Origin of the sequence: Streptomyces neyagawaensis (assembly GCF_023516595.1) — a bacterium.
Taxonomy (GTDB): Bacteria; Actinomycetota; Actinomycetes; order Streptomycetales; family Streptomycetaceae; genus Streptomyces; species Streptomyces neyagawaensis.
The window spans coordinates 226,869-282,100 of record NZ_JAMGBG010000011.1 but is presented as its reverse complement, the minus strand read 5'-3'; the positions used below and the strand labels follow the sequence as shown (position 1 = coordinate 282,100).

General features: G+C 72.1%; 56 protein-coding genes (2 of these 56 cut by a window edge). 27 read left to right on the top strand and 29 right to left on the bottom strand.

The window, feature by feature from the left end; genetic code table 11:
- Positions 1–568, top strand: partial view of an ATP-binding SpoIIE family protein phosphatase gene (locus M8J73_RS07740; RefSeq protein ID WP_055540087.1) — the 3' portion only. Its footprint begins 494 nt before the window's first position; only the last 568 of its 1,062 coding nucleotides appear in the window; its start codon lies off the left edge, out of view; its stop codon occupies positions 566–568.
- Entirely contained in the window at positions 565–2,310 is a 1,746-nt protein-coding gene (locus tag M8J73_RS07735) for a PP2C family protein-serine/threonine phosphatase (protein WP_055540086.1), read from the top strand. The genes M8J73_RS07740 and M8J73_RS07735 overlap by 4 nt, the downstream gene beginning before the upstream one ends.
- A 64-nt stretch (positions 2,311–2,374) precedes the next feature.
- Here the strand turns inward: M8J73_RS07735 and M8J73_RS07730 are convergent, their stop codons facing one another.
- The 4 genes from M8J73_RS07730 to M8J73_RS07715 all read right to left on the bottom strand — a co-directional run bounded on the left by M8J73_RS07730 (position 2,375) and on the right by M8J73_RS07715 (position 5,136).
- Positions 2,375–3,184 carry an SAM-dependent methyltransferase gene (locus tag M8J73_RS07730; protein ID WP_055540085.1) on the bottom strand — a complete coding sequence of 270 codons (810 nt, stop codon included), beginning with the start codon at positions 3,182–3,184 and terminating at the stop codon, positions 2,375–2,377.
- A 32-nt stretch (positions 3,185–3,216) separates the two neighbouring features.
- Positions 3,217–3,762 (bottom strand): hypothetical protein, encoded by a 546-nt coding sequence (locus M8J73_RS07725; RefSeq protein ID WP_055540084.1) that lies wholly within the window; start codon positions 3,760–3,762, stop codon positions 3,217–3,219.
- Positions 3,763–4,005: 243 nt separating this feature from the next.
- Positions 4,006–4,257, bottom strand: a complete 252-nt coding sequence (locus M8J73_RS07720) for a DUF397 domain-containing protein (RefSeq protein ID WP_055540083.1) — start codon at positions 4,255–4,257, stop codon at positions 4,006–4,008.
- Between the two features lie 3 nt (positions 4,258–4,260).
- Positions 4,261–5,136: a Sco1979 family transcriptional regulator gene (locus tag M8J73_RS07715; protein WP_492012105.1), complete on the bottom strand. Its 876-nt coding sequence runs from the start codon at positions 5,134–5,136 to the stop codon at positions 4,261–4,263.
- 251 nt (positions 5,137–5,387) lie between these two features.
- On the opposite strand from M8J73_RS07715, the gene M8J73_RS07710 reads away from it, so the two are divergent.
- Entirely contained in the window at positions 5,388–6,800 is a 1,413-nt protein-coding gene (locus tag M8J73_RS07710; RefSeq protein ID WP_055540082.1) for an NsdA family TPR-like regulatory protein, read from the top strand.
- Positions 6,801–7,690: 890 nt separating this feature from the next.
- Here M8J73_RS07710 and M8J73_RS07705 read toward each other — a convergent pair.
- Complete coding sequence (locus tag M8J73_RS07705; protein WP_249828383.1) at positions 7,691–9,136, bottom strand: WD40 repeat domain-containing protein; 1,446 nt, start codon at positions 9,134–9,136, stop codon at positions 7,691–7,693.
- Positions 9,137–9,513: 377 nt separating this feature from the next.
- On the opposite strand from M8J73_RS07705, the gene M8J73_RS07700 reads away from it, so the two are divergent.
- On the top strand, positions 9,514–10,713 hold the full coding sequence (locus M8J73_RS07700; RefSeq protein ID WP_249828382.1) for an acyltransferase family protein: 1,200 nt from the start codon (positions 9,514–9,516) through the stop codon (positions 10,711–10,713).
- Between the two features lie 49 nt (positions 10,714–10,762).
- On the opposite strand, the gene M8J73_RS07695 is transcribed toward M8J73_RS07700, so the two are convergent.
- A complete protein-coding gene (locus M8J73_RS07695; RefSeq protein WP_055538251.1) occupies positions 10,763–11,596 on the bottom strand; it encodes an SDR family NAD(P)-dependent oxidoreductase in 834 nt (277 codons plus the stop codon).
- Positions 11,597–11,873: 277 nt separating this feature from the next.
- Between M8J73_RS07695 and M8J73_RS07690 the strand changes: the two genes are divergently transcribed.
- Both M8J73_RS07690 and M8J73_RS07685 read left to right on the top strand, forming a co-directional pair.
- Positions 11,874–12,293, top strand: coding sequence for an ATP-binding protein (locus tag M8J73_RS07690; RefSeq protein ID WP_055538252.1), 420 nt, complete (start codon positions 11,874–11,876; stop codon positions 12,291–12,293).
- Positions 12,290–12,841 carry a DUF6624 domain-containing protein gene (locus tag M8J73_RS07685; protein ID WP_079054771.1) on the top strand — a complete coding sequence of 184 codons (552 nt, stop codon included), beginning with the start codon at positions 12,290–12,292 and terminating at the stop codon, positions 12,839–12,841. Before M8J73_RS07690 ends, M8J73_RS07685 begins: the two co-directional genes overlap by 4 nt.
- A 56-nt stretch (positions 12,842–12,897) precedes the next feature.
- Here M8J73_RS07685 and M8J73_RS07680 read toward each other — a convergent pair whose 3' ends face one another.
- Together M8J73_RS07680 and M8J73_RS07675 are read right to left on the bottom strand one after the other, a co-directional pair.
- Positions 12,898–14,172 carry an FAD-dependent monooxygenase gene (locus M8J73_RS07680; RefSeq protein ID WP_079054772.1) on the bottom strand — a complete coding sequence of 425 codons (1,275 nt, stop codon included), beginning with the start codon at positions 14,170–14,172 and terminating at the stop codon, positions 12,898–12,900.
- Positions 14,172–15,566 carry an MFS transporter gene (locus M8J73_RS07675; protein ID WP_055538253.1) on the bottom strand — a complete coding sequence of 465 codons (1,395 nt, stop codon included), beginning with the start codon at positions 15,564–15,566 and terminating at the stop codon, positions 14,172–14,174. The genes M8J73_RS07680 and M8J73_RS07675 overlap by 1 nt, the downstream gene beginning before the upstream one ends.
- A gap of 102 nt (positions 15,567–15,668) precedes the next feature.
- Here M8J73_RS07675 and M8J73_RS07670 point away from each other — a divergent pair, with 102 nt between their 5' ends.
- The 3 genes from M8J73_RS07670 (at position 15,669) to M8J73_RS07660 (ending at position 17,525) form a co-directional block, all read left to right on the top strand.
- Positions 15,669–16,301: a TetR/AcrR family transcriptional regulator gene (locus M8J73_RS07670; RefSeq protein ID WP_055538254.1), complete on the top strand. Its 633-nt coding sequence runs from the start codon at positions 15,669–15,671 to the stop codon at positions 16,299–16,301.
- Between the two features lie 114 nt (positions 16,302–16,415).
- Positions 16,416–16,853 (top strand): VOC family protein, encoded by a 438-nt coding sequence (locus tag M8J73_RS07665; protein WP_055538255.1) that lies wholly within the window; start codon positions 16,416–16,418, stop codon positions 16,851–16,853.
- 138 nt (positions 16,854–16,991) lie between these two features.
- Entirely contained in the window at positions 16,992–17,525 is a 534-nt protein-coding gene (locus tag M8J73_RS07660; RefSeq protein WP_055538256.1) for a GNAT family N-acetyltransferase, read from the top strand.
- Between the two features lie 64 nt (positions 17,526–17,589).
- Here the strand turns inward: M8J73_RS07660 and mraY are convergent, their stop codons facing one another.
- Positions 17,590–18,657 carry a phospho-N-acetylmuramoyl-pentapeptide-transferase gene (mraY, locus tag M8J73_RS07655; protein ID WP_249828381.1) on the bottom strand — a complete coding sequence of 356 codons (1,068 nt, stop codon included), beginning with the start codon at positions 18,655–18,657 and terminating at the stop codon, positions 17,590–17,592.
- A gap of 340 nt (positions 18,658–18,997) precedes the next feature.
- On the opposite strand from mraY, the gene M8J73_RS07650 reads away from it, so the two are divergent.
- Complete coding sequence (locus M8J73_RS07650; protein WP_055542466.1) at positions 18,998–19,498, top strand: hypothetical protein; 501 nt, start codon at positions 18,998–19,000, stop codon at positions 19,496–19,498.
- Between the two features lie 93 nt (positions 19,499–19,591).
- Here the strand turns inward: M8J73_RS07650 and M8J73_RS07645 are convergent, their stop codons facing one another.
- From M8J73_RS07645 to M8J73_RS07635, 3 genes are all read right to left on the bottom strand, one after another.
- The gene (locus tag M8J73_RS07645; protein WP_249828380.1) at positions 19,592–20,560 is read right to left on the bottom strand and encodes an aldo/keto reductase; all 969 of its coding nucleotides are present in this window, start codon (positions 20,558–20,560) and stop codon (positions 19,592–19,594) included.
- A gap of 52 nt (positions 20,561–20,612) precedes the next feature.
- Positions 20,613–21,929 (bottom strand): MFS transporter, encoded by a 1,317-nt coding sequence (locus M8J73_RS07640; RefSeq protein WP_055541089.1) that lies wholly within the window; start codon positions 21,927–21,929, stop codon positions 20,613–20,615.
- 154 nt (positions 21,930–22,083) lie between these two features.
- Positions 22,084–22,689 carry a LysE/ArgO family amino acid transporter gene (locus M8J73_RS07635; protein WP_283946365.1) on the bottom strand — a complete coding sequence of 202 codons (606 nt, stop codon included), beginning with the start codon at positions 22,687–22,689 and terminating at the stop codon, positions 22,084–22,086.
- A gap of 78 nt (positions 22,690–22,767) precedes the next feature.
- On the opposite strand from M8J73_RS07635, the gene M8J73_RS07630 reads away from it, so the two are divergent.
- Positions 22,768–23,679 (top strand): LysR family transcriptional regulator ArgP, encoded by a 912-nt coding sequence (locus M8J73_RS07630; protein WP_055541083.1) that lies wholly within the window; start codon positions 22,768–22,770, stop codon positions 23,677–23,679.
- A 39-nt stretch (positions 23,680–23,718) separates the two neighbouring features.
- Here the strand turns inward: M8J73_RS07630 and M8J73_RS07625 are convergent, their stop codons facing one another.
- Positions 23,719–24,390, bottom strand: a complete 672-nt coding sequence (locus M8J73_RS07625; protein ID WP_055541084.1) for an NUDIX domain-containing protein — start codon at positions 24,388–24,390, stop codon at positions 23,719–23,721.
- A gap of 101 nt (positions 24,391–24,491) precedes the next feature.
- On the opposite strand from M8J73_RS07625, the gene M8J73_RS07620 reads away from it, so the two are divergent.
- From M8J73_RS07620 to M8J73_RS07610, 3 genes are all read left to right on the top strand, one after another.
- Positions 24,492–25,166, top strand: a complete 675-nt coding sequence (locus M8J73_RS07620) for an AIM24 family protein (RefSeq protein WP_055541085.1) — start codon at positions 24,492–24,494, stop codon at positions 25,164–25,166.
- A gap of 172 nt (positions 25,167–25,338) precedes the next feature.
- Positions 25,339–25,965 carry an alpha-ketoglutarate-dependent dioxygenase AlkB gene (locus tag M8J73_RS07615; protein WP_055541086.1) on the top strand — a complete coding sequence of 209 codons (627 nt, stop codon included), beginning with the start codon at positions 25,339–25,341 and terminating at the stop codon, positions 25,963–25,965.
- Between the two features lie 71 nt (positions 25,966–26,036).
- Positions 26,037–26,399, top strand: a complete 363-nt coding sequence (locus M8J73_RS07610) for a cupin domain-containing protein (RefSeq protein ID WP_055541087.1) — start codon at positions 26,037–26,039, stop codon at positions 26,397–26,399.
- A 124-nt stretch (positions 26,400–26,523) separates the two neighbouring features.
- On the opposite strand, the gene M8J73_RS07605 is transcribed toward M8J73_RS07610, so the two are convergent.
- Complete coding sequence (locus tag M8J73_RS07605; RefSeq protein ID WP_055541088.1) at positions 26,524–26,844, bottom strand: hypothetical protein; 321 nt, start codon at positions 26,842–26,844, stop codon at positions 26,524–26,526.
- 239 nt (positions 26,845–27,083) lie between these two features.
- The gene (locus M8J73_RS07600; protein WP_249828379.1) at positions 27,084–28,322 is read right to left on the bottom strand and encodes an FAD-dependent monooxygenase; all 1,239 of its coding nucleotides are present in this window, start codon (positions 28,320–28,322) and stop codon (positions 27,084–27,086) included.
- Between the two features lie 337 nt (positions 28,323–28,659).
- On the opposite strand from M8J73_RS07600, the gene melC1 reads away from it, so the two are divergent.
- Together melC1 and melC2 are read left to right on the top strand one after the other, a co-directional pair.
- A complete protein-coding gene (melC1, locus tag M8J73_RS07595) occupies positions 28,660–29,028 on the top strand; it encodes an apotyrosinase chaperone MelC1 (RefSeq protein ID WP_055541969.1) in 369 nt (122 codons plus the stop codon).
- Positions 29,029–29,080: 52 nt separating this feature from the next.
- The gene (melC2, locus tag M8J73_RS07590) at positions 29,081–29,908 is read left to right on the top strand and encodes a tyrosinase MelC2 (RefSeq protein WP_055541968.1); all 828 of its coding nucleotides are present in this window, start codon (positions 29,081–29,083) and stop codon (positions 29,906–29,908) included.
- Here melC2 and M8J73_RS07585 read toward each other — a convergent pair.
- Both M8J73_RS07585 and M8J73_RS07580 read right to left on the bottom strand, forming a co-directional pair.
- The gene (locus M8J73_RS07585; RefSeq protein WP_055541967.1) at positions 29,905–30,627 is read right to left on the bottom strand and encodes a ribonuclease H family protein; all 723 of its coding nucleotides are present in this window, start codon (positions 30,625–30,627) and stop codon (positions 29,905–29,907) included. The genes melC2 and M8J73_RS07585 overlap by 4 nt on opposite strands.
- Positions 30,628–30,691: 64 nt before the next feature.
- Positions 30,692–31,498, bottom strand: a complete 807-nt coding sequence (locus M8J73_RS07580; RefSeq protein WP_055541966.1) for a VOC family protein — start codon at positions 31,496–31,498, stop codon at positions 30,692–30,694.
- Between the two features lie 206 nt (positions 31,499–31,704).
- On the opposite strand from M8J73_RS07580, the gene M8J73_RS07575 reads away from it, so the two are divergent.
- The 3 genes from M8J73_RS07575 (at position 31,705) to M8J73_RS07565 (ending at position 34,097) form a co-directional block, all read left to right on the top strand.
- The gene (locus M8J73_RS07575) at positions 31,705–32,142 is read left to right on the top strand and encodes a hypothetical protein (protein WP_055541965.1); all 438 of its coding nucleotides are present in this window, start codon (positions 31,705–31,707) and stop codon (positions 32,140–32,142) included.
- Positions 32,143–32,390: 248 nt separating this feature from the next.
- Positions 32,391–33,065: a thioredoxin-like domain-containing protein gene (locus M8J73_RS07570; RefSeq protein WP_055542533.1), complete on the top strand. Its 675-nt coding sequence runs from the start codon at positions 32,391–32,393 to the stop codon at positions 33,063–33,065.
- 120 nt (positions 33,066–33,185) lie between these two features.
- Entirely contained in the window at positions 33,186–34,097 is a 912-nt protein-coding gene (locus tag M8J73_RS07565) for an SGNH/GDSL hydrolase family protein (protein WP_055542532.1), read from the top strand.
- 233 nt (positions 34,098–34,330) lie between these two features.
- Here M8J73_RS07565 and M8J73_RS07560 read toward each other — a convergent pair whose 3' ends face one another.
- Positions 34,331–34,813, bottom strand: coding sequence for a VOC family protein (locus M8J73_RS07560; protein WP_055542531.1), 483 nt, complete (start codon positions 34,811–34,813; stop codon positions 34,331–34,333).
- Between the two features lie 221 nt (positions 34,814–35,034).
- On the opposite strand from M8J73_RS07560, the gene M8J73_RS07555 reads away from it, so the two are divergent.
- Complete coding sequence (locus tag M8J73_RS07555) at positions 35,035–35,691, top strand: ATP-dependent Clp protease proteolytic subunit (protein ID WP_055542530.1); 657 nt, start codon at positions 35,035–35,037, stop codon at positions 35,689–35,691.
- Positions 35,691–36,287 carry a ClpP family protease gene (locus tag M8J73_RS07550; RefSeq protein ID WP_249828378.1) on the top strand — a complete coding sequence of 199 codons (597 nt, stop codon included), beginning with the start codon at positions 35,691–35,693 and terminating at the stop codon, positions 36,285–36,287. Before M8J73_RS07555 ends, M8J73_RS07550 begins: the two co-directional genes overlap by 1 nt.
- An 83-nt stretch (positions 36,288–36,370) precedes the next feature.
- On the opposite strand, the gene M8J73_RS07545 is transcribed toward M8J73_RS07550, so the two are convergent.
- Positions 36,371–36,871, bottom strand: coding sequence for a helix-turn-helix domain-containing protein (locus M8J73_RS07545; protein ID WP_249828377.1), 501 nt, complete (start codon positions 36,869–36,871; stop codon positions 36,371–36,373).
- Between the two features lie 249 nt (positions 36,872–37,120).
- Here M8J73_RS07545 and M8J73_RS07540 point away from each other — a divergent pair, with 249 nt between their 5' ends.
- Positions 37,121–38,590 carry an FG-GAP-like repeat-containing protein gene (locus tag M8J73_RS07540; RefSeq protein ID WP_055543284.1) on the top strand — a complete coding sequence of 490 codons (1,470 nt, stop codon included), beginning with the start codon at positions 37,121–37,123 and terminating at the stop codon, positions 38,588–38,590.
- Between the two features lie 60 nt (positions 38,591–38,650).
- Here M8J73_RS07540 and M8J73_RS07535 read toward each other — a convergent pair whose 3' ends face one another.
- Entirely contained in the window at positions 38,651–39,982 is a 1,332-nt protein-coding gene (locus M8J73_RS07535; RefSeq protein WP_249828376.1) for a DUF6777 domain-containing protein, read from the bottom strand.
- 163 nt (positions 39,983–40,145) lie between these two features.
- Between M8J73_RS07535 and M8J73_RS07530 the strand changes: the two genes are divergently transcribed.
- Positions 40,146–41,420, top strand: coding sequence for a streptophobe family protein (locus M8J73_RS07530; RefSeq protein ID WP_055541222.1), 1,275 nt, complete (start codon positions 40,146–40,148; stop codon positions 41,418–41,420).
- 88 nt (positions 41,421–41,508) lie between these two features.
- Here the strand turns inward: M8J73_RS07530 and M8J73_RS07525 are convergent, their stop codons facing one another.
- The 4 genes from M8J73_RS07525 to M8J73_RS07510 form a co-directional block, all read right to left on the bottom strand.
- On the bottom strand, positions 41,509–42,810 hold the full coding sequence (locus M8J73_RS07525; protein WP_055541223.1) for an MFS transporter: 1,302 nt from the start codon (positions 42,808–42,810) through the stop codon (positions 41,509–41,511).
- Entirely contained in the window at positions 42,807–44,006 is a 1,200-nt protein-coding gene (locus tag M8J73_RS07520) for a PLP-dependent cysteine synthase family protein (protein WP_249828375.1), read from the bottom strand. The genes M8J73_RS07525 and M8J73_RS07520 overlap by 4 nt, the downstream gene beginning before the upstream one ends.
- Positions 44,007–44,154: 148 nt before the next feature.
- Positions 44,155–44,589 (bottom strand): hypothetical protein, encoded by a 435-nt coding sequence (locus tag M8J73_RS07515; RefSeq protein WP_249828374.1) that lies wholly within the window; start codon positions 44,587–44,589, stop codon positions 44,155–44,157.
- Between the two features lie 331 nt (positions 44,590–44,920).
- Entirely contained in the window at positions 44,921–45,406 is a 486-nt protein-coding gene (locus M8J73_RS07510; RefSeq protein WP_249828373.1) for a hypothetical protein, read from the bottom strand.
- A 207-nt stretch (positions 45,407–45,613) separates the two neighbouring features.
- Here M8J73_RS07510 and M8J73_RS07505 point away from each other — a divergent pair, with 207 nt between their 5' ends.
- Positions 45,614–46,063 (top strand): RpiB/LacA/LacB family sugar-phosphate isomerase, encoded by a 450-nt coding sequence (locus M8J73_RS07505; protein WP_055542890.1) that lies wholly within the window; start codon positions 45,614–45,616, stop codon positions 46,061–46,063.
- Here M8J73_RS07505 and M8J73_RS07500 read toward each other — a convergent pair.
- From M8J73_RS07500 to M8J73_RS07480, 5 genes are all read right to left on the bottom strand, one after another.
- Positions 46,050–47,039, bottom strand: coding sequence for a serine/threonine-protein kinase (locus tag M8J73_RS07500; protein WP_055542891.1), 990 nt, complete (start codon positions 47,037–47,039; stop codon positions 46,050–46,052). The two genes, M8J73_RS07505 and M8J73_RS07500, sit on opposite strands and share 14 nt — an antisense overlap.
- Positions 47,032–47,967, bottom strand: a complete 936-nt coding sequence (locus M8J73_RS45480; protein WP_372503909.1) for a hypothetical protein — start codon at positions 47,965–47,967, stop codon at positions 47,032–47,034. The genes M8J73_RS07500 and M8J73_RS45480 overlap by 8 nt, the downstream gene beginning before the upstream one ends.
- Before the next feature lie 5 nt (positions 47,968–47,972).
- Entirely contained in the window at positions 47,973–50,294 is a 2,322-nt protein-coding gene (locus M8J73_RS07490; RefSeq protein WP_055537352.1) for an FHA domain-containing protein, read from the bottom strand.
- Between the two features lie 170 nt (positions 50,295–50,464).
- Positions 50,465–50,875 carry a hypothetical protein gene (locus M8J73_RS07485; RefSeq protein ID WP_055537356.1) on the bottom strand — a complete coding sequence of 137 codons (411 nt, stop codon included), beginning with the start codon at positions 50,873–50,875 and terminating at the stop codon, positions 50,465–50,467.
- A gap of 473 nt (positions 50,876–51,348) precedes the next feature.
- The gene (locus M8J73_RS07480; RefSeq protein ID WP_055537351.1) at positions 51,349–52,566 is read right to left on the bottom strand and encodes an acyl-CoA dehydrogenase family protein; all 1,218 of its coding nucleotides are present in this window, start codon (positions 52,564–52,566) and stop codon (positions 51,349–51,351) included.
- A 141-nt stretch (positions 52,567–52,707) separates the two neighbouring features.
- On the opposite strand from M8J73_RS07480, the gene M8J73_RS07475 reads away from it, so the two are divergent.
- The 3 genes from M8J73_RS07475 to M8J73_RS07465 form a co-directional block, all read left to right on the top strand.
- Entirely contained in the window at positions 52,708–53,496 is a 789-nt protein-coding gene (locus tag M8J73_RS07475) for an enoyl-CoA hydratase/isomerase family protein (protein WP_055537350.1), read from the top strand.
- A 94-nt stretch (positions 53,497–53,590) separates the two neighbouring features.
- Positions 53,591–54,223, top strand: coding sequence for a hypothetical protein (locus M8J73_RS07470; RefSeq protein WP_240501025.1), 633 nt, complete (start codon positions 53,591–53,593; stop codon positions 54,221–54,223).
- Positions 54,220–55,232, top strand: the 5' end (the start) of a protein-coding gene (locus M8J73_RS07465) for a putative PEP-binding protein (protein ID WP_055537348.1). It continues 1,561 nt past the right edge of the window; the window shows 1,013 of its 2,574 coding nt (coding positions 1–1,013); its start codon is at positions 54,220–54,222; its stop codon lies off the right edge, out of view. The genes M8J73_RS07470 and M8J73_RS07465 overlap by 4 nt, the downstream gene beginning before the upstream one ends.

Genomic DNA, 55,232 nt, shown 5'->3' with positions numbered 1-55,232 from the left:
GTTCTCCGGTGACGCCTGGGCGTGGGTACGGGCGGACCACCTGACGACGCTGATCCTCGCCGACGGGCTGGGGCACGGCCCCGAGGCGGCGCGCGCCTCCGCGGCGGCGGTGGAGGAGCTGCGCCGGGTGCCCGATCTGCCGCCCGCGCAGGTGATGCGCCGACTGGAGGGCGCGCTGCGCGACACCCGGGGGGCGGCCGTCGCCGTCGCCCAACTCGACGCCTCGGCCGGGCGGTTGCTGTTCACCGGCGTCGGCAACATAGGGGCCCGGCTGCGGACCGGCGCGACGTGGCAGCCCCTGTTGTCGCGGCCCGGGATCGTGGGCGCGCACCGGCCGGCGACCATGCCGCAGCACGAGGTGCCCTGGGGGGACGACTGTCTTCTCGTGCTGCACAGCGATGGGTTGCCCAGCCGTTGGAGTCCCGGTCCGGCAGCCCACAGCACCGCTCTCGACCCCGCTGTCGTGGCCGCCGTGATCGTGCGTGACGCGAGCAGCTCCGCCCGGCCGGTCCGCGACGACACCAGCGTCGCGGTGCTGAGCCCCTCCCCGCCGGATCACCACCCATGACCAGAACCTGGCGCATCAGTTCCGTCACCGACGCGGCGCGGGCCCGGATCGCCACCGCGCGGCTGGCCACGTCGCACGGGGTGTCCCCGACCGACCGCGCCCGGCTGGTGACCGCGCTCACCGCGCAGCTGCGGCAGTGCCTCACCAAGGGCGGCACCTGGGTGCTGAGCGCGCGGGCCGCGGCGACGCCGCCGGCCGGCAGCCGGTTCCTCGTGGAGGTGACGTCGGCGACGCAGCGGCCGGGCGAGTTCCGGCAGCCGTGGCGGCTGACCGTCGGCTGCGCCCAGGAGGCGGAGCTCCCGGACTCCGGGCATGTGGGCGACGATCCGGTGACGCTCGCGGAGGCCCTGTTCGGCGCGGACGAGGACGCCGCGCTGCTGCTGGAGAAGCTCGACGAGCAGGAGGCGCTGGTCACCTTCCACCGCGAGGAACTGCACCAGACCAATCAGGGTGTGCTCGCGCTGCACGCGGAGCTGGACGCGGCGGGACGCGCGCAGCGGGAGCTGTTCGCCGCCGAGCAGAAGGCCCGTGAGGAGGCGGAGAACGCGCGGGGCCGGCTCACGTTCCTCGCCGACGCCAGCGCCGCCCTGACGGCGTCCTTGAACCACGACGAGATCGTGCGGCTGCTGCCGACGCTGCTGGTGCCCCGGTACGCGCGCACCGCCGACGTCTGGTTGTTCGACGGCGACGACGACGCGCGCCTGAGCGATCCGCGCCCGGGGGCCGCCGTCCTGGCCGCCCGCCGTGGTCGCCCCCAGTACGCGGCGGACCACCCCGGTGGTCTTCCCGGGGTCGACGACCAGCCGCCCTCGGCGCTGGACCCCGAGCGGCCGCTGCTGTGCGTGCCCCTGATGGCCCGCGGTGCTCCGCTCGGTGTGCTCACCCTGTCGCCGCCGGGGGAACGCTGGGACGCCGACGACGCGTTCATGCTGATCGAGCTGGCCCGCCGGGCCGGTGTCGCCCTGGAGAACGCCCGCCGTTTCGAGCACAACCGGGACATCGCCGAGACGTTGCAGCGTGCCCTGCTCACCGAGCTGCCCCTGACACCGGGGCTGCGGCTCGCTGCGCGCTATCTGCCGGCCACCCGGGGCCTGAACATCGGCGGCGACTGGTACGACGCCTTCCGCCAGCCCGACGGTGGCCTGATCACCGTGATCGGCGACGTCACGGGGCACGGTCTGCACGCCGCGGTGATGATGAGCCAGCTACGGACCGCGCTACGGGCCTACGCGGTGGAGGGCAAGAGCCCCGGCCAGCTCCTCACCCAGCTGCATCTGCTCCTGCACCATCTGCAGCCCGACCTGTACGCCACGGCGGTGATCGCCCGTTTCCATCCGGACGAGCCGACCCTGACGTGGGCGGCCGCGGGGCATCCGCCGCCGGTGCTGCGCTCGCCCGACGGCGGGGTGCGGGTGCTGGACGCCAAGCCGGGCGCGATGCTCGGTATCCCGCTGCGCCAGGAGATCGCCGACCACACCGTCCCGCTGCCGCCCGGTTCGACGCTCGCGTTGTACACGGACGGTCTGGTGGAGCGCCGCGCCCAGGGCATAGACCCGGGCATCGACCGCCTGGCCCGAGCGCTCGGCGCGCTGCGGCCGGCGACGCTCGACGAGGACCTGGAGGGCTCCGCCGACCTGCTGCTGCACCCGCTGCTGGACGACTCCGAACACGAGGACGACGTCTGCCTGCTGCTGTGCCATGTGGACGGCGACACGGGGAAGATCGGGGCCCCGCTCCGGTGAACCCGCGGAGCGAGGCGGGCCCCTGGGGCGGCGCGGCTCGCGGCGCGGCTTCAGGCCGGGCGGGTCACGGCTTGTACGCCACTCCCCCGTACACGTCGGTCGGCTCGGGGGCGGTGCCCGGCTCCGGGCGCCACAGCGGGCAGGAGACGATGCCGGGGTCCAGCAGTTCGAGGCCCTCGTAGTAGGCGGTCAGCTGGCGGGGGCTGCGCAGCACGTAGGGGACGGCGCCGGTGTCGTCGTAGCCCTCCTGGGCGCGCTTGAGTTCGGCGTCGGTGTCGGTGCTGTCGTAGTGGACGAAGTAGCTGCCGGAGGGCAGTGCCGCCTGGAGTCGGCGGACGATGTCCTTGGCCTCCTCGTAGTCCTGGATGTGGCCGAGGATGCCCATGAGCATGAGGGCGACGGGCTTGCCGAAGTCGAGGATCTTCCCGGCGTGTTCGAGGATCGCGTCGGGGTCGTGCAGGTCGGCGTCGACGTAGTCGGTGACGCCTTCGGGGGTGCTGGTGAGCAGGGCCTGGGCGTGGCGCAGGACCAGGGGGTCGTTGTCGACGTAGACGATGCGGGACTCGGGGGCGACCTTCTGGGCGACCTGGTGGGTGTTGTCGTAGGTGGGCAGGCCGGTGCCGATGTCCAGGAACTGGCGGATGCCGCGTTCGCGGGCCACGAAGGTGACCGTGCGGATGAGGTAGACGCGGGAGGCCCGGGCCATCGTCTCGATGTTGGGGGCGATCTCCCGGTAGGCGTCACCGGCGATCCGGTCGACGTCGTAGTTGTCCTTGCCGCCCATCCAGTAGTTCCAGATACGGGCCGAGTGCGGCACCGTGGTGTCGATCTTCGACAGTGCTTCCTGGTCGGGAGTGGGGTGGCCGTCTGGCATGGGACTCTCCTGCCTCACGTCGCGTGGTGTCGCTAACCTATCGTCAACTGCTCTGTGTCACCCAAGAGTTGGGGTCGGCGGGGCTCGGTGACCCGCGTGGGGCGGCTGGCCTCGCCGACGTGGACGGTCACGACCGGCACGTGCTGGGCGAGGGTGTCGAACGCGCGCGCGTAGGCGGTGGCGGCCTCCGCCGCCTCGGTGGCCTGCTCGTCGCCGGGCCGGTGGCCCCGCTCGCGCGGGGTGCGGCCGGTCGTGGTCAGGTGGAGCATCGCTCCGTCGCGTTCGGCCACGGCCTCGGCGAAGTCGAGGGCCTGGATCCAGGTGACCCGGGACCGGCCGCGCCGCAACGGTCCGTGGACCAGCTCGGCGATCAGTTGGCTGTCGACGGCCAGTCGGCCCGGTCCGGCGAGGAGTTCGCGGTAGGGCAGCGCGGGGTCGAGGTGGTGGAGGCCGGGCGGCATGTGCCGGATCTGGAAGCCCAGCCGGGCCAGCGAGGCGATGAGGAGGCCCCGGCCGGGCCCTTCGTGACCCTCGACGATCAGGGTCCGGTAGCGGGTGAGGCTGGAGGGAGGGGTCATCCCCGCCCCTCGGGAGCGGCCCGGCCGGGGCGGCCGGCGTGTCGGACGGTCGGCATGGCTCGACCGGGGACACGAGGCGGCGTGCGCATGCCGCTCCCTTCGGGTGGTGCCCTTACGGTGCTGTGCTCGCCCCGCGTGGGCGGGGTCCCCCAGTGTGCGCGGGGACCGGACGTCGAGGGGAGCCCGTGCGGGCGTTGTCCGGTTGTGCGGGCGTAGTGGTCCGGGAGCGCGGGGTTCCGCCGGTCAGGCGATCAGGAAGTCGGCCTGTCCGGCCTTGGCGCCTTCGAGGAACGCGACGATCTCGTCGCGCGAGTACACGAGGGCGGGGCCGTCGGGGTCCTTGGACTGGCGGAAGGCGACGCTGCCGTCGGGCAGGCGCTTGACCTCGACGCAGGATCCGCCGTTGGTGCCGCTCCAGGGCTTGTGCCAGCCCTCGGCGCCGAGTTCGGGGGCGGGCATGCCGCTGTGGACGGGGCGGTCGGGTGTGCTTGCCATGTGTCACAACTCCTTGCGTAGTGCCGCCAGGATGTCCCTGGTCCGAGACACCGGTTCCGCCTGCACGGACATCCGGTCCATGACCTCCAGGTAGGTCACGACCTCGGTGGGCTGGTCGACGTACTGGGCGCCGGCGAGGCCCTCGGTGTAGACGATGTCGGGGAGTTCGGAGAAGCCGAAGCGGAAGTAGTGGAAGGGGCCGTACGCGCCGGGGTGCGGTCCGGCGGCGAAGCGCATGATCTGGATTCTGATCTTGGGTCGCTCCGTGGCCTCGACGAGCCGGTCGATCTGGGCCCGCATCACCTCGGACCCGCCGACCGGGCGGCGCAGCACGGTTTCGTCGAGGATGGCCCAGATGGCGGGGGCCTCGGGTTTGACCAGCAGGTCCTGGCGTCTGAGCCGTAACGCGACCCGGCGGTCGACGTCCTCGGGGCTCGCGTTGGGGAAGCCGACGCGCAGGAGCGCGGCGGCGTAGTCGTGCGTCTGCAACAGGCCGGGTACGTACTGGGGTTCGTAGAGGCGGATGACCTGGGCCTCGCTCTCCAGGCTCACGTACGCGCTGAACCAGTCGGGCAGCACGTCGCGGAACTTGTGCCACCAGCCGGGTTGGTTGGCTTCCCGGGCGAGGGAGAGGAAGTCCTCGATCTCGGTGTCGGAGACCCCGTAGGTGCGCAGCAGCTCCTTCACATAGGGGATGCGGAGGCCGACCTCGGCCTTCTCCATGCGGCGGACCGTCAGCGCGGTGACCTCGATGGCGCGGGCGGCCTCGTCGAAGGAGACACCGGCCCGCTCCCGTAACTGACGGAGCCGCTTTCCGAGAACCATGCGCAGGACCGTGGGCGCCGCCGGGGCGCTCCCTCCGACGCGGGTCTCACTCACGTGCAACCTCCCGGGGCGGGATTCACAGCGTGCAGTGTGCCACGCGATCCATTGACAAGGACAGATCCTCGGAGTTCATTCTGAAATTATCAGAACGCCGGTTGCGGGCTGAGTTGTTCGGCCACCATAGTGATCGGGCGACCTGCCGCACAGAGCGGGCAGTGTCCTTCGAACTCCTCCGGCCCGCCCCGGAGTTGGCGCAAGGGTGGGTACGGGTTCGCAGCCGCGCGCCGACACGATGCGACTCCTGGATGGCCGCCGTGACCAACGGATTAGCAAGGACCCCGGCGAAGACCCCCGGCGGGCCCAACAAGCCGCTCGCGGCCGCCCTCAAGGAGGCCGGCTGTTCGTACGCCTCCCTCGCCCTCCGGGTCAATGAGCTGGGCCGCTGCCAGGGCTCGGAGACCAACTACGACAAGGCCTCGGTGACCCGCTGGTTACAGGGCCAGCAACCACGCGGCAACACACCGGAGTTGATCGCCGCCGTCCTCGGCGAACGACTGGGCCGTGCCCTGACTCCGGCGGATCTCGGCTTTCCGCTCGACCGGGGGCGGCCGGTGACGGGACGGGCGCTGATGTACGGGGAGAACGTGGCGGAGACCCTGCACACCCTGGTCGAGCTGGGGTCGACCGACATCTCACGGCGGAGCCTGCTGGGTTCGGTGCCGTTCGTGCCGGGCGCGCTGACGAATCCTCAGCGGGCGTGGCTGCTGTGGCTGGTGGAGAGCCGTGACGCGCCCCGGCTCGCGTCCGTGTCCGGGGCGGGTCCGGTGGAGCAGGTCCACGCGATGATCCGCATGTTCGACGAGATGGACAACCAGTTCGGGGGCGGCGGGGTCCGTACGAGCATCGTGCAGTACCTGACCACCGAGGTCATCCCGATGCTGCAGCAGCGCGGCACACCGGCGAACCAGCGGCGTGAGCTGTTCGCCGCCGCGGCGCGGCTGGCCGCCATGGCGGGCTGGAGCTCGTACGACGCCGGGGAGTACGGCCTGGCGCAGCGATACATGACGCAGGGGCTCCGGTTGTGCGCGGAGGGCCGCGACCATGTGCTCGGCGGGCAGATCCTCGCCGGGCTGTCGCATCTGGCGACGAGTCTGGGGCGCCCGGACGAGGGGGTGGCGCTGGCGCGGGCCGGTGTCGCCACGGCGAAGGACGCGGGCAGCCCGCTCGGGCTGATGCGGCTGCACGCCATGTCCGCGCGGGGTCATGCGGCGCTCGGGCGACCGCGCGAGACCTCCGAGGCGCTCCGCGCGGCGGAGAAGCAGCTGGATGCGAGTCGGGGTGCCGCCCAGGAGTCGCCGTGGGTGCGGTTCCTCGACCACCACTACCTGCAGGCCGAGTCGGCCCTCTGCTTCCGTGACCTGGGGCTGGCCGCGCAGGCCGAGCACACGGCGAGCGAGTCGGTGCGCGCCCATGCGGACCGGCGGCGGCGTCAGGCCATCAGCCGGTCCGTCCTGGCCACGGCCCACCTCCAGCAGAACCGCCTCGACGAGGCCGTCGCCACCGCCACCGACGCGCTGGAGGCGCTCAGCGGGGTGCACAGCGAGCGGTCGATCCAGGCCCTGCGCGACTTCAGGGGACGACTCGCGTCCCGCCGACACGAGCCGGTGGTACAGGAGTTCGAACGCCGGTCGCGGGTGGTGCTGGGGTCGGCGGCCTGAGGGGTCGCCGAGGCCAGGTGCCAGGGGCTGCCTGCACGCGGTCGGCGGCCTCGGCTGTCGATGTTCTCCAGGACAAAGCCGGTGACGAACACACCCCCGCCTTGCCCCGACACCGACCCCGCGCCGCGACGGCCCGACACCACCTCCGCCCCGCGACAATTCGACGGCCGTGCGAAACGGCTCCTGCCGACAGCAGCAGCTCTCCGTCTGCCCGACGTCGCCGCGGCATCACCACGCCGAGCTGACTCGGGCAGTTCGACGTCCCACAGCGCGACCGAGCCGTCCGTGCCGACGGCCAGAGTCCGTCCGGGGCGAAGGCCGTCACCGCGAGGGAGCGGGTCGGCGCTGCGCCTCTGGGCAGAGCTGTCGAAAGGTCCCACAGGCGAACCTCCTCGGCGCCGCTCACGGCCACGGTCCGTCCGTCCGGGCTGAAGACGGGCGGCGCCACCCCTCCGTCGACCCGCAACGTCTTCAGGAGTCGGCCGTTGTGCACGTCCCAGGTCTTCAGGTCGCGTCCGCTGACGGTCGCCAGAGTGGGCCCGTCCGGGCTGAAGGAGAGCGACAACGGCCCTCGGGCTCCCGGCTCGATGGTGCGTCCGGTGCGACCGGTCGAGGTGTCGAGAAGTACTCGTTCGTCGTCGAGCCCGACGTTCACGACGGCGAGGGTGTGGCCGTCCGGCGTGAACGCCACCACTCTGATGGGTCGGTCGCGGCCCGTGGCGACGGTACGCAGTGCACCGGTGGAGGGGTGCCAGATCCGTACCCGCCCCTCGCCGACGAGAGCGAGCCGGCTCCCGCCGGGGCTGAGGACCACCGTCTCGACGCCGCGCAGGACACGACGGTGACGGAGGCGCCCCGTGGCCACCTCCCGTACTTCGACCGATCCGCCCTCAAGGACACGGGCGGCCAGGGCGCGTCCGGTCGGGCCGAACCCGACGGCACCCGGGGGCGGGACAGGTGAGAGGCGGCTGCTGTCCAGGGGGTGCCCCGCCGGTATCCGTGTCTGCGTCGGGGGCGGCGTCGAGCAGCAGCGCGCCTCCGCGACGGCTCGTTGCGGTGTCCCACAGTCGCACGTACCGGCGACCTGGCGGCCCGTGCTGCACCGCGCCCACGGAGTGACCGTCCGGGCTGAACGCCAGGTCGGCGACATACGTCCCGGCGTCGGCGCGCAGAGCGGTTCGCGGGCGATTCAGTGTGACGTGGTGGATGCGTACGACGGGGTCCGCGCCGCTTCCGGTCACCAAGGTGTGCCCGTCCACGCCGAGGGCCGCTTTCACCGTCCCTCGTCCGCGGTGACCGGCGCTCACGGTGCCCAGCACAGCACCGGAGGCGGGGTCCCACATGCGCACGGTGCCCCCGGGGCCCGATACCGCGAGGGTGCGACCGTCCGGGGAGAAGGACACCGCGTCCGCGCCGACGGGGCTGCCCCGGAAGGTGCGCAGAACGTTGCCCGTGGTGACGTCACGCAGTTGCACCACGCCGTCGGCCCGGATGACGGCGTACGCCCGGCCGTCAGGGGCGACTGCCACCGCATCGGCTTCCACGCGGCTGTCGTGGGCGATCCCGGTGCGGCCCGTGGCCGCGTCCCACACCCGCACCCGGCCGACGCGGCTCACCGAGACGACGGTGCGCCCTCCGGGGCCGAAGGCGACGGCCTGCGGAACGAAATCGCCGGTGAAGGTGTGCCGAGTACGGCCGGTGGCGGCGTCCCACACGCGGACGGCCGACGGCGAGGAGGCGACCACGGCTCGGCCGTCAGGACTGAAGGCCATGGCCCGTACCGCGCCGTCGCGGACGGTCGAGGCTCTGAGCCTCAGGCCGGCTGCCGTGTCCCACAGGCCGATCACCACTCCGGCTTCGGTGGCGGAGGCGATGGCGAGCGCGTGCCCGTCGGGGCTGAACGCCATGACGTTGCCGGAGCCGATGCCGATGCCGATGCCGATGCCGATGCCGGTGAGCGTGTGACGGATCCGGCCTGAGGGCAACTCCCAGAGCCGCACCGTGCCGTCCGCGCTGTGGGCGGCGACGGCGCGTCCGTCGGCAGCCAGGGCGACGGCTTCCACAGGCTCGGTGCCACCGACCAGGCGCTTGCGCAACGGCAGCGCCGCTGCGGCGAACAGGGCGGCGATGGCCTCACGGGTGGGGCTCATCCGGTAGGCCCGTACGGCGAGCAGCGCGGCGAGGTCGGGGTCGGTGTCGAGCAGCGCAGCGGACTCGGCGGCCAGTTGCCGGGACTCGGCGAGGCGCTGTGCGGTGACCGCGCTCCGCCACTGTCCGACGGCGAGGCCAGTGGCGACTACGGCGAGGCAGAGGGCAGCGGTGATCGCCGTCAGCACCAGTCGGGACCGGCGCCGGACCTTGCGTTCCTCGTCGTGGCCGGCGTCGAGGAAGGCACGTTCGTCACTGGTCAGGTCGTCGCGCGACGCGCCGCCGAAGTGTTCCCCGGCGGTGGCGAGTCGGCTCCCCCGCCACCACCCCCTTGAGGGTCGGCTCCCACTCCCCCGCGCCTCCGGGGCACGCTTTGACTCGCGCGCCTCGCTTCATTGTTCGGCCGCCGGAACAGCGCTGCCGAACAATGCCGCAGCCGTTGAACTCGGTGACGTCGCACCCAGACCTCACCAGAAGGAATCCCCTTCCGCACATGGAATCCCGACCCACCGTTCCCGTGACCCCCTCGTCGCCACGCTCAGTCGCGACACGATCACTCCCCGCCATGTGCTCGGCGGGTGTCTCCCGGCTGGGCTGGCTGGACGCGTTGCGTGGCATCGCCGCGCTCGTCGTGGTGTTCGACCACGCGTCGTACACCTTCATGGCGGACTTCCGGCGGGAGCTGATGCCGCAGTGCAACACCGGCCGCTACGGGATCATGGTGTTCTTCCTGGTGAGCGGCTACATCATCCCGGCTTCGCTGGAACGCCGGGGCTGCGTACGGACGTTCTGGATCGGGCGGGTCTTCCGTGTGTATCCGCTGTGGGCCGTCGTCGTCACGGTCCTGCTCGCCCTTCAGCTCTCCGGGCTCACCGAGTTGCGTGACGTCGGCGGGCAGAGCGCGATGTCCGTGGCCGTCGCCCACGCGACGATGCTCCAGGAGTTGCTGGGGACGCCCAGTCTCCTGCTCGTCCTGTGGACGCTGTCGTACGAGATGTCCTTCTACCTGCTGGTCGTCGCGCTCTTCACGGTGCGACTGCACCGGCGGTCCGCGGTGGTCGCCATCGTCCTGGCCGTGCTCGCCGCCGCGAGCGTCGCGGCGGGGGTGGTGCTGCCCCGCTCCGCGCTGTCCGGGATGGTCGGTACGGGACCGCTGATCGTGGTCGTCTCGACCACCATGGGGGTGGCGATCTGCTGTGCGAGCGCAAGGTCGCCCGTACTCCGGGTGCTCGGGGGCGTGTTGGGCGGAGTGCAGGCGCTCGTCCTGGTCGCGTTCAACGGCACGGTCCCCCTGTGGGAGGGCCTCGTGATTCTCGCCGTGATGTTCCTCGGCACGGCCGTGCACCGTGCAGAGCGGGCCCAGTGCGGCGGGCTTGTGGTGGCCGTCACCGCTGCCGTGGTGGTCGTCTGCGCCGTGGGGGGTGCCGCAGCGTACGGCGACGACGACCACTTCACACGGCGGGGCTGGATCGTCGCGTTCCTGCTCGCCGTGCTCACCTTCGGCGTCGGACTGCTCTCCCGCCGCCGACGCGTGCCACGCCTGCTGGTCGCCCTGGGCACGATCAGCTACTCGGTCTACCTGGTGCATCCACTGCTGCTGGCGGTCGTCGACGGCACGATCGGCCGGCGCGGACAGGACAGTCTCACGCTCGTCCTCGCCTTCTACGCGGTGCTGCTGCCCCTGTGTCTGCTGACCTACCGCCTCGTCGAGGCGCCGAGCCAGGAGTGGGGCCGCAGGCTGGCCCGCCGGATCCAACAGTCCTGATTGGTAGGGGAAGTGATCGCGTCATGGGTCGAGCTGTGCGACCCGGTCCTCAGTAGCCGTCCGGTGAGGGCGCGTTCTGGGCGCGGTCCACGGGCAGGTGGGCGCCGGAGACACCGCTCGCCCAGTCCGACAGCAGGAAGACCACCGTCCGTGCCACTTCGTGCGGGGTGACGGGCCTGCCGCCGGGCAGCTCCGCGCCCACGAACCGGTCGTACGCTCCCGGGTCCTCCCTGCGCAGACGGTCCCAGCGCCGGCCGGGGATCAGCATCGACCCCGGTGACACCGCGTTGACGCGGACGTTGTCAGGGCCCAGTTCGCGGGCGAGGGAGGCCGCCAGATGGATCTGGGCGCTCTTGGCCGCCCCGTACTGCGCGGGCCTTCCCGGTTTCCAGCCGGAGATCGAGCTGATCAGCACGACCGAGCCGCCGCCCGCGGCCCTCAGACACGGCAGCGCGGCGCGTACGAGGCGTACCGTGTGCCCGACGTTCAGGTCCCAGGTCGCCGCCCAGTCGGCGGCGTCCGCCTGCTCGAAACCACCGCCGCGCGAGCCGCCGACACAGGCCACGACGCCATCGAGGGTGCCGAAACGTTTCGCCGCAGTGGTGACGAAGTCCTCCAGCCTGCCCGGCTCGGTCACGTCCAGGTCCTCCGTGAGCAGACGGGCCCGCTCCTCACCCGGCAGGGACGCGTCCAGCGCCGCCAGGCCCGCCTTGCCCCGCGCGCAGGTCGCCACCCGGGCGCCCTCGGCGAGCAACAGCCGTACGATGCCCTCCCCCAGGCCACGGCTGCCGCCGGTGACCACGACCCGCTTGCCCCGCATGCCGGGCCACCCGGCACGGACGGACCGCTCCGCGTGGCGCGGTCCCTCGTCGACGTTCCCCATGGTGGCGAAGATATACAGCCCGCGTCACTACCCGCCCGCAACTGCACAACCCCTCCACCACCTGGTGTTTCGTGTGTCCGGTGCTGTTGTCTTCGACAACAGCACCGGCGGTCCGCCAGCGGCCGCCCCGAGCATCGAGGAGGACCCCGATGACGGCCGTCCGTGTCCGCGCACCCCGCCGACGGACCCCTGCCGCACCCGCATGCGACCCCGGCTGGAGCGTCCGTGACGTCCCGTCCGGCGGGGCGCCCGCAGGGGCGGACGCGGTGATGCTGCCTTGATCTCGCTCAAGAGGTCCCGGCTCGTCCGTCTCGCGGTGCCCGCGCGCCCGTCGTGCGCCGCCGGGGTGCGGCGTACGGTGGCCGCGCATCTCGCACGCTGGGACCTGTCCTCCATCGCCGACGATGCCGTGCTCGCCACGGACGAACTGTTCGCGAACGCGGTCCGGCACGCGAGCGCCGGGCCCGCCGACACCATCGCCGTCACCCTCGAATGCTCCGATCGCGCGTTACGGGTGACGCTCGCCGACCCCTCGCCCGCACAGCCCCGGCCCAGAGCGGTGGACAGCACCGCCGAGTCGGGGCGCGGGCTCGCCATCGTCGCCGCGCTGGCCGACGACTGGGGCACCGATCCGCCGGACGCGGACGACGTCGGCAAGCGGGTGTGGTTCTCGCTCGCCGTGCGGGAGCCGACGTGAGAGACGCACCGGCCAGGAAAGGCAGCCCCCTCATCGCCGTCCCCCCACAGCAGGTCCTGGCCGCCGAGTTGGTCCGCAGGGCCGAGGACGAGCGGCGACTGGCGAACGAGGCCCGGTCCGCCCCGACCGTCCGGGCCCGCACCCGTATCACCGAGTGCCGGGCCGGGAACGCGGACGCCCTCCACGCGATCGTCGCCCGCCATGGCTGGCCCACCGCCACCCTCGTCGGCGAGCCGGCCTCGACGGCCGCCCTGATGATCCTGCTGCACTCCCCCGACCTGGGCTTCCAGCTCACCTGCCGTGATCTGATCGCCGAGGCCGTCGCGGACGGCCGCTGCCCCGCCGTGCACCACGCCTATATCGCCGACCACTGCGCGGTCGAGCTGAGCCAGCCACAGTTCTACGGCACCCGCATCGATCCCGGCACGCTGTTCCCGTACCCGATCCGCCACCCCGAGACGGTCGACGAACGCCGCCACGACGTGGGGCTCGGCCCTCTGGCGGACCATTTGCGGGCGGTGCGGTTGGGGGTGAGCGGGGCGGTGTAGTGGTGTGGCGGGGTCCCGCGGATCGGCCGTTGTCCGTCCGCGCGCCTACCAGGCGTTCACGTCACGCTCGTACTCGTACTCGTACTCGTGCCCCTGCCCGTACTCGCGCTCACACCGTCGCTCGCGCTCGCGGGCAGTGCGAGGGCCGAGTGGGCGGGTCGCCCTTCCCCGGAGGGTTCCGCGGTGAGTGCGCGCAGCATGTCGTTGCGCCGTGCCAAGGACTCGGCGGTGGTCGGGAAGAGGGTGGCGTCGCCCTCGCCTACCTGGTTCTGGTTGATGGTCACGAACTCTCGGGTGGTCTGTGCGTAGGTGGCGAAGCTCGCGGCATGGTCGTCCCGGCCGGACAGGGAAGCAGCGAGCATGTACGCGCCGACGAGCGCGAGGCTGGTGCCCTGCCCGGTGAGGAACGACGGCGCGTACGCGGCGTCGCCCACCAGCGCGACCCTGCCGTCGGACCAGTTGGGCATGCGGATCTGGCTGACCCCGTCGAAGTACAGGTCGTCCGCGGCGCGCAGGGCGGTGAGGAGGTCCGGGACCCGCCATCCCGCGTCGGCGAAGACCTCGGCGACCAGGCCCCGTTGGGCCCACGGGTCCCGGAAGAGGTCGAACGGCGGTTCCGGGCGGGCGAAGGCCAGCAGGGCGTGCACCTGGCCGGTGTCGCCCGCGGCGTAGAGCGCGGCCGCCCTGCCCGGGGTGTTCCACAGCACGGTCTCGTGGGAGAGGCCGAAGGTGTCGCGCAGGGTGAACCCGGCGAAGCAGTAGCCGAGGTAGTGGTGGAACCGTTCCTCGGGGCCGAACAGGAGCGCGCGGGTACGGGAGTGCATACCGTCCGCGCCGAACACCAAGTCGAACGTACGCCCGCTGCCGCGGTGGAAGGTGACGTCGACCCCGTCGCCGGTCTGGTCGAGGGTGTCGATGGAGTCGTCGTACAGGAACTCCACGTCGTCCCGGACCGCCGTGTGGAGCACGTCGGTCAGGTCGCCGCGCGGCACCTCCAGATCCCCCGCGACTCCGCCGGTGACCGTGTGCGGGTCGACCGAGGCCACCTCGCGGCCGTCCCCGTCGAGGAAGGTCAGCCGGCGCAGGTCGACGTGCGCGTCCCGCAGCCGCGGCAGGACTCCCATTCTCCGGACGACTTCGACGGCGGTGCCGCGTACGTCGACGGGGTAGCCACCGCGACGCGGTGTGGCCGCCTTCTCGACCAAGGTGACGCGTAAGCCCTGGCGGTTCAGCCAGTACGCGAGGGTGAGCCCGGCGACGCCGGCCCCGGAGACGAGGACGTGGCGGGGCGGCGCGGGGCGAGGGTTCCGCAACCGATCAGTAGGGGGCATCACTTGACTCCTTCGTTCATGGTGCGGGTGAGCAGGAGCGCCAGCGCCGTCACGGCGCCCGCGACGACGAAGCCGGTGGCGAAGGCCGATTCGGCGGGTACGTGCGACCCGGCAGGGGTCCCGGCCGTGAGGAGCGCGCCGCTGAGCTGAACACCGACGGCGAACCCGATCACCCGGGTCACAAGGACCAGACCGGTGGCGATGCCGGTGTCGCCGTGTTCGACGGACGTGGCGGTGCCGGTCACCAGCGCCGTGACGCACAGGCCGTTGGCCAGCGCGATCAATGCCTTGCCGAGGACGAGGTGCCAGATCTCGGTGTGCACGGCCCCCAGGGCGACCAGGGCGACGGCCATCAGGACGATGCCGGTGGTGACCACCGGGCGCGTGCCGAAGCGCCTCGCCCCTATCCCGCCGAGCGGCCCGGCGAGGGACGCGGCCAGGGCGCCGGGCAGCAGGAAGAACCCGATCTCGGTGGCGCCGGCCCCGAAGCCGTACGCGTCGGTGGGCACCGCGAACAGCTGCGGGACCAGGTAGACCGCGGCCGACGTACCGACGCAGATCATGAACGTCAGCACGCACGACTTCCACACCTCGGGCCGTGCCAGCATCCGCAGATCGACCATGGGTGTGGCCGCACGACGCTCGACGGCCGTCCACCCGGTCGCGAAGGCGGCCAGCACCACGACGAGGGCGCCGACCATGAGGGGTCGGGAGCCGACGTCGGGTGCCGTCGCGAGGACGAGCATGAGTGTGACCAGAGTCCCGCTGAGAAGGACGAGGCCGGGCCAGTCGATGGCGACGCCGTCCGAACGGCCCGGCGGATCCTGCGGCATGAGCCCGTTCACCAGGACGGTGGCGCCGATGACCGCGATCGTCGGCAGCGCGAACATCCAGTGCCGCGACAGCCCTTCCGCGACGGGACCGGCCGACAGCGTTCCCGCCATCCCGCCCGCGACGAACAGTCCGCTGACCGTCCCGATGACCACCTTCGACTCGCCCGCGGGGAGATGGTCGCGCACCAGGATGAACGACAGGGGCAGCGCGCCCACCATCGCGCCTTGCAGCACCTGACCGAGCAGCAGCACCGGCAGGTTGGGCGCGAACGCCGACACCAGACCGCCGACGGACACCACCGCCATCAACCGGATCAGGACCCGTTTACCGCCGTAGCGGTCACCCAACGTGCCGGCGACCGGGGTGACGAGCGCGCCGGTGATCAGCAGCATGATGCTGAGCAACGCCCCTTCGGCGGGGCTCATCCCCAGTTCGCGTTGCAGGAGCGGGAGCGTCGGCGTCACCACCGACTCCAGGGCACCGGTGGCGACCGCCAGCGCGCCGAGAGCACCCACTGCGGCCCTCCCGATACGCGCCGGGGGAGCAAGAGTCGCGGTCATGAACGTCCTTTCCGTCAAAGCCGGGCGGGCGAGGGAACGGTCGTACGTGTGCAGCTCGCAACTACACTACACCGTGCAGTGTAGGACGGTTAGGATGTGGCCATGCCGACCACGAAGACCCTGCGTGAGGGGTCCACGCCCAAGCGGGCGGCCATCCTCACGGCCGCCCGGGAACTGTTCCTCTCCGACGGCTTCGACCGGTCCAGCGTCGACGCCGTCGCCGCCCGGGCCGGGGTCTCCAAGCGGACGGTGTACGACTACTTCGGAGACAAGCGGACCCTGCTGCAGGCAGTCGTCGACGCCGTCGGCCAGTCGCTGATCACCACGATCCGGAGCACCCTCGACGAGACCCTCACCGACCGCACCGGCGACGCCGACCTCGAGGACGCCCTGGTCGCGTTCTCGATGCGCATCGCGACCGACATGCTCGGCTCGGCGGAGTACGCGACGCTGCAACGTCTGGTCCGGGCGGAGTCCGGCCATCTGCCGCGACCGGGCTACAACTCCATGGCCGACACTCCCGACGAGGCGCTCGCCGAGCGGTTCGCCGCCTTCGGCGCGGCCGGGATGCTCGACGTCCCCGATCCCCGTCTCGCGGCCGACCAGTTCATCGCGCTGACCTTCGGTGTCGCGCTGGACCGGCTCGGTTCCGCGAACGCGGCGCAGGACGACCGGGTCCGGCCCCTGCTGGTGGAGGGGGTGCGGACGTTCCTGCGGGCCTACCGCCCCAGGTAGGCGGAGGCCGACGCGGGAGGGCGGCCGCGGCCCGGGGCGCCGCCACGCTCCCCCCGGTCGTACCCCCGCCGAATTCCCTTCGCGCGTCCGCGCGGCAGGCGTTATGGTGCGCCGATGTCCTCCTCGATCAAGAAGTTCCAAGTCACCTTCGACTGCGCCGATCCCGAGCGCCTCGCCCGCTTCTGGTGCGAGGTGCTGGGGTACGTCGTACCGCCGCCGCCGGAGGGATTCCCGACATGGGACGCGTACGACCGCTCGCTGCCGCCCGAGCGACAGGGCCAGGGATTCGCGTGCAGCGATCCCACAGGTGTGGGCCCCCGCCTGTACTTCCAGCGCGTACCCGAGGGCAAGGTCGTGAAGAACCGGGTGCATCTGGACGTGCGGGTCGGCACCGGGCTCGTGGGTGACGAACGCCTGGCCGCTCTGGAGGCCGAGTGCACGCGGCTCGTCGCGCTCGGCGCGGTCCGCGAGCGCCTGCTGCGGGCCGACGGCGTCTACGAGTCGTGCATCGTCATGCGGGACATCGAGGGCAACGAGTTCTGCCTCGACTGAGCGTCGACTGGGTCGGGCGTACCACCGCCGGGCGCCTGGAGCCCGCCGCCCCCGGGCGCCCGGAGCTCGCAGCCCGGAACCCGGAGCCCCGCCGATTATCGCTCGCGGCACGGTCCAAGATCACCATAGGCTGGCCCGATGTCCGAACTGCCAACCGAACGACTCCTGTTGCGCCCGTGGCGGGAGTCCGATCTCGCCCCCTGGGCGGCCATGAACGCCGATCCAGAGGTGCGCGCGTACTTTCCGGAGCTGCTCACGACCGAGCAGAGCGATGCGTCCGTCGCCGGATTCCAGGCCGATCTCGACCGGCGGGGCTGGGGATGGTGGGCCGTGGAGGTGCGGGCCACCGGAGAGTTCATCGGGTTCACCGGGCTGGATCCGGTGGAGGACGACATGCCGTTCACCGGCGTGGAGGCGGGCTGGCGCCTGGCGCGTACGGCATGGGGCCACGGCTACGCCACGGAGGCGGCCCGTGCCGCCGTGGACTTCGGCTTCCGGCGCCTCGACCTCGACGAGGTGCTCGCGGTGACGGTGGCCACCAACCTCCGCTCACGGGCGGTGATGCGCCGCATCGGCATGGCCCATGACCCGGCCGACGACTTCGACGACCCGGGCATGCCGGAAGGTCCGCTGCGCCGCAGCGTGGTCTACCGGGTCGGGCCGACCCTGTAACCGCCGGGCAGCCGACGGGACTTCGCCGCGCCCCGTCGGGTCGGTCGGCCTGTCAGCCGGCAGATCAGCCCGCCGCCCAGCCCGTGTAGAAGAGGCCGAGGCCGACGATCACGCAGATGCCCTGGATGGTCCAGAAGCGGACGACGACCAGGACTTCGGACCAGCCCTTGAGTTCGAAGTGGTGTTGCAGCGGGGCCATCCGGAAGACCCGTCGGCCGGTCAGCTTGAACGAACCGACCTGGATGATCACGGACAGGGTGATCAGGACGAAGAGCCCGCCGAGCACCACGAGCAGCAGCTCGGTGCGGGAGCAGATGGCGAGGCCCGCGAGCGCGCCGCCGAGGGCGAGCGACCCGGTGTCGCCCATGAAGATCTTGGCCGGTGAGGTGTTCCACCACAGGAACCCGAAGCAGGCGCCCATCAGCGCGGCGGCGACGACGGCCAGGTCGAGCGGATCGCGGACCTCGATGCAGGAGGCGGGGTCGGTGAGTTCCATGGCGTTGGCGCAGGAGTTCTGGAACTGCCACAGACCGATGAAGGTGTAGCCGCCGAAGACCATGACGGACGCGCCGGTCGCCAGTCCGTCCAGTCCGTCGGTGAGGTTCACGCCGTTCGACATGGCGAGGATCATGAACAGTGCCCAGACGACGAACAGGACCGGCCCGATGGTCCAGCCGAAGTCCGTGACGAAGGACAGCTTGAGCGAGGCGGGTGTCTGGCCCCGCTCGTCCGCGAACCGGATGGCCAGCACGGCGAAGACGATGCCGACGATCAGCTGGCCGGCCATCTTCGCCCCGGCCCGCAGCCCCAGCGAACGCCGTTTGACGATCTTGATGTAGTCGTCGAGGAAGCCGACGACGCCCATGCCCGCCATCAGGAACAGCACCAGGACACCGGGGTAGGTGGGTGCCTCACCGGTGAGGATCTTGGTCAGGGCGTAGGCGACCACGGTGGCCAGGATGAAGGCGATGCCGCCCATGGTCGGGGTGCCGCGCTTGCTGGCGTGCTCGCGGGGGCCGTCGTCGCGGATGTACTGGCCGTATCCCTTGCGGGCCAGCAGCTTGATCAGCAGGGGTGTGCCGATGAGCGTCAGGAACAGGCCTATGGCCCCGGCGTACAGGATCTGGTTCATGGGTCGGCGGTCTCCCCCTCGGCCTCACTCTGGTCGGCGACCGCCTCGTCGAACTCGCGGGCGGTCACGGACGACACCCTATGCCGACGCTCGATCTTCGCCCGAAGGCGGGTAGTTGACCGCCGGGGCCGGTCCCTCGCAGGCCATCGCCACTGGCGGTGCCGGGGGCCGGCGACCGCGGACCGGGGTCCTACCAACCGGTACGACCTTCCGGCAGCCGTCGCGACCTTCCGCCAGCCGGCGCGCCCCGCCGTCGCGAGTGTGATTCGGTGTGACCCGCCGTCAGCGCTCGGCGGAATCGGCTTGGGGGGCCGGTCGTGGAGCTGAGAGACTGCACGCCATGGCCTCGCTCACTCCCGCACGCGCCCTGCTGATGCTGACCACCGGGCTGACCTGTCTGCTCATGGCGGGCGGCGCTCTCATCGGCGCGCTGCTCGGCGGTGGCCTCGTCGCGCTGGGCGCGGCGGTGTGCGCGGGTCTGGTGGGCATGGTGGGGTCGCTCATCGTGCGGCGGCGGGCGATGGCGCACTTCGCCATGGCGCAGCGTCAGGCGGGGCAGCGGGGATACGCCGAGGGGATCGCGCACGGGGTGCTCATCCATGTGACCGCGTACGAGGCCGCGGTCTTCCCCCGTACCGGGCCGTTCGGGGTGACCGCCGAGGAGCGTGAGGCCCGGCGCACGATCGCGTACCGGATGGCCGCCCTGGACGAGGTGCCGCAGCGGGTGCGGCTGGCCGCGGCGGACGCTCTCGCGCTGCTGGACAAGACCGACCGGGAGGGCGCCGAGGAGGCGCTGACCCGGCTCGCCACGACCGTGCGCCAGGAGTACACCCGGCCCTGACCCGCCCTCCGGGCGGACATCCGCGCACCGACCGTCGATCGGTTCGGCCCGCGGACGCCCGCACCCTGCGTCTCGTCCAGGGGCGGACGGGGCTCAGTGGCCGCTGATCGCGCGGGGCGTGTAGGGCCGCTCCAGCTCCTCGATCTCCTTCTCGGTGAGGGTGATGTCGAGGGCGGCCACCGCGTCGTCGAGGTGGTGGGGCTTGGTGGCGCCGACGATGGGGGCGGTGACGGTGGGCCGGCCCAGCAGCCAGGCGAGGGCGATCCGGGCGCGGGGGACGCCGCGCTCGCCGGCGATCCGGGTGACCGCGTCGACGGTCTCACGGTCGCCCTCCTGGTAGAGGGTCCTGCCGAAGTTGTCGGCCTCGGTGCGTTCGGTGACGGTGCCCCAGTCGCGGGTGAGACGTCCGCGGGCCAGCGGGCTCCAGGGCAGCGTGGCCACGCTCTGGTCCTCGCACAGCGGCAGCATCTCCCTCTCCTCCTCGCGGTAGAGGAGGTTGTAGTGGTTCTGCATGGACACGAACCGCGTCCAGCCGTTCGTCCGGGCCGTGTACTGCATCTTCGAGAACTGCCACGCGTACATGGAACTCGCCCCGATGTAGCGGGCCTTGCCCGCCTTCACCACGTCGTGCAGGGCCTCCATCGTCTCCTCGACCGGAGTGTTCGGGTCGAAGCGGTGGATCTGGTAGAGGTCCACGTAGTCGGTGCCGAGGCGGCGCAGGCTGTTGTCGATCTCCGTCATGATCGCCTTGCGGGACAGCCCCCAGGCGTTGGGGCCCTGGTGCATGGCGCCGTTGACCTTGGTGGCGATCACGATCTCGTCGCGCCGCGCGAACTCGGCGAGGGCGCTGCCGACGATCTCCTCGCTGGTGCCGTCGGAGTAGACGTTCGCCGTGTCGAAGAAGTTGAGCCCGGCGTCCAGCGCCCGACGGATCAGCGGGCGGGACGCCTCCTCGTCCAACGTCCACTCGTGCGTGCCTCGATCGGGGAGCCCGAAACTCATGCATCCCACGCAGATCCGGGACACGTCCAGACCCGTCGAACCGAGCTTCACGTACTCCATCGTCAGTACTCCTGCCTGTGGGGTGTGCGCCTGACGGGCAGCGTACGCAGGATCAAGGGCGTTCCTCCCCCGATATCCGGTAGCGCCGCAGGGCCGGGGTGACCGTCGCGAGGAGCAGGACGGCAGCGACGACCAGCAGGCCGCCGCCCGCCACGGCCGTACGGGCGCCGAAGGCCGAACCGGCGGTGCCGTGCAGGACGTCGGCGAGGCGGGGGCCGCCGGCCACGACCACGGTGAAGACGCCCTGCATGCGGCCGCGCATCTCGTCGGTGGCGGCGGACAGCAGGATGGCGCCGCGGAACACCATGGACACCATGTCCGCGACACCGGCGGCGACGAGGAACGCCACGGCGACCCACAGGCTGGTGCTCAGCCCGAACCCGGTGATGGCCGCGCCCCAGGCCAGGACGGCGAGGATGACCATCAGGCCGTGCCGGGACGAACGGGAGAAGGTGCCGGACGTCAGCCCGCCGAGGACGGCCCCGATCGGGATGGCGGCGAACAGCAGGCCGAGGGCCAGCCCTTCGCCGTAGGGGGCGTACGTGGTGTCGGCGAGCTGCGGGAACAGGGCGCGCGGCATGCCGAGGACCATCGCGATGATGTCGGCGAGGAACGACAGCAACAGCACCTTGTGCAGGGCGATGTAGCGGAAACCGGCGGCGACCTCCCGCCAGCCGGCGCGCCGCGTCGTGGAGGAGTCCAGGGGCGGCAGGGCGGGCAGCTTGTGGACCGCCCACAGGGTGACGCACAGGGCGAGGGCGTCGATCAGATACAGCTCGGCCAGGCCGATCACCGGGATGAGGGCGCCGGCGAGCAACGGGCCTGCCACCAGGCCGAGTTGCATCACGGTCGAGCCGAGGGCCGCCGCCGCGGCCAGTTCACCGGCGGGGACGAGACGGGCGATGGAGGCGTTGCGGGCGGGTGAGTTGAGGCCGAAGAACGCCTGCTGGACGGCGAGGAGCACCATCAGCACCCACACCGACGCGAGGCCGGTGACGGCCTGGACCCAGAACAGCACCGACGTGACGGCGATCCCGGTGTTGGTGACCAGGAGCAGGGTGCGGCGGTCCACGCTGTCGGCGACGGCACCTCCCCACAGCGCGAAGATCACCATGGGGAGGAGTCCGGCGAGGCTCGCGTAGCCGACCCAGGCCGAGGAGCCGGTGATGTCGTAGATCTGCTTGGGCACGGCGACGGCCGTCATCTGACTGCCGACCGCCGTGACGACGGTGGAGGACCACAGACGCCGGTAGGCGGGGCGGCGCAGCGGGCGGGTGTCCATCGCGAAGCGGCGCCAGCCGCCGCGGGGCACGGCCTCGGAGTCGCCTTCCGGGGTGGTCTCGTCGCCGGTGCTCTTGGTGGTGTCCACGCGCATCCCGTTGCTCGATACATCTTTTGACAAGGGCACCACTATCGCGGAGATCACCACCGCCGGGACAGCCGGTTTCTCCGATGTCTCACATGCTGTCGTCGAGGGCGCGCCCACCATTCCCGGTGCCGCCGACGATGCGCCGCTCCCCCGCTCACGCCCCGACGATCAGCATGCCGCCGAGGACGAGCATGGTGACGGCGACCAGGCCGTCCAGGGCGCGCCACGCCTCGGGGCGGGACAGGTAGCGGCTGAGGAGTCGGGCGCCGAACCCGAGGGCGGCGAACCAGCACAGGCTCGCCAGGGCCGCGCCGATGCCGAAGGTCCAGCGCAGGGGGCCACGGTCGGCGGCGATGGAACCGACCAGGAAGACGGTGTCGAGGTAGACGTGCGGGTTCAGCCAGGTCAGCGCCAGACAGGTGAGGACGGCCCGGCGCACCGAGCCGGCCGTTCCGCCGCCGGCCCGCAGCGCCTCACCGGCGGGCCTGAGCGCGCGCCGTGCGGCGAGGATGCCGTACACGATGAGGAAGCCGCCGCCGACGAGAGCGACCGCGGTGAGGACGGCCGGCCAGGCGACGACCACGGCGCCGACCCCGGCGACGCCGAGCGCGATCAGCACCGCGTCGGACAGGGCGCAGATCGCCACGACCGGGAGCACCGCGTCCCGGTGCAGTCCCTGACGCAGGACGAAGGCGTTCTGGGCGCCGATGGCGACGATGAGGGAGAGGCCGGTGCCGAATCCGGCGCTGAGGGCGGTCATTTCGCTGATCACAGGGTCGACGCTAGGAAATCCGGCGCCATTCGTACAGCTAAGGATTCTTACGTATCATTAGCCATCGTGATGTCCCAGCTTCCGCTCGATCTCGTCCGGACCCTGCTGGCCGTGGTGGACGAGGGCACGTTTGACGCCGCGGCCGGCGCGCTGCATGTGACGCCGTCGGCGGTCAGCCAGCGGGTCAAGGCCCTGGAGCAGCGTGTGGGCCGGGTCCTGCTGATTCGGGAGAAGCCGGTACGGCCCACCGAGTCGGGCGAGGTGATCGTGCGGTTCGCACGCCAGCTGTCCCGGCTGGAGCACGACGCGCACGCCGCGCTCGGCATGACGGGCACCGTCGAGGCGACCCGGGTGTCGATCGCGGTGAACGCGGACTCGCTGGCCACCTGGTTCCTGCCCGCCCTGACCCGGGTGCCGGAGGAGCTGCGGCCCTTTTACGAGCTGCTGCGCGAGGACGAGCAGCACACGGCCCGGCTGCTGCGCGAGGGGCTGGTGATGGCCGCGGTCACCTCGGCGCCGGACGCCGTGGCCGGCTGCTCCGTGCGGGCCCTCGGGCGGATGCGGTATCTGCCCGTCGCGGCTCCGACCTTCGCCCGGCGGTGGTTCGGCGGCGGATCGGAAGTGCCGCTGGAGGAGGCGATCGTCGACGCGCCGGTGGTGTTCTTCGACCGGCGGGACGAGTTCCAGGACGCCTTCGTACGGCGGCTGACCGGAGGCCGCCCTGCCTCGGCGCGACGGCACTACGTGCCGACGTCGGAGGGCTTCGTCGACGCGGTGGCCGGCGGGATGGGCTGGGGGATGGTGCCCGCCACCCAGGCGGAGCCGCTGCTCGCGGCGGGACGGCTGGTCGGCCTGGCCCCGGAGCGGGCCATGGACGCCCCGCTGTTCTGGCAGCAGTGGAAGCTGGACTCCCCGGCACTGACCGCGGTGGCCGAAGCGGTCGCCGCCGAGGCCGCCGAGGCACTGGAGGGCGCCTGACGGCCACGGCGTCCATCAGAAGGGCCCCAGCTAGGGGGATCACGTCTTGAACGGGCCCTCCAGCGCCGCCCATTGCAGCAGCATGATGGTCTTGGCGTCGGCGATCTCCCCGCTGCGGATCATCTCCAGGGCGCGCCGGAAAGGCAGTTCGACGAGTTCGATGTCCTCGCCCTCCTCCTCCAGACCGCCGCCCTCGTGGGTGCGGGACGAGGGGCTGTACGGGGCGGCGAAGAAGCTGATCCGCTCGGTGACGGAGCCGGGGCTCATGTAGACGTCGAAGACGTGCTGGATGTCGCCGATCGTGTGTCCCGTCTCCTCGACGACCTCACGGCGCACGGCGACCTCGGGATGCTCGTCCTCCTCGTCGAGCAGGCCGCCCGGCGTCTCCACGAGCATGCCGTCGGTGTGGCCGTTGACGTACACGGGATAGCGGAACTGCCGGGTGAGGAGGACGGTTTCGCGTGCGGTGTCGTAGAGCAGGACGGTGGCGCCGTTGCCCCGGTCGTGCGTCTCGCGTTCCTGGGTGCTCCACGTGCCGTCGGCGTGCTGGAAGTCGAAGGTGGTGGTGCGCTCCACGTACCAGTGGCAGGACAGCAGTTTCACGTCCCGCACCCTGACCCGCGGGTTGCCGGTGAGGCCGAGGCCCGTGCGGTCGAGTCCGGTGCGGCCCCGCCGGTCGGGGATGTCGACGCCGACGTTCTTCTTGGTCATGCCCGCTTTTACCATTCCGCTCCGAACGGTGCCAGGCACCTCAATCCCCCTGCTCCGCGCGTCGCTTGGCGGAATCCGGGGCTCCGGGCCAGCATGCCGGTATGAAGAGCGATCTTTTCTCCAACGAGCACATGGTCCAGCCGGCGTACGCGCCGGGGATGAGTGTGCAGAACGCCAAGTCCATCAAGTACGCCGTCAACGGTGAGATGCTCGCGCGGCAGGGCGCGATGATCGCCTTCCGGGGGAACCTGCAGTTCGAACGCAAGGGTCAGGGCGTGGGCGGCATGCTCAAGCGCGCCGTCACCGGGGAGGGCCTGCCGCTGATGGCGGTGCGGGGTCAGGGTGAGGCCTGGTTCGCCCACGAGGCGCAGAACTGCTTCATCGTCGACATCGAGCCGGGCGATGTGTTCACCGTCAACGGGCGCAACGTGCTGTGTTTCGATGCCACGCTGTCGTACGAGATCAAGACGGTGAAGGGCGCCGGCATGACCGGTGGCGGGCTGTTCAACAGCGTGTTCACCGGCCAGGGGAAGCTGGGGCTCGTCTGCGACGGCAACCCGCTCGTCATCCCGGTCTCGCCGCAGCTCCCGGTGTTTGTCGACACGGACGCGGTGGTCGGCTGGACGGCCCACCTGCACACGTCGCTGCACCGCTCCCAGTCGTTCGGCTCGATGCTCCGCGGCGGCTCCGGGGAGGCCGTGCAGCTGAAGCTGGAGGGCGAGGGATTCGTGGTCGTACGGCCGAGCGAGGTGACGGCGCAGGCCCAGCAGCACTGACGAGAACGCGGACCCGGCAGCGCCGGTGAGGGCACATTTCTGTCGGCGCCGCGACGAGCGCGTAGTCACAGAGGCGCTACGGAGGGTCGACGAGGGAGCCCGGTCACCTACGCGACGTTCGACACGAACCCGTGATCGAACAGGCTTTCTATTGTCGAGGTAGGCTGTTGCTATGGCCATGCACCTCCAGGGCTCCCTCTTCGACCAGTCCGACGACCTCCGCCTCGGCCCCCTCGACGGGCTGAGGCGGCGCGAGCTTGGCGCCGGCGCCTGGGTCGATCTGCTGCCCGGCTGGCTCACTGGCGCCGACACACTGTTCACACGGCTCGCCGAGGAGGTGCCCTGGCGGGCCGAGCGGCGGCAGATGTACGAGCAGGTCGTCGACGTACCCCGGCTGCTCTCCTTCTACGGCGTCGACGACCCGCTGCCGCACCCCGTCCTGGAGGAGGCCCGGGACGCGCTCTCCGCCCGCTACGCCGAGGAACTTGGCGAGCCGTTCGCCACGGCGGGGCTGTGCTACTACCGCGACGGCCGGGACAGCGTGGCCTGGCACGGCGACCGGATCGGGCGAGGCGCCCGCGAGGACACGATGGTGGCCATCCTGTCCGTGGGCGACCCCCGCGATCTCGCCCTGCGCCCGCACGGCGGCGGGGAGGCACTGCGCTTCCCGCTGGGGCACGGCGATCTGATCGTGATGGGCGGCACCTGCCAGCGCACCTGGGACCACGCGATCCCGAAGTCGACCCGGGCGGTGGGGCCGCGCATCAGCGTCCAGTTCCGGCCGCAGGGTGTGCACTAGGAGGCGTGCACGGTGAGTGAGTCATGCGTGCCGATCGGCACCCCCATGAGTAGCTGCTAGCGTCCCGCCCCGTGAACGACAGCGTGTACGTGGGCAGGGCGGGCAAGGATGCGGCGCTGGACCGGGGGTGGATCCTCGGCCATTTCAAGGACATCGGCGACCCGCGCCACAGCGAGGCCGTGGAGATCAAATGGGGTGTCCACCCTCGCGGCGACGAGCGAGCGCAGTGGGTCACGGGTGAGGAACGAACGGCTCTCCTGGTCCTTGTCAGCGGCCGCTTCCGCGTGGAACTCCCCGGGCGCAGCGTGCTCCTGGAAGAGCAGGGTGATTACGTCGTGTGGGGGCGCGGAGTCGACCATTCCTGGTTCGCGGAGGAGGAGTCGGTGGTGCTGACCGTCCGATGGCCGTCCGTGCCCGGCTACGCGGCGCCGTGAACCGCGCCCCCAGACGATCCGCCCGAGCGCCGGTCCCCGGGCCGGGGGTGAGGCGCCAGTATCCGTACGGGTTGTGGAAGAAGTCGTCCTCCTCGTAGCGCTCACATGCGAGGCGGTTCATGATCTAGCGGGGTGCGTCCGGAGAGATACGGAATCCTTCCCCGTCCCGGGCCCCGCGGGCCGGCTGCTCGGTCAGCAGGTGGTACCTGGTGGTGTCCATGGTGGTCAGCCACTCACCGAACCGCTCCGGCTCCGCGATGCGCCCGGGTGCGGGTGCCACGTCGGCTTCGCCGAGGAGATGCGTCCCGCAGCTGTAGAACACGTCCCCGTCGCAGAGAGCCTGCACCACCCACGCCTGGTCGAGCACGCTCGCCGGGTCGTACGCGTTCTCGGCGGGGGCCGCCTGTTCCGCAAGGTCCAGCCATCGCTTGCGGCCGCAGGTCACACCGCTGGATTCTCACCTCCGCGTCAACCCGATGACGCATGGTGAGGAACCTCGCCTGTTCGCCGCGTTCGAAGCGAGGCCGGCGCCGCGGTGATACGCGGCGGCCGTCGGGACTGCCGACGTACGGCGAGGATGCGGCCACCAAGAAACGAGCCCCCGGGCGCGGCGGTGCCAGGCCGCGCCCGGGGCACACGAGCTGGGATCTACGACTCAGGCCTGCGCCGCAGGCGCCGCTTCCGTCACCGGTGGAGCCCCTGGCGGGCGCTCTCCTCCTGGGTCGCGAGCGCGCGGGACTGGGAGGTGCGGGCCAGCTTCGGGCCCAGCCAGCGCTTGAGGCGGCGCAACGCCTCCAGTCGGCCGGCGGCGCGGTCGAGACGGTAGTAGAGCTGCGGCGGTACGTACGGCAGCAGCGGCGAGTGCCGCTGGCCGAGCAGGGCGAACATCTGCTCCGGGGGGAGATGGATGTAGCGCGGGAGGTTCTCGTACCACTGGGCGCTGTAGCGGGCCGCGCTCTGGAGCCGGAGGAGGTCGGCCTTGCGCCGGCGCTCGTACGCGGCGAGCGCGGCCTCCTTGTCCGGCTGCGCCCCGAGTTCCCGCGCCAGGCAGATGGCGTCCTCCAGGGCGAGGGTGGTGCCGGCGCCGATGGAGTAGTGGGTGGTGTGGGCGGCGTCGCCGAGCAGGACGATGTCGCCGTGGCGCCAGGTGCGGTTGGTCAGGGTGCGGAAGGTGAGCCACTGGGCGGCGCCGTCGCCCTTCTCCCGGCCGATCAGCGGGTGCCCGTCCAGGATGTCCGCGAAGATCTTCTCCAACTGGGCCAGGCCGTCCGCCTCGCCCATGCCGTCCAGACCGAGGCCGGCGAGCGTCTGGGGGGAGCACTCGATGACGCAGGTGCTCTGCTCGCCGCTGAACGGGTAGCCGTAGGCCCAGATCCAGCCGTGGTCGGTCTCCTGGAACGAGAACATGAACGAATCGAAGACCTTGGTGGTGCCGAGCCAGATGTAGGCGTTGCGGCCGAGGGCGATGTCGCTGCCGAACCGATCGGCGTACCGCTCGCGCACCGCGCTGTTGACGCCGTCACCCGCCACCACCAGGTCGGCGTCGGGCAGGTCGTCGGCGGCGACCTCGTGCTCGTACTCCACGCGCACCCCGAGGGACCGGGCGCGTTCGGCGAGCAGTTCGAGCAGTCGGTGCCGGCCGATGCCGAAGCCCTCGTCGCCGGGCTGGACCGTCGTGCGGTCACGGACATGGGCCACCCCGCTGGTCCAGCTGACGGAGTTCTCGCTGATGGCGAGGGCCGTCTCGGGGTCTCCTTCGCGGAGCTTGTCCAGTAGCTCGGACCAGTAGGTCACGCCCCAGCCGTAGGTGGATCCGGCGGGGTTCCGTTCATGGACGGTGATGTCGTGGGACGGGTCCTGACGCTTCATCAGGATCGAGAAGTACAGGCCTGCGGGTCCGCCGCCGACGCACGCGATCTTCACGCACACTCCCATTTCGCTGCGCAAAGCGATCAATTGACCACGAAGAGTAGCAGCGCGGGGGCCGTCCGGGTTCGCGTCACTTTGCGCGCGTGACGTCGGCCACGACGATCACACCACCGCCGCAAGATCATCGGCAGCGAGCGCCCCATCGGGCGGAATATCTCCCTCCATGCGCGCCCGGGAGCCCCTCACAGCAAGATCATCTTCGTTCAAGCTTGTACGACATGTGCTTAATTGTCCGGATCACGGCCAACCGACTTTCTGTGATTTCTCCGGTGATCCACTCGGTGGATAGGCATGACGGGTCAACGCAGTCCCCCTCCCAGGAGGTATCCGCATGTCTGAAATGACCCGTCGTCATGTCCTCGGGGCCGGAGCCGGAGCCGCCGTCGCGGTGGCCGTGACGGCCGGCCTCTCCGCCCCGGCCGCCGTCGCCGACGACCACGACCACCACGGCGGGCCCGAGGCCTTCGACGAGGTCTACCGGGGGCGCCGGATACAGGGCAGGGCGACCGCGGGCGGCGGCCACCACCACGGCGCGGGCTACGCCGTGTTCGTCGACGGGGTCGAGCTGCACGTGATGCGGAACGCCGACGGCAGCTGGATCAGCGTCGTCAGCCACTACTCCCCCGTGCCGACCCCGCACGCCGCCGCACGCGCCGCGGTCGACGAACTCCAGGGCGCCCGTCTCGTCCCCTTCAACTGACCGCACCCGCACCACCACGAGTACCACCAGCACCACGAGGAGCCGCGCACCCATGACCATACGCAAGAACCAGGCCGCCCTGACCGCCGACGAGAAGCGACGCCTCGTCGCCGCGCTGATCGAGCTGAAGCGCTCCGGCCGCTACGACGCCTTCGTCACGACGCACAACGCGTTCATCCTCGGCGACACCGACAACGGCGAGCGGACGGGCCACCGCTCGCCGTCCTTCCTGCCCTGGCACCGCAGATTCCTGCTGGAGTTCGAGCGGGCCCTGCAGTCCGTGGACCCGACGGTCGCCCTGCCCTACTGGGACTGGACGACGGACCGCACTCCGCGTGCCTCGCTCTGGGCGCCGGACTTCCTCGGCGGCACCGGCCGCAGCCGTGACGGACAGGTGATGGACGGGCCGTTCGCCGCGTCCACCGGGAACTGGCCGATCAATGTGCGCATCGACGGGCGCACCTTTCTGCGCCGCGCCCTCGGGAGCGCGGTGCGGCAGCTGCCGACGCGGGCCGAGGTGGAGTCCGTCCTCGCGATGCCGACGTACGACATGGCGCCCTGGAACAGCGCGTCGGACGGGTTCCGCAACCATCTGGAGGGCTGGCGGGGCGTCAACCTCCACAACCGCGTGCACGTGTGGGTGGGCGGCCAGATGGGGACCGGGGTCTCCCCCAACGACCCGGTCTTCTGGATGCACCACGCCTACATCGACAAGCTGTGGGCGGAGTGGCAGCGCCGCCACCCGGGCTCCACGTACCTGCCGGCGGCCGGCACCCCGAACGTGGTGGATCTCGACGAGACCATGAAGCCGTGGAACGACACGACCCCTGCCGCGCTGCTCGACCACACCCCGCACTACACGTTCGACACGGCCGGCTAACCGGCTTCGGTCCGCTCCGCCGTACGGCACTCCGGGTGACCCCAGCCCTGGTCGTTCTTGGCGATGGGCTCGCCCGCCGCGTAGGAGCGGCCGCACACACAGCGGCCGGGGAACTTCGCCTTGATCGTGCGCGACGACGACGAGGACGACCCGGACCTGCCACCGGCCTTGCCGGGCCGCTTCTTCGCCGGGGCCCGGCGGGCGGGGACCGTGTCGGGTGCGGCCGGGGGCTCCGGGGAGCCCAGTTCGCTGCCGGCGGGCTCCTGGACGGTGGCCGCCTGGCTCGCCGCGCGGTCGGCGAAGTCGTTGAGGCGGTCGCCGTCGACCTGGTGGGCGGGGACGTAACGGAACTCGACCGTGCGGCCGGCGAGCAGCTCGTCGATGCGGACGACCAGCTCCTGGTTGGCGACCGGCTTACCGGCGGCGGTCCGCCAGCCGTTGCGCTTCCAGCCGGGCAGCCAGGTGGTGACCGCCTTCATCGCGTACTGGGAGTCCATCCGGATCTCGATCGGGACGTCCGGGTCGGTGGCGGCCAACAGCCGCTCCAGCGCCGTCAGTTCGGCGATGTTGTTGGTGGCTCTGCCCAGCGGGCCGGCCTCCCAGCGGGAGGGGATCTCGTCGACCTCGGCCACCACCCAGGCCCAGCCCGCTGGTCCGGGGTTTCCCTTGGACGCTCCGTCACAGGCGGCCACAACACGTTCCGGCATGGCGTCGATCATGCCATGCGCGGGGGTGCGGTCCCGTCCACGGGCCCCGCTCCCCCGCCCCTGCCGTGCGGTCGGCTCAGTCCACGGCGCTCAGCTTCGGCATCTCGCCCTGGGTGTTGGTGACGTCGATCACCGAGAACGAGGCGCCCTGCGGGTCGCTGAGCGCCGCGAAGCGACCGAAGGGGGTGTCCATCGGGCCGAAGCGGAGGACGCCGCCCAGCTTGGTGGCCTTGGCGACCGCGTCGTCGCAGTCGGCGACGGTGAAATAGACGTTGATGTACGACGGGACCTCGGGCGGGAAGTCGTCGGTCATCTTCATCCGGCCGATCAGCGGATCCTCCCCCAGGTCGAAGACCCGGAAGTCCATGTCGGGTGCGTCGGGGGCCTCCATCTGCCGGGCCCGGTAGCCGAAGACCGCCGGGAAGAAGGCGTCGGACTTCTCCACGTCGCGGGTGAAGATCTCGGCCCAGGCGTAGGCGCCGGGCACTCCCATCGCCTCGAAGCCCTCGTGGAGGCCCGCCTGCCAGACGCCGAAGACGACGCCGTCCGGGGAACGCGCGAGGAGCATGGACCCGAATTCGCCGACCTGCATCGGGTCCATCAGCAGTTCGCCGCCGTGTTCACGGATCCGGGCGCCGGTGGCGTGCACGTCGGAGGAGGCGAAGTACAGGCACCAGGCGGACTGGCCCTCCTGGCCGGGCATCGGCGGGACCACCGCGGCCACCGCCTTGCCGTCCGCGTACGCCTGGGTGTAGTTGCCGTACTCGGAGGACGCCTCGCCGAACGTCCAGCCCAGTACGTCGCCGTAGAAACTCTTGGCCCCCTCGATGTCGCCGAACATCGCGTCGACCCAGCAGGGGACTCCCTCGGGGCGTGCGGCCATGGCTGCCACTCTCCTCGGTTCGACAGGTGGTTTCCGCGGGTCTCACGCTAGCCAGAGGCCGCTTGGATCGCGCGCCGAACGGGACAGACCGCATGAAATCGCTCCGCCGGGGAGCGAGAGGGCCGGGGCGGAACCACGGCTGGGGGTCTTCTGATAATTTCGGCGACGCTCGCACTCCTGTTCACTCGACTCTTCAGGTGCGCCCCATGTCCGGCCGACCGTTCCGACGCACGGCGATGCCGTGCGCCCGCGACCGGTGGGCGTACGCCGTGGTCGTCGTCTCCCTGGCGCTGGCCGCGTTCGTGCTGTCCTGTGTGGGCTCGCCTCCCGGTGAGGGGGCGCGGAGGGCCGGTCCCGCGTTCACGGGGCCGGTGTTCTCCGGTGCGGCGACGGCGGGAGCGTCCGTCGTGGCGGCGCGGGCCGACCACGCGGAGCACGACCCGTGCGAAGAGGGCCCCGGACACGACTGCCACTCGTCCGACCCGCGGGCCGTTCTCGGCCACGCGCCGCTGCCGGGCGCCGACCACAGCACCGTGCCCTGGCAGCCCGCCACCGGGCCCGCCGTGTCGGCGCTCGACCCGGCCCGGGCGCCCGGCCGGGCCCGTCCGCCCGACCTCCACGTCCTGCAGTTGCTCCGCGTCTAGGGCCCTTCTGATGGATCTCCGCGGCGTCGCGACGCCCGGCACGCCCTCTCGCCGCACCGCGCGAAAGCCCAAGTACATCCAGTACGAGGGCTTCCGCGCGGCACGCCGAGAGCACGCACCGGACGCCGCTCCTTCTCCCGCGGAGATCCATCAGAAGCGCCCCAGGCCGCCGCGCCGCACCCGAGACACCGAAGACGACTCGCAGCACCGCCTGCCCCGGGAGGGCACGGCGGGGAGAGGGACATCCCGTGGCCACATCCAAGGCGAAGACCGGCAAGAACCCCAAGGGCAACAAGGAGAGCGGCAAGAACAGGGAGGCGGCGCGGCGCGCCCGCGTCGAGGAGATACGCAAGGCCGAGCAGGCCCGTGAGCGGCGGATGCGTCTGCTCACGCTCGGCGTCACCACGGTGATCCTCGCCGGGCTCGTCGGCGGCGGCTGGTTCCTGATCGACGCCGCGCAGGACAAGGAAGAGGCGAAGGCCGCGCCGGTCGACGGCGTGAAGAGCTGGTCGAAGCTCACCCAGAACCACGTCAACGGGACCGTGGACTACAAGATGAGCCCCCCGGTGGGCGGCGACCACAACCAGGTGTGGGTGAACTGCGACAAGCAGGTGTACACCAAGGCCGTGCCGAACGAGAACGCGGTGCACGGGCTGGAGCACGGCGCGGTGTGGGTGACGTACAACGACAAGGCGGCGAAGGCGGACGTCGAGTCGCTGTCCGACCTCGTGAAGAAGACGTCGTACACCTTCATGAGCCCGTACGAGGACCAGTCGTCGCCGATCGTGCTGAGCGCGTGGGAGCACCAGCTGAAGGTGGACAAGGCGTCCGACCCGCGGGTGCAGAAGTTCCTCGACAAGTACGTGCAGGGCGAGCAGACGCCGGAGCCGGGTGCCGCGTGCTCGGGCGGTATGACGCCGTGAGGTGAGCGTGCGGGGGCGTCCGGCAGGCCGGGCGCCCTCGTGGCCGATGAAGGGCTTCCGCCTTGTGCCGGGCTGTGCTTGCCTGGTGAGCCGTTTCGGTGGCCGGGGCGGGAGTCGCGCATGCGCAAGCCGTGGAGGATGGGAGTGGCGGGGGCGGTGCTGTCCGCGCTGCTGCTCGGCGGGTGCGGGGATCCGCAGTCGCCCCCGGACGAGGCGCCCTCGGCCCCGGACGCGTCGCCGACCACACGACAGCGGGCGGCCACCGCCTCCCCGGGCACGCCCGCCGCGAAGCCCGCGCCCGAGGTGCTGTACCTCGGGGACTCGATCGCCACGGAGAACCAGAAAGTCCTCGGCGACCTGCTGAAGGACGAACTGCACGCCCGGTACACGGCCGTCCCCTACTCCGGTACGACCCTGTGCGACTATCTGGAGGGCACCGCCGACCGGTCGCTCGTGCCGGCCGCGGACAAGGCGGCGGCGCTGGTGCGACGGCTGCGCCCGGACTACGTGGTGCTGCAGTTCTGGGGCAACGCGTGGGACTACACGCCGTGCATGGACGGCGTCACCTACGGCGAGGACCGCGCCGAGTACTTCTCCCGGTACGCGGCCGCGGCCGAGCGCCTCACCGACCAGATCGCGGGGGCGGGCGGCACACATCGGCCGACCATCGTGTGGGTGCTCCAGGGGCCGGACCCGATGACCCCGGACCGGGTCCGCCGGGTGAACGCGCTCTATGAGAAGCAGGCGGGGGCCTCCGGTGACCTCGTCGCCGACGCGGGCAAGGCCGTGAGCCCGGCGTCCGGGCGCTACACATGGGCGCAGTACCTGCCCTGCACCGCGTACGAGCGCACACACGACGGCTACTGCACCCAGCCGGACCGGGGCCGCACGGCCGTCCACCACGACAAGGACCTGCTGCACTTCTGCCTGGCCCCGACGACGTCGAAGCCGCGGCCGTGCCCGGTGCGCTCCCCCGGGGTCACGCGGATGGCCCGGGAGATCACCCGGGCCATCGCCGAGGCGCGGTCCTAGCCCGGCCGCCGGACTGTCCTGGCCCTGGCGGGTCCGCCGCTCGGGCGCCGGTCGCTACCGAACTCTTGCCCAGTGCTCCACCCTTCAGGGTGGAGGTGTCTCACCGGTCGGCAGTGGCCCGTGAAACAGGAACCCGAGGTGGTACCGCGATGGGGGTCCCCCTTGCTCGAGCGAAGCCGAGAGCTTGGGGGAGGTACGGACCGGAATCTCCTGCCCCCGGGCAGGGGAGGGCGTCAATCGCCCGCGTACGCCTTCTCCAGGGCGGCGATGTCCAGTTTGCCCATCGACATCATCGCCGCGTTCGCGCGGGACGCCCGCTGCGGGTCGGGGTCGCTGATCATCTCCATCAGCCGGGTGGGGATGACCTGCCAGGACACCCCGAACCTGTCCTTGAGCCACCCGCAGGGGCCCGGCTCGCCGCCGTCCTCGGTCAGCTTGTTCCAGTAGTGGTCGACCTCGTCCTGGTCCGCGCAGAAGACCTGGAAGGAGATGGCCTCGGTGAACTTGTACTGAGGGCCGCCGTTGAGGGCGAGGAACCGCTGGCCGTTGGCCACGAATTCCACGGTGAGGACGGTCCCGGCCGGAAGCGGCGCGCCCTCGGGGTAGTGGGTGACCCGGCCCAGCCGGGAGTTCTTGAAGATCGAGACGTAGTGGGCGGCCGCTTCCTCGGCCTGGCCGTCGAACCACAGGCAGGTGGTGAAACCGTCGCTGGACATGTGCGCCTCCTCGGGCGGGATGTGTCGTCACCCCTGTCGACCGATCCTGATGCGGAAACTCATCGGCGGCGCGGGCACCCATCTCGCGGCGCGCCGCGAAACCGGTGCGGCTCTGCTGTCGGCGAATCTGCCGCGGGCAGAGAAAGTCCAGGTGGGAGGCGGTCTCCGGGAAGAGTGAAGGCAGGCGGCCACGGTGGCCGCAGCACTCACCTGGAGGATGCATGGCTCCCCTGATCACCGGCCGGGCCCCGTCGCTCGCCCCGCGCGCGGAGGAGGGCGACACCCCTCCCTCCCGCTTCGACGACCATCTCGCCGCGCAACTGCTCGGGCAGCGGATCGTGTTTCTCGGCACCCAGGTCGACGAGGTATCCGCCAACCGGGTCTGCGCGCAGTTGCTGCTGCTGTCGGCGGAGGACCCCCGCACCGACATCAGCCTGTACATCAACAGTCCCGGCGGTTCGGTGACGGCGGGGCTCGCCATCTACGACACGATGCGGCTGATCCCGAACGACGTGTCGACCCTCGTCATGGGCTTCGCGGCGAGCATGGGCCAGTTCCTGCTGACCGTGGGCACGCGCGGCAAGCGGTTCGCGCTGCCCAACGCGCGGATCATGATGCACCAGCCGTCGGCGGGCATCGGGGGCACCGCCGCCGACATCGAGATCCAGGCGGAGAACCTGGAGTTCACCAAGCGGGCCATCGAGCGGATCACCGCGGAGCACACCGGCCAGACCCCGGAGACGATCGCCAGGGACGGCGACCGGGACCGCTGGTTCACGGCCGAGCAGGCGAGGGAGTACGGGATGGTCGACCGGGTCGTCGAGTCGCTCGACGACGTCCGCCCGGCCGCCTCCCGGCGACGGATGGGACTGCAGTGATGGGGACGTACACGATTCCGAACGTGGTGGAGCGGACCCCGCAGGGCGAGCGGTCGTACGACGTGTACAGCCGGCTGCTGTCCGAGCGGATCATCTTCCTGGGCACGGAGATCGACGACGGGGTGGCGAACGTCGTCATCGCGCAGCTGCTGCACCTGGAGGCGTCGGCGCCGGAGAGCGAGATCGCGATCTACATCAACTCGCCGGGCGGATCGTTCACTTCGCTGATGGCGATCTACGACACGATGTCGTTCGTGCGGGCTCCGATCTCGACGGTCTGTGTGGGGCAGGCGGCGTCCACGGCGGCGGTGCTGCTCGCGGGCGGGGACCCGGGGCGGCGGTATGTGCTGGAGCACGCGCGCCTGCTGCTGGGGCAGCCGGCCAGCGGGGGCAGCCGAGGAACGGTGTCGGACCTCGCCCTCCAGGCCAAGGAGATGGCGCGGATCCGCGCCCAGGTCGAGGAGGTGCTGGCCCGGCACACCCACCATGACGTGGCGGACCTGCGGGCCGACATGGACCGCGACAAGGTGTTCACGGCGGCGGAGGCGGTGGCGTACGGCCTGGCCGACGAGGTGCTGCGTCGACGGGGGGTGTGAGGGGCAAGGCGGGCCGGAAGGGTCCCGTCGGCGTGGCTCCCCGCGCCCCCGAGGAGCGCGGGGGCGCGGGGTCGCCGGTCGCTTCAGGCCACCAGGCAGAGGCCGTTGTGCGGGGAGCCGGTGGTCGTCGCGCGGCGCGTCGAGGACGTGGAGGTCCGGCGTGTCACCGACGTGGCTGTACGGCGCCTCAGCGAGGTGGTCGTACGGCGCGTCAGTTCGTCCGCGGCCAGCGACAACAGGTCGCCCAGGCTCAGGCCGAGGGCCTGGGCGGCGGCCGCGAGGACCTCGGAGGACGCTTCCTTGCGGCCGCGCTCCACCTCCGAGAGGTACGGCATGGAGATCCGTGCCGCGTCGGCCACCTCCTTCAGGGTGCGTTCCTGGGCGCGCCGCTCGCGCCGGAGCACGTCGCCGACGAGGTCCCGCCAGAGGGGTTCCCTCACGGGCGGGGTGCCGGGGGCGGGGCTCGCTGCCGGGGCGGGGCCGGGGGCCGGGCGGGTCCGCTGCTGCTGGGGCGGGCGGGCCGTGGTGGCCGTCGCCGGGCGCAGCGGGATGACGCGGGCTTCGTTCGACGCGTGTTGGCTCACCCGTTCAGCCTAGAAGTCCTGAACGGGACGGGAAGGGCGCGGAGTTCCGCCCTCAGGGAAATCAGGGCGAGCGCCCGGCGAGATCCCGACGCGTCGGCGCTCGGCCCTCGACGCCCCGTCCCGGACGAGTCCGTCGACGCCGTACAACCCTCGTACCCCACGAGGTGTCAAACAGGGCGCCGGACAAGGAACGGGCCCTTTCCGGACACCCCCGCGCTGCCCGGCCGTTTCTTCTCCAGGGAGCCGCTCATGCGCAAGAACCGTTCGACCGCTCTCGCCGCGGCGACATTCCTTCTCGTCTCGGGCGCCGCGATCGTCGCCGCTCCGTCGGCATACGCCGGGGTGCCGGGCAGTACGCGGGCCAGTGACCGCAACAGCGACTTCAACGGTGACGGGTACGAGGACGTGCTGGTCGGCGCGCCGGGTGCGACCGTCAGCGGCAAGAGCGGGGCCGGGCTGGTGACGGTGCAGTACGGCTCCGCCAAGGGCATCGGCACGAGCGGTGCGGCCGTGTTCAGCCAGTCGACGGCGGGGGTCGCGGGCGCCGCCGAGGCGGGCGACGGCTTCGGCAAGGCGGTCGCGACCGGTGACCTCGACGGCGACGGGTTCGACGACGCGATCGTCGGCATTCCCGGCGAGGACCTCGGCAGCGTGAAGGACGCGGGCGGTGTGGCCGTCCTGTGGGGGTCGAAGTCGGGGCTCAGCGGTGCCGCGAGCAGTTGGTTGGAGACCGAGGAGCCCACCGCCGGTGAGCGGTTCGGTCTGGGGCTGGCCGCGGCCCGGTTCACGGCCGAGACCGAAGGCGACCTCCTCGCCGTCCTGGACGGGTACGACGTGGAACTCTTCGCGTACGACGCCTCGAAGGCGAGCTCCCTGCGCCGGGAGTCCACGCAGCGGATCGCCACGCAGGCCGAGCCCCGCCGTATCCAGCCCAAGTCCCTGACCACCGGCGACTACGACAAGAACGGCTTCGCCGACCTCGTCGTGTCGGGCCTGAGCGTGGGTGACGAACCGGGGTACGGCTGGTCCGCCTATCTGTCGGGGAACGCCGACGGGCTGAAGTACGAGCGTGACCTGCGCGGCGGGCCGGTGGCGGCCTCCGGCGACCTCAACAAGGACGGTTACGACGACCTGGTCACCGGCGAACCGCACTCCCCGGACGACGCGTACGGCGAGACGATGGCCGGCGGTCTGGTCGGGGTGCGGCTCGGCGGTCCCGACGGGCCCGCGGAGGAGCCGGACTGGTGGGTGCAGGACTCCCCCGGGGTGCCCGGTGTGGCGGAGCCCGGTGACGGCTGGGGCTCGGACCTGTCGGTGGCGGACACCGACGGCGACGGCTACGCGGATGTGGCGATCGGTGCGGCGGGCGAGGACATCGGCACCGTCCAGGACGCGGGCGCCGTGTGGGTGCTGCGCGGATCGGCGTCCGGGCTGACCTCGTCCGGTGCGAAGTCGTGGGACCAGAACTCGGCGGACGTGCCGGGGGCCGCCGAGAAGGGCGACAAGTGGGGAGCCCAGGTGCGGCTGACCGACCCGAACCGCGACGGCCGCTTCGGGCTGCTGGCCGCCGCTCCCGGTGAGAACACCGGCGACGGCCACATCTGGGTGTTCTCCGCGGGTACGGGCGGTGTCACGGCCTCCGGGTCGTGGACGTACAACGCCGGTTCCCTCGGGGCGCCGCACGTGGACGCGCAGTTCGGGGCCGCGATCGACGAGTGACCGGAAGGGGCCTCGGCCCCCGGGTGGGCCTCCCGCACGGTCACGGGAGGCCCGGACCGGTCAGGTGCCGTTCGACTGGGGCGGGCTGATGAGGGGCGCGGACTCGCTCGTCGCGCCGCCGTCCGGTGGGGTGTCGTCCGTCTCGGGGGTCTGCGGCTTGGGCTGCGGGGGTGCGGAGGTCGAGCTCTTCGGTGCCGACGGGGACGAGGAAGAGGGGCTCGCCGAGGACGACGACGGGCAGGGGCTGGCGGTCCCGTCGCGCTTGGCGCCGGTCGACGTGGACGGGCACGGTTCGGGCGACTTGGTCGGCGGTGTCTCGGAGAACGAGGTCGACGCCGAGGGGGACGGCTGGTCGACCGGCGGGTTGGACTTCTTGTCCTTGTCGCCGGTGTCGCCGGACTGGCGGCTGAACCAGTCGTCGCGGTCGGGGTCGTACAGGATGAACACGTTGACGACCACGGTCGAGCTCTCGACGACCACGACGTTCTGCGGCCGGTACGACGGCCAGGTGTCGCCCTTGGTCTCGGGGGTGGTCTTCAGCGCGACCGGCGGGCGCAGCGGGTTGCCGCAGGCGCAGCGCACGCGGGGCACGCCCCGGTTGTCGACGAGGACGGCGGTGCCGGCCTGGAGGACGGCCTGGTAGGCGGTGGCGGCGCCGTCGCGGTAGCCGTGGTTGGTGACGCGGGTGTCCATGCGCAGCTGCACCGGGGTGAGCGAGCGCAGATAGCCGGGCACGCCGGACGCCTGGACGCCGGCGACGGCCGCGAACGCCTCGTTCTTGGCGGGAACCGCCTGGAGGTACTCGATCTGCTTCTCGACGTCACAGCTGGCGGTGTTGCGGGTGCCGCCGTAGAGGCCGGGGGCCGAACCGTCCACCGCGCGGGTCACGTTGGTGGGTTCCGACGGGGTCGGTGAGGCCGAGGGGCTCTGCGGGACGGAGCTGTCGGTCGCCGTCGACTTGGTGAACGGGTCGGGGCCCGACTTCCCCGCGGCCTGGAGGAAGACCTCTCCGTCGCCGTTGCCGCCGGAGCCGCCGGTGCGGGTGAGGACGACGGCCAGGACCACGGCGACGACGGCCGCGGTGGCGATGAGCGCGATGCGGGGAGCGGACCGCCACCAGGGGTGCCCCGGTTGACCGGGCCCCGGCGCCGAGTCGCCGGAGCCCCCGCCCGGACCGCCGGGACCACCCGGTCCCCCTGGGCCACCGCCACCGGTTCCGCCCGGACCGCCACCGGTTCCGCCGGGGCCCGAGGCGTCGCCGGGGCGTTCCGGGGGCACCTGGCCGCCGGGCCACGTCGGGCCGGTGGAGGGCGGGCCGGGCTGGGACGGCCCGGACAGGGGGCCGGATGGGGGTCCGGTCGGGCGGCCGGAGGAGGGTTGTTCGGCGCTCACGGGTCTTCTCCCGCCGTAGGGATTCCGCGGCTTTTCTCACTGTTCATGCCGCTTTATTGCATGACAGGCCCATTGTGTGCTCTGGTCCGGCTCCGCCCGCAAGCCGAGCGGTCGCCGTCCGTCCGGCGCGCGGAGTGACCTCGGCGTGCTTAGCGTGGCAAGGGTGAGTCCTCAGACCCTGCGTTCTCCGCGGACGGTGCCCGAGCGGGCGACCGCCCGGCACGGCTGGCTCCAGGCCCTCGGTACGGTCCTCGCCGCGCTGGTGGTGATGGTGGTGGTGGCCGCGCTCGGTCTGTGGGCGGCGGGTGCGACGGACCTGCCCGACAATGCGTTCCCGCGGGTGGTCGCGGCCACCGTCGTGACGGCGGTCGGCGGCACCATCGAGCTCTCCGGCGGCGCCGGGGCCATCGCCGAGACACAGGCCGGACTGACCGTGATCCCGCTGTCGGTGACCCTCGCGGGGGCGCTGGTGATCGCCGCGGGGTTCCTGCGGCCGCTGCGGCACCGCGCGGTCGCGGGGGCGACCGAACTCGCCGGCTGGGCCGTACGGATCGCCGTGTTGTGGCTCGCGGCGCTCATCGGTGTCTCGCTCGGCGCGCGGCAGACGTTCGACATCCCCCTCGGCGACGTGGGGGACTTCCTCGGGGCGTCGGCCGACGTGGGCTTCGAGACGGACATCGGGTCCACCGTCTTCTTCGGCCTGCTGTGGCTCGCCGGCATCCTCGTCCTGGCGCTGCTGGTCTCCCGTGCGGCCCCGCTCCCCCCGCGGCTGCTGCGGTTCCAGGAGTCGGTGCGTCCGGCGGCGTACGCCATGGTGGTGCTGCTGCTGGCGTACGTGGCACTCGGCGTCGTCATCGGGATCGTGGTCGCCGCGACGCGGGGGCACGCCGCCGAGACGGCCGCGGTCATCCTGCTGGGTCTGCCGAACCTCGTGTGGCTGACGTTCACGATCGGGCTGGGCGCCACCTGGGACGGGCAGGTCGAGGGACCCTTCGGGCTGCCGATGCCGCAGGTGCTGGACCAGGTGCTGCGCGGTCCCGACGTCTCCGAGCTGAACCTCGGCTCCCTCGCCGAGTACGACGAACGGGTGTGGTGGCTGGTGGTGGTCGACGCCGTGCTGCTGCTGGTCGCCGCGTTCGTGATGGCTGCCCGCTCCCCCGCGCGGGTCCGGCTGTGGCAGCACGCGGTGCACATGGCGGTCGCCCTCGTCCTCACCGTCCTGATGATCTGCCTCGTCGCGAGGATCTCCGCCCACTACGGGCTGTCGGTCATCGGCATCGGCGACCTCGGCGGTGACCTGGGCGGAGAGGTGTATCTCCGGCCACAGACATGGTCCGCGCTGGGACTCGCCGCCCTGTGGGGGCTGGTGACGGGTTTCGCGGGCGGCCTGCTGGCGAAGGGCGTCCGGCGGCGGGGAGCGGTCGACGAGCTCGCCTGACGCGGAGGGGGAACTCGGATGACGCGGACGGGGAAGAGGCGGGCGCCGTGGGGGCCGCCCGCCCCTCGTTGTCAGGCGTGGGTGCCGGTCAGACCGTCACCGACCGGGACGGTTCCGGCGCCGGTGCGGCCAGGCGTCCCGTGCGGTGCAGGCCGTCCACGGCGGCCGCGCAGGCGAGACCGAGCACGCACAGCGAGATCCACGGCAGCGCGGGCAGGCCCGCCTCGCGGGCCGTGTCCAGGGCGGCACCGGTGAGGAGGTTGCCGACCGTGATGCCGATCCCGCAGACCGTGTTGTACAGCCCGTAGTGCGTGGCGACGAGCCGGTCCCCGGAGAGGCGGACGATGGTGTCCATCTCGAAGGGGTACGCGATCATCGTGCCGACGGCCAGGAGCAGCGCGGCCAGCGCGGGCGGGACGGCCGCCGCCAGCCATCGTCCGACGCCGGGCGCCGGTATCGGCAGAGCGGCGGTCAGCAGCAGGGGCAGGAAGGCGACGCCCATGCCCGCCAGGCCCCGGATCAGGGCCTGGCCGGGTTCGTAGCGGGCCTTGCACCAGGCGGTGACCCGGGTCTGGCCGAGGATCGTGCTGAGCCCGGAGACCGCGAAGAGCACCGCCACCGCGGCCGTCCCGAACTCGCCGTCCCCGCCGATGCGCCGTACCTCCAGGGGCAGGGCCAGATAGACCTGGAAGGTGAGGACGTACGAGCCGACCATGGCGACGGAGAACAGCAGGAAGGCCCGGTTGGCGAGGATGCCGCGCCACTGGGTGAGCACGCTCTCCCGGCGGTCGCGGTCCTGTTCCCCGCCGTCCTCCCGGCCGCGGGCGGGCAGGGCGCGGATCTGTACGACGGACAGCACGGCGAAGACGGCCGACGCCGTCAGACAGGTGACGCGGAAGTCGACGCCGGTGAGGACCATGCCGACCAGCGGGCCCAGCAGTATTCCGGCCTGGTAGAAGACGTTGAACAGGGCGAACGCCTCGACCCTGCGCTCCCCCGCCTCGGCCGCGAGGTAGGCCCGGACGGCGGGGTTGAAGAGGGCACCCGCGAGCCCTGTCGCCGCGGAGGCGGCCAGCAGGGCGGGCAGCGAGTCGACGAAGCCGAGCGCGGCGAAGCCGAGGGTGCGCAGGACGCATCCGGCGACGATGAGGGGCTTGTAGCCGAGGCGGTCGGCGAGGGTGCCGCCGACCACGAACATGCCCTGCTGGCTGAAGTTCCGTACGCCCAGCACGAGTCCGACGACCCAGCCGGCGAGGCCGAGCGTGCCGGACAGGTGGGCGGCCAGGTAGGGCATCAGCATGTAGAAGCCGAGGTTGATGGTGAACTGATTGACCATCAACAACTGGACGGCACGGTCGTAGGACCGCACCTGGGCGAGGGTGCCCTTCACTCGGAGCCCTCCTCGCGCGTCGCGGACGGCAGGGTGAGGGGATCGACGACGTCGGTGCAACGGGTCCACCGGTCGACCTCCTTCTCGTCCGCGCGGCCGATGACGTCGGGTGCCGGCGGCGGGGGCCCGGCGAGGAGGCCGTGGCGGGCGCAGTACTCGTCGTCGTAGACGGTGTCGAGGTAGCGCTGCGGTCCGTCGGGGAAGACCGCCGCGATCCGGGTGTCGGCGGCCTCGGTGCGGGCCACCCAGCCCGCGACCAGTGCGACGGCGCCGACGCTCCAGCCGCCGGTCGCGTAGTGCGAGGCGGCGAGCCGGCGGCAGGTGTGCACGGCCTCGTGCGGGGCGACCCAGTGGACCTCGTCGAACGTGGCGTAGGCGACGTTGCGGGGGTAGATGCTGGAGCCGAGCCCGCGCATCAGCCGGGGGCGGGCGGGCTGGCCGAAGATGGTCGAGCCGATGGTGTCGACGCCGACGATCCGGATGTCCGGGTACAGCTGGCGCAGCACGCGGCCGATGCCCGCGGAGTGGCCGCCGGTGCCGACGCTGCACACGAGGACGTCGATGTGCCCCAGTTCGGTGGCGAGTTCGAGGGCGAGCGGGGTGTACGCGGTGGTGTTGTCGGGGTTGTTGTACTGGTCGGGGCACCAGGAGCCGGGGTGGCGCCGGAGCAGTTCGGTGACCCGGTCGCGGCGGGCCTGCTGCCAGCCGCCGGTGGGGTGGGGGTCGGTGACGATGTCGACCTCGGCGCCGTAGACGCCGAGCAGGCGGGTCATGGACGGTTCGAGTCCGGGGTCGGTGACCAGGGTGACGGGGTGGCCGTGGACCATTCCGGCGAGCGCCAGCCCGAGACCGAGGGTGCCGCTGGTGGACTCGATGATCCGTGCGCCGGGACGCAACTCGCCTCGGGCGCGGGCCCGTTCGACCATGTAGAGGCCGGGCCGGTCCTTGATGCCGCCGGGGTTGAAGCCCTCCAGCTTGGCCCAGAAGCCGTGCCCCGCCGGGGTCAGCGGTTCGGACACGCGCAGGAGGGGCGTGTTGCCGACGAGCGCGGGCAGCGCGGAACCGCCGGACGCGGTGCGGGGGTCATCAGGGACGCGGGGCGTGTCTGGTGTGGTGGTGTGCGGGGGGCCGCCGGCGCGGGATGGGGTGGACGGTGTGGTGGTCGTGCCGGTGGTCGTCTTGGTGATCGACTTCATGTCGTTCGCTCTCGCTGGACGATGAGACGGATGGGTGGTCGTCTCGCGCCGAGCCCACGGACGGGCGGACGGATGCGGCCGGTCGGCCGGTCCGCCGTTCGTGGGTTCGGCGCGGCAGCCGGTGCGGGGCCGGCTGCGGGCGAGATGTCTAGATGCGCCACCTGGAGGTGCGGACGAGGGCCGCACGGCCGGGGCGGCGGGCGCGCCGACGGCGGTGCGGGCGACGGCGGCCTCGCCACGGCGGGCGCACGGCGATCGCGGCGGCCCCGGTGAGCAGGGGCGCCGTGTCGGTCGCAGGGGGCTGGTCGGACGACTGTGCGGCGGGGGCGCGCAGGACTCCGGCGGGTACGCACTCCTCGGCCGTGTGGTGGTCGTGGGGCCCGTGCGGTGTCTCGTGGCCGACGGCCGGCTGCACCGCCGTCAGGACGGTGGAGGGCGGTGTCGGCGTCCGGTGGGGCTCGTCGACCGGCCCGTGCGCGAAGGCGCACAGGACGATCGTGATCAGCAGGCAGCCGCGGACGAGGGCAGCGAGCAGCCTCGGCCAGGGCGAGTCGGCCGGCGACTGGCGGACGTACGGGGACATGCGGGTGGGGGCGGGCCGAACGTGTGAGGGGATGCTGGTGCGTGGGGACCGGACGTACGAGGGCGTGCCGGTGCGTGGGGACCGGACGTACGAGGGCGTGCCGGTGCGTGGGGACCGGACGTACGAGGGGGGCGTGCCGGTGTGTGGGGGCCGACCGTGTAAGGGCGTGCGGGTGCGTGGGGGCACTGGGGGTCCTCCGGGCGTCCGTCGGCTCGGCGGTGCGTGACCTCTGGTCAGGGCACGCGGGAGCCAGCTGCGGACGTGAATGCGGGTGCGGGTGCGGGTGCGGGTGCGTGGGGGTGAGCCGGTCGGGCGGGAGGAAGCCCGGGGCCTAGATCTGCCGGACCACCAGCGATCTCACGGTGACGCCCGACGGGTCGGACGGTCGCGCCGCCCCGATGTGGCGGGCGCCCGGCGCGCATGCCGGAGCCGTCGCCTCACTGATCGACGCCGCGCAGCGGGGCTGGGCGAGGGCGGGCCCCTGGTTGGGTTGCGCGGAGGCGCAGTGCTCGGCCGGGTGGCCCGTGCCGTGGTCGCCGCGTCCCTCGTGGGCGTCGCCGGGGGCGGCGGCCGGCCGGAGGACCAGGTGCTGGGCGGGGGCGGCCGTGTGTGCCTCGGCGGCGGCGAGCGGGTGCGCGGGCGGCGGGGTGACCGGCGCGACCGAGCTGGTCATCAGGTGTCCACCGGCGCTTTCGGCGTGGGCGCCGTGCAGGAGGACGACGGCGAACAGCACCAGGGCGAGGCCGAGCAGACGCGGCAGCGGGCCCGCTGGGACGCGGGCCCGACGCGTGCGTCGGGTCGACCAGGCCGTGATCATGCTGTGATGCTAACCCGTCGCGGAGGCCAGTCGTCCGGTTCCACCGGCCGAGAGCGTCAACTCGCCAGCCGAATGACCGGTTTGCTTCGGCGGGCTCCTCGTCCGGTGAGGGGCCGGTGCCTCGTTCGCCGGGTCGAGGGAGCGGTGGGCCAGTGGAGATCAGTGGGCCGGGCGCGCTGCCGCGTGCACGCGGGTAGTCTCCGGGGCATGCGGATCTCCGTCTCCTCGGACATGGACGAACCCGTGGCCCGCCTCCTCGTCGAGGAGTTGCGCGGCCGCGGCCACGACGTGCTGCCGCACGGGGCGCTGCGCCCGGGGGACGACCCCCAGTGGGCGGCGTGCTCGGAGGCGGCGGCGCGGGACGTGGCCTCCGGGGCGGCGGACCAGGCCGTGGTGTGCTGCTGGACCGGCACCGGCGCGTCGATCGCCGCGAACAAGGTGCCGGGCGTGCGGGCCGCCCTGTGCACGGACGCCTACACGGCGGACGGCGCGCGGCGCTGGAACGACGCCAATGTGCTGGCGATCGGTCTGCGGCTGACCTCCGAACCGCTGCTCAAGGAGATCCTCGACGCCTGGTTCGCCGCCGAGGCCAGCCAGGACACCGAGGACCGGGAGAACGTCGCCAGGGTGGAGCGGCTCGACCTCAGGGCTGGATGAACACCGGCCTCGCCCAGGCGGGTGGCTCCGGGAGCGGTTCGGGTGCGCCACTCGTGGGCGTCCGCGCGGTGCGGGTCGGCGGATGCCCGGTCGGTGTGCTGTGCCGCGTACCGGCGGCCCTGAGCGCGGCCACGAAGGACAGGCACGAGTCGTAGCGGTCGTCGGGGCTCTTGGCCAGCGCCCTCGCCAGCACGTCGTCGACGGACGCGGGCAGATCGGGGCGCTGCTCGGTCAGCGGCGGCGGCTGGTCGTACTGGTGGGCCCAGAGCAGCGCCATGTCGTCGTCGCGCTGGAAGGGCGGGCGCCCGGCGAGGGTCTCGTGGACGACGCAGGCGAGGCTGTAGACGTCGCAGCGGCCGTCGACGGGCTTGCCCGAGATCTGCTCCGGGGCCACGTAGTCGAGCGTCCCCACGAACTGGCCGACGGTGGTGAACCCGGTCAGCGACAGCGACTTCTTCGTCAGGCCGAAGTCGGTGAGGTAGACGTGCTCGGGATGGTCGCTGTCCGTGCCCTGCGCGACCAGGATGTTGCCGGGCTTGACGTCCCGGTGCACCAGGCCGTGGTCGTGGGCGGCGTCCAGCGCGGAGGCCACCTGGCCGATGATCCGGGTGGCGGTCGTCAGCGGCAACGGGCCCTCCCGGTCCAGGAGGTGGCGCAGATCCCGGCCGGCCACGTACCGCATCGCGATGTAGAGGACGCCCTCGGTCTCCCCCGCCTCGAAGACGGGCACGATGTGCGGGTGGTCGATCGCGGCGGCGACGCGTGACTCATGGGTGAAGCGGCGGCGGAAGGTGTCGTTGCGGGCCAGCTCGGGGGCGAGGAGTTTCAGCGCGACGGTCCGGTCCAGCCGCAGGTCCTTGGCCCGGTAGACGACGGCCATGCCGCCGCGGCCGATCTCGTCTTCGATGCGGTAGCCGGCGATCTGCTGCCCGACCAGGTCGGACGGCCGACCCGCGTACGGTCGGGTCTCACTCATCGGGCGTCACCGGCCGCACGAGACGGGTGGGTTCATGGTCGCTCGGCCCCTGCCGACGGGGGCGGGGTGCTTCCGTACGCTCCCGCGCCCCGGGCGCGGTGTCCGCCCGCTCCTGCTCCACCGGCGCGGTGTCTGCCCGCCCGTATTGCTCCGGCTCGGTGTCCGCCCGCTCGTGTTCTTCCGGCGCGGGCTCCACCGGGCCGCGCTCCCCCACGACACGGGTCGGTTCCGGGCCGCGCTCCCCCACGACACGGGTCGGTTCCGGGGCGTGCTCGCCCACGACGCGGGTCGGTTCCGGGCTCCTGATCGGCTCCGGGGCCGGAGCCGGGGCCGGGGCGGGCGCCGGTGCCGCAGCTGGGAACGGCGCCGCACCCGGATCCGGGGCGGCGACCGGAGACGGGGCCGGGGCCGGCGTGGCGGCGGCCGGTGGGGCCGGGTCCTCCTGGGGTTCCCCGGCGACGGCGAACGTGCTCAGCCGGGTGCCGTCGCAGTACACCCACCGCTCGTGCGCGGCGTCGAACAGCCACAGCGAGTCGCCGTCGACGACGACACCTATCCGCAGGCCCTTCATCCGGTCGCGGAAGGCCCCTCCGTCGAGCCGTCCGGCCGCGAGGGCCTCCGCCTCCGTGCGGTAGCGGGCGAGGGCCTCCTCCGCGCGGGCCAGCAGGGGACGGGGGTCGGCCGTGCGGGCGGGCCCGGTACCGGCGGCCGGCGGGGCCTGGGGCACGGCGACGAGGAGGCGGCCGTCGACCCAGGCGGACCAGCCGTTGGCGCACAGGACCTGCCCCCAGTCGCCGAGCCGGTCCAGGAGCTGGACCGGGAGCAGCGCGTCGAGGGGCACGGTGGGGCGTGCGGGGTCGGGGGCCTCCCAGGCGGGCAGTCCGCCCGGCGGGACGACGTGCGTGGGGAGGAAACCGGGGGTCGTCATCGCGGCTACTTCCGCATCACCGCGGGTTCGCGGCGGCGCAGCAGACGGGCGACGAGGTAACCGCAGACCAGGGACAGCACGACGAGCATCCCCAGGTCGAGCAGCCACACACCGGCGGAGTGCTCGAACAGCGGGTCGGACTTGTCGGGGACGATCCGTTCGAGGTCGATGGTTCCGGCCATGGCGGCGAACGCCCACCGCGAGGGCACCAGCCAGGCCAGCTGTTCCAGGACGATGGTGCCCTTCACGTCCAGCAGCGCTCCGCAGAACACCACCTGGATGATCGCGAGGAGCACCAGCAGCGGCATGGTGACCTCTTCCTTGCGGACGAGCGCGGAGACGACGAGGCCCAGCATCATCGCGGTGAAGGCGAGCAGGGCCACGGCCAGGGTGATCTCGACGAGCGGCGGCAGCAGGACGCCTTCGCCGCCGGGGGCGTTGAGGTCGACGCCGAGGAGGGCGACCAGGGTGAGGACGACGGCCTGGAGCACCGTGATCGTGCCGAGGACGACGACCTTGGACATCAGATACGCGGATCTGGACAGGCCGACGGCGCGTTCCCGCTGGTAGATGACGCGTTCCTTGACCAGTTCCCGGACGGCGTTGGCCGCGCCGGTCAGGACGCCGCCGACGCACAGGATGAGCAGCGCGTTCATGGCGGTCTCACGGTCCAGTTCGCTGCCCGCGAGGGCCCTGGCCATGGCACCCATGACGAACGGCAGCGCGATCATGATGGCGAGGAAGGTGCGGTCGGCGCTGAGCGCGGCGGTGTACCTGCGGACCAGGGTGCCGAGTTGGGCGCCCCAGCTCTGCGGCTTGGGCGGCGGTGCCACGTCGACGGGCGCCGCCTCCGGCAGATACGGGCGGCTCATGGACGCGGTGACGTACTGGCGGTGGAACGGCGAGTCGCGGTACTCCCCCGCCCAGTCCCGGTCCTGGTCCCGTTCGAACGCCTCGAAGGCTTCCGGCCACTGTTCGAAGCCGAAGAAGGCGAGCGTGTCGTCCGGGGGCCCGTAGTAGGCGACCTTGCCGCCGGGCGCGAGGACGAGGAGGCGGTCGCAGACGTCGAGGCTGAGGACGCTGTGGGTGACGACGATGACGGTGCGGCCGTCGTCGGCGAGGCCGCGCAGCATGTGCATCACGGAGCGGTCCATGCCGGGGTCGAGGCCGGAGGTCGGCTCGTCGAGGAAGAGCAGGGAGGGCTTGGTCAGCAGTTCCAGGGCGACGCTGACGCGCTTGCGCTGGCCGCCGGAGAGGCTGTGGATCGGCTGGTCGGCGCGCTGTTCGAGGCCCAGTTCGTGGATCACCTCGTCGACGCGCGCCTGTCGCTCGGCCTTCGCTGTGTCCTGGGGGAAGCGCAGTTCGGCGGCGTAGGAGAGGGCCCTGCGGACGGTCAGCTGGGCGTGCAGGATGTCGTCCTGCGGGACGAGGCCGATGCGCTGGCGCAGCTCCGCGTAGTCGCGGTAGAGATCCCGGCCGTCGTACAGGACGGTGCCGCTGTCGGCGGGGCGCTGTCCGGTGAGGGCGTTGAGAAGGGTGGACTTTCCGGCGCCGCTCGGGCCGACGACGGCGAGGAGGCATTTCTCGCCGACCGGAAAGGCCACCTTGTCGAGCAGGGTCTTGCGGCCGCGGTCGACGGCGACGGTCAGCTCCTGCACGTCGAGGGAGACCTCACCTGTGTCGACGTACTCCTGCAGTTCGTCCCCGACCAGGCAGAACGCGGAGTGGCCGATACCGACGATGTCACCGGGAGTGACCGGCGCGCTGTCGATGGGACGGCCGTTGAGGTAGGTGCCGTTGTGGCTGCCGAGGTCGGCGATCTCGTAGGTGCCGTCGGGGCGGGCCCGTAGTTCGGCGTGCCGGCGGGAGACCACGAGGTCGTCGATGACCAGGTCGTTGTCGTCGGCGCGGCCGATGCGGACGGTCCGCGCAGGCAGGGGGCGGACGCTGGTCGGTCGGCGGAAGGTGCCGGTGGAGGCGGGCTGGAAGACGGCGGAGGGGCGGACGGGTGCCCCGGTGAGCACGGCCCGTGGCCCGTCCTCGACGCTGCCGAAGCGGATGACGGTGCCGGGACCCACGTCCCATTCGCGGACGCGGTGGCCGTCGGCGTAGGTGCCGTTGGTGCTGTCCTCGTCCTCGATGGTCCAGTGGTCGGCGTGCGCCCTGAGCACCGCGTGGTGCCACGAGACCCGGTCGTCGTCGAGCACGATCTCGCTGAGCGGGTCGCGTCCGACGTGGTACTCGTGGCTCGGGGTCATCACCGTGGAGCCCGACTCGGTCTCCAGCACGAGTGCGGGCGCAGTCGGTGCGATCGACCGCTCTGCCATGCCGAAAATTCTACCGATTAGCCCCCATATGCGCGCCCGATAGATCGACGGCGGAGGCGTTCAGGGGGCGGAGGGCCGCGCGGCGCCTCGACGACGGAGGCACTCAGGGGGCGGAGGCCGCGCGGCGCAGGGGTGCTCGAGAGGCCGGGTCCGGGCCGCGCGTGGAAAGGTCAGGCGGCGGGGGCGGCGATCCGCTGGGCGATCCGCTGCATACGGACGGCGTCGACGGACTCGGCGAGCAGCTCGTACTCGGTGGTGTCGTCGTTGGTGGCGATGCGGACCAGGTTCCCGGCGGCCAACTCCTCGGCGACCAGTTCCTGTTGGACGTCGTCGGCGGACCAGGCGCGCAGCATGCTCGGCACGTCGGGGACGGTGTCGGCCACGGGGACCACGGAGTTGGGCGGGAAGGTCGGGTTCTCGGGGCGCGGGTCGAGGCGTTCGGCGATCCATAACGCGCGGTCGCGCATCCACCAGAGCGCCAGTGCCAGGGTGGGGGCACGGTAGGTCCCCAGAGGCACTCCGACGCGCTGTCCGCCGCACATCCCGTACGCGGTGACATGGCACAGGAATTCGTCGTGCACCTTCAGCTCCCCCGATCGCACCGCCGTCGTCCGCCGCCCGGCCCCGCTCGCCGTACGGACCCGTTCTCGCCTCACAGACTTGCTGGTCGTGCACGCCAGGCGACCGGATGTCACGCACGGTGACGTCATGGGCGCGCACGGAGGCCCGCTTTGTTCATGACTCAATCGCCTGTCACTCGAGTATCGTCACTCCTGACGCTCTGTCACCATGCCAATTCAGCCAGTCTCCTGGCATATGCGAGCGCGCGAATGGCCGAAACGATACGACGAGCCCTCCGACCGGGGCTCCCTCGGCGGAGCCTGCGGGATTCCGCATGACCTCCGAGGTGATCGACGCCCTCCCGGGGCGGGACCGGGCATCGTGACGGTGCCGGATCACGAGGAGCCGAGGCGGCTACCGGATCCGGTCCCCGTCCCATACGTACATGCTCGACGCAGCGTTCAACGATCACACCCACGAAGGTTCACGACTGTCAGGCCTCGGCGGGAGCCGAGACCGGCCGGCGGTAGGGGCGCACCGCACGGCGCGCGATGGCGAAACGGTGGGTCTCCGAGGGGCCGTCGTAGATACGGAACGGCCGTACCTCCCTGAGCAGGCGGGCCAGGGGGGCGTCGGCGGTCGAGATGCCGAGTGCGCCGCAGATCTGCACCGCCCGGTCGACCACCCGGTACACGGCCTCCGCGACGAACGTCTTGGACACCGAGGTGAGGTGCGCGGCCGACGCGGAGCCGGTGTCCAGTTCCCAGGCCGTACGCAGGATCAGCGCGCGACTCGCCTCGATGTCGATCTCGGAGTCGGCCAGCATCTGCTGCACCATGCCGAGGTCGCCGAGGACGGCACCGAACGCGAGGCGGCTGCCCGCCCGTTCCAGTGCGACGTCCTGGGCGCGGCGCGCGGCTCCCAGCCAGCGCATGCAGTGGGTCAGCCGGGCGGGACCGAGCCGCACCTGGGCACCGGCGAAGCCCTGCCCGACCGCGCCGAGCACCTGCTCGTCCCCCACCACGCACCCGTCGAAGACGATCTCGCTGTGCCCCGCGAAGAGCCCTTCGTCGAGCGTCTCGATGTCCCGGACGATGCGCATGCCGGGAGTCCCGGCGTCGACCAGGAACATGGTGGCGCCGCCCGGATCGCCGGGATCGCCCGAGGTGCGGGCCATGACGATGGCGAAGCCCGCGCCTCGGGCCCCGCTGATGAACCACTTGTGCCCGTCGATGCGCCAGCCTCCGGGAACCCTGGTCGCGACGGTTCGCAGGGCGCGGGGATCGGAGCCGGCGCCCGGTGCCGGTTCGGTCATGGCGAAGCAGGACCGGGTATCGCCGGCGGCGAGCGGGCGCAGATAGCGCTGCTTCTGGTCGTCGGTGGCCACCCGCTCCAGCAGGTGGGTGTTCCCCTCGTCCGGGGCCGCGCAGTTCAGCGCCAGGGGGCCGAGCAGCGAGTAGCCCGCGGCTTCGAAGACCGCCGCCTGCCCGCGCAGGTCGAGGCCGTGTCCGCCCCATCGCGTCGGCACATGGGGAGCGAAGACACCGGCTTCACGGGCGGCTTTCTGCAGGGTCTGCCGCAGATCCTCCGGGCCGTCGTGCACGGACCCGCCGCAGGCCCGCTCCGCCGGGATCACCACGTCGCGTACGAACGCGGACGTGGTCGCGGCGAGTCGGGCGACAGTGGGATCGACATCGAACTGGATGGGCACGGGACCTCCCGCCGACGGGCGTACGGGTATCGGGTCCCGTCGCGTCCTAGAAACTGTATAGCGTCTTCAGTATCTTGCCGGGAGACCCCGGCGACGGGAAGACGACAGGAGACGCGTCATGAGCCACCCGCTGAGCACCGAATGAGCACCGAACCGGTCCGGGTGGTCCGCCACCCCGACGGAGTCGTCGAGCTGACCCTGGACGCGCCCGGGCGGTCCAACGCGCTGGATCTGGAGATGGCCGAGGCACTGCGGGACGCGACGGCCCAGGTGGCAGGGGACCCCGGCGGCGCGGTCCTGCTGCGGTCCACGGGCGCCACCTTCTGCGTGGGCGGTGACCTGCGCGCCTTCACGGGCCTCGGCGAGGGGACGGGCGCCTATGTGCATGCCGTGGCGACCGCCGCGCACGCCGCGATCCACACCCTGCACGAGCTCGCCGTGCCGGTGGTGACGGCCGTGCGCGGTGCCGCCGCGGGCGGCGGGGTCGGCCTCGCTCTCGTGGGCGACATCGTCCTGGCGGCGCGGTCCGCACGGTTCCGGCTGGCGTACACCGAGGTCGGACTCACACCGGACTGCGGGGCCTCCTGGTTCCTGCCGCGCCTGGTGGGCCCCCGGCGGGCGACGGACCTGATCCTCACCAACCGGGTCCTGACCGGGGACGACGCCGAACGGTGGGGCCTGGTCTCCCGGTCCGTCGACGACGAGGAACTGGACTCGGCCGCGTACGAGGCCGCGGCCGGGCTCGCCGCCGGCGCGGGTGAGGCGCTGCGCGCCGCGAAGCGCCTGCTGCGCGAGGGCACCGGGGAGGACCTGGGGCGCCGGCTCGCCGAGGAGGCGCGGCAGATCGCCGCCCTGGCGGACGGCCGGGGGGCCCAGGACCGCATGGCGGCGTTCCTCGGCCGACCCCGGAAACCCGAAAGTGTTTCTTGAATCCCTCTTCACTAACAGGCTCGCCGGAGCGTAACCTCCGGGCAACACAGAACCGAGGAACCGGTCACCACAGAACCGGGGAAAAGGTGTGGCGATGCACTCTCCTGCCGTGGACCTTCCCGACGCTCCCGACGAGACGCTCACCGAAGCGGTCGTCGACCTCGTTCTGCGTGGCATGTGGCGCGGCAGGACCGAAGCGGAGTACCGGCCCCTGGCGGAGGCCGGGCTCGCGATGGTGAAGGGGCCGCTCGTGCTCCCCACCGAGCGGGCCAAGGCCGCCGCCGGCCAGGTTCTGCGGGTCGCGCCGGGATCGCCTCGGGAGGAACGGATCACCGCCGCGTACGAGGCCTTCCTGCCGGTCAACAGGAAGATCCGCGAGGTGTGCACGGCCTGGCAGTGCCGCCCCGACGGCACGGCCAACGACCACTCCGACAGCGTCTACGACGCCGGGGTGCGCGAGTCGCTGGAGGACGTGCACGAGGCCATCCAGCCGGTGCTGCGCCGCCTGGAGCAGGTACTCGAGGGCAGCGGACGGTATCTCGGCGAGCTGGAGGAGGCCCTTGAGCGGTTCGACGAAGGCGAGGCGAAATGGCTGGCCTCGCCGCTGTGCGACTCGTACCACACGGTGTGGATGAGGCTGCACCAGGAATTGCTGCTGGTGCTCGGCATCAGCCGGGCCGAGGACGAGGCCCGGGAAGAGGAACTGGTGACGGGGAGCCGGGATTGAGCGTCACCGACCGCGAGGCGGGTCCGTCGACGGCCGTCGAGGCTCCCGGCCGGATCCTGGTGCCCTTCGGGCAGGGACGGATCCGGGGGCTCGACGCCGACGAACTGGGAGCGCACGGTGCGGCGATGGACCGGCTGGTGGCTCTGGGGCTGCCGGTCGTGCCGGGGCTCACCGTGCCGGCCGGGACCTCCGCGTCGCTGTGCGACCCCGGCACGGCGGAAGCCGCCGTCGACCTGGTCGAACAGCTTGCGGGGCGGCGGATCGGCGACAGGGCCCGCCCGTTGCTGCTGCGTCTGTCGGCGAGTGCCCCGACCGAGATCGCCGGGCTGCCGCCCGACCTCGCCTGCCTCGGCGTGACCACCGCGAGCATGGACGCCCTGTGCGCCGTCATCGGCCGCGCGGACGCGCTGCACGAGGTATGGGCCGCCACCGTACGGATGATCGCCGAGTACGCCCTCGACGTGCCCGCAGCGATGCTCGACGACGCCGTCCTCGACGCACCCGAGCCCCGGACACGGATCGAAGCGCTCCTGGACCTGACCGCGCGGCACGGCTCGCGGCCCTTCCCCGACGACCCGGCCCAGCAGCTCGCGCTGGCCGCCCGAGCCGTGCTCCGCCGGTGGGACTCACCGCGCGCGAGGAGATCCCGCAAGGCGCAGCGGCTTCCCGCCGATCTCGGTGTCGCCCTGCACGTACAGGCCCTGCGGATCGGCCCGGCCGACCGCTCCGGCTACGGCACGGCGGTCAGCCGCCACCCCGAGACCGGCCTTCTCTCCCCCCAGGGATCGTTCTTCCGGGGGGTGCGGCGCAGCTCCCCGCCGCCGCACACCAGTGAACCGCTGGACCGGCTCACGGGCGGCAGGGCTCTGCTGGAGCATGCCCTGCTCACCCTCGAACGGCATCTGCACGCGCCCGTCTCCGTCGACTTCGAGGTGCGCGACGACGAGATCTCCCTGCTCGCCGCCTCCGCGCAGCAACGGCCGCCGCTGCGGGCCTCGGTGTGCCTCGC

Coding starts and splice junctions, on each gene's coding strand:
- M8J73_RS07720 (WP_055540083.1), bottom strand. CDS start 4,257: ATGGCAAGCACACCCGACCGCCCCGTCCACAGCGGCATGCCCGCCCCC.
- M8J73_RS07540 (WP_055543284.1), top strand. CDS start 37,121: ATGCGCAAGAACCGTTCGACCGCTCTCGCCGCGGCGACATTCCTTCTC.
- M8J73_RS07565 (WP_055542532.1), top strand. CDS start 33,186: ATGCGCAAGCCGTGGAGGATGGGAGTGGCGGGGGCGGTGCTGTCCGCG.
- M8J73_RS07650 (WP_055542466.1), top strand. CDS start 18,998: ATGGCCTCGCTCACTCCCGCACGCGCCCTGCTGATGCTGACCACCGGG.
- M8J73_RS07700 (WP_249828382.1), top strand. CDS start 9,514: ATGTGCTCGGCGGGTGTCTCCCGGCTGGGCTGGCTGGACGCGTTGCGT.
- M8J73_RS07520 (WP_249828375.1), bottom strand. CDS start 44,006: ATGAAGTCGATCACCAAGACGACCACCGGCACGACCACCACACCGTCC.
- M8J73_RS07470 (WP_240501025.1), top strand. CDS start 53,591: ATGCACTCTCCTGCCGTGGACCTTCCCGACGCTCCCGACGAGACGCTC.
- M8J73_RS07505 (WP_055542890.1), top strand. CDS start 45,614: ATGCGGATCTCCGTCTCCTCGGACATGGACGAACCCGTGGCCCGCCTC.
- M8J73_RS07635 (WP_283946365.1), bottom strand. CDS start 22,689: ATGACCGCCCTCAGCGCCGGATTCGGCACCGGCCTCTCCCTCATCGTC.
- M8J73_RS07675 (WP_055538253.1), bottom strand. CDS start 15,566: ATGACCGCGACTCTTGCTCCCCCGGCGCGTATCGGGAGGGCCGCAGTG.
- M8J73_RS07730 (WP_055540085.1), bottom strand. CDS start 3,184: ATGCCAGACGGCCACCCCACTCCCGACCAGGAAGCACTGTCGAAGATC.
- melC1 (WP_055541969.1), top strand. CDS start 28,660: ATGTCTGAAATGACCCGTCGTCATGTCCTCGGGGCCGGAGCCGGAGCC.
- M8J73_RS07680 (WP_079054772.1), bottom strand. CDS start 14,172: ATGCCCCCTACTGATCGGTTGCGGAACCCTCGCCCCGCGCCGCCCCGC.
- M8J73_RS07735 (WP_055540086.1), top strand. CDS start 565: ATGACCAGAACCTGGCGCATCAGTTCCGTCACCGACGCGGCGCGGGCC.
- M8J73_RS07645 (WP_249828380.1), bottom strand. CDS start 20,560: ATGGAGTACGTGAAGCTCGGTTCGACGGGTCTGGACGTGTCCCGGATC.
- M8J73_RS07625 (WP_055541084.1), bottom strand. CDS start 24,390: ATGACCAAGAAGAACGTCGGCGTCGACATCCCCGACCGGCGGGGCCGC.
- M8J73_RS07555 (WP_055542530.1), top strand. CDS start 35,035: ATGGCTCCCCTGATCACCGGCCGGGCCCCGTCGCTCGCCCCGCGCGCG.
- M8J73_RS45480 (WP_372503909.1), bottom strand. CDS start 47,967: ATGACGACCCCCGGTTTCCTCCCCACGCACGTCGTCCCGCCGGGCGGA.
- M8J73_RS07615 (WP_055541086.1), top strand. CDS start 25,339: ATGGCCATGCACCTCCAGGGCTCCCTCTTCGACCAGTCCGACGACCTC.
- M8J73_RS07710 (WP_055540082.1), top strand. CDS start 5,388: ATGGCCGCCGTGACCAACGGATTAGCAAGGACCCCGGCGAAGACCCCC.
- M8J73_RS07575 (WP_055541965.1), top strand. CDS start 31,705: ATGTCCGGCCGACCGTTCCGACGCACGGCGATGCCGTGCGCCCGCGAC.
- M8J73_RS07560 (WP_055542531.1), bottom strand. CDS start 34,813: ATGTCCAGCGACGGTTTCACCACCTGCCTGTGGTTCGACGGCCAGGCC.
- M8J73_RS07660 (WP_055538256.1), top strand. CDS start 16,992: ATGTCCGAACTGCCAACCGAACGACTCCTGTTGCGCCCGTGGCGGGAG.
- melC2 (WP_055541968.1), top strand. CDS start 29,081: ATGACCATACGCAAGAACCAGGCCGCCCTGACCGCCGACGAGAAGCGA.
- M8J73_RS07490 (WP_055537352.1), bottom strand. CDS start 50,294: ATGGCAGAGCGGTCGATCGCACCGACTGCGCCCGCACTCGTGCTGGAG.
- M8J73_RS07580 (WP_055541966.1), bottom strand. CDS start 31,498: ATGGCCGCACGCCCCGAGGGAGTCCCCTGCTGGGTCGACGCGATGTTC.
- M8J73_RS07500 (WP_055542891.1), bottom strand. CDS start 47,039: ATGAGTGAGACCCGACCGTACGCGGGTCGGCCGTCCGACCTGGTCGGG.
- M8J73_RS07670 (WP_055538254.1), top strand. CDS start 15,669: ATGCCGACCACGAAGACCCTGCGTGAGGGGTCCACGCCCAAGCGGGCG.
- M8J73_RS07665 (WP_055538255.1), top strand. CDS start 16,416: ATGTCCTCCTCGATCAAGAAGTTCCAAGTCACCTTCGACTGCGCCGAT.
- M8J73_RS07515 (WP_249828374.1), bottom strand. CDS start 44,589: ATGTCCCCGTACGTCCGCCAGTCGCCGGCCGACTCGCCCTGGCCGAGG.
- M8J73_RS07725 (WP_055540084.1), bottom strand. CDS start 3,762: ATGACCCCTCCCTCCAGCCTCACCCGCTACCGGACCCTGATCGTCGAG.
- M8J73_RS07585 (WP_055541967.1), bottom strand. CDS start 30,627: ATGATCGACGCCATGCCGGAACGTGTTGTGGCCGCCTGTGACGGAGCG.
- M8J73_RS07620 (WP_055541085.1), top strand. CDS start 24,492: ATGAAGAGCGATCTTTTCTCCAACGAGCACATGGTCCAGCCGGCGTAC.
- M8J73_RS07550 (WP_249828378.1), top strand. CDS start 35,691: ATGGGGACGTACACGATTCCGAACGTGGTGGAGCGGACCCCGCAGGGC.
- M8J73_RS07510 (WP_249828373.1), bottom strand. CDS start 45,406: ATGATCACGGCCTGGTCGACCCGACGCACGCGTCGGGCCCGCGTCCCA.
- M8J73_RS07695 (WP_055538251.1), bottom strand. CDS start 11,596: ATGGGGAACGTCGACGAGGGACCGCGCCACGCGGAGCGGTCCGTCCGT.
- mraY (WP_249828381.1), bottom strand. CDS start 18,657: ATGAACCAGATCCTGTACGCCGGGGCCATAGGCCTGTTCCTGACGCTC.
- M8J73_RS07475 (WP_055537350.1), top strand. CDS start 52,708: ATGAGCACCGAACCGGTCCGGGTGGTCCGCCACCCCGACGGAGTCGTC.